Here is a 56,409-nt window from a genome sequence, read left to right on the forward strand (position 1 = left end):
AGCCCCCCAGCCCCCAGCCCAGCCCAGCCCCCAGCCCCGGCCTCAGCCCCCAGCCCCGGCCCGTGGGGCCCGTCTCGTCGGGTTTCCGAGCCTCAGGCCACCCGCCCCACCGCTCGGGCTCCCGGCCCTCCGGCCCCCGGCCCCCGCCCCACCGCTCGGGCTCCCGGCCCTCCGGCCCTCCGGCCCCCGGCCCAGGGCTCCCCGGGTCTCCGGCTACCCGGTGTCGGTCTTCCGGGTTGGGGGTTTCGGGCATCCGGGTTCGGGTCTCGGGTCCTGGTTGTCCGGGCTCTGGGTGGTTGGGGGCTCTCCGGCTTATCCCGTCGCCCCGCGAGCGGGTGGTGGCTGATACGGGTGAGCCCCGCTCCGGGTTCCGGAGCGGGGCTTGGGTGGTGGGGTGCGAACGCTGTGCCGTACACGCTGATGGGTCAGGTGCGGTTGCGCAGGCGGTAGGCGACCGTGGAGACCCAGGCCAGTGCGAGCGACACCCCGATCGCCAGGGTGAGCGAGCCCATGCGGCCGCCGCTCATCGTCCAGCCGTTGCCCAGGATGACGGCCACGCCGGCTGCGCGGGAGATGATCGCGGAGGTACGGTCGCCGGTGCGGGTGAAGTGGCGGCCCAGGACGAAACCGGCGGCGGCCAGTGCGAGGAAGGTGATCGATCCGGCAGCCATGTGGGCGATCGCGTGCCAGCTCATCCCGGCCGGAGGGCCCGCCGGGGTGCCGACGGGGAAGCCGTCGGCGGCGTCCATGGTGAAGGCTCCGGCGGCGATCATCCCGACGCCGACGATGCGGATCAGGCGGGGCGTCCAGATGCCGCCCGGCTGGCCGTGCAGCGCGCGTCGCAGGCCGGTCGCGCCGGCGATGAACAGCACGCCGACGGTGACGAAGGTGGCGATCTGGATCCAGCCGCGTTCGCCGGTGGCCAGTTGGCTGAGGGGGTGGCGGGTGAGGTCGAAGCCCGCGCGGGTGAACGCCTGGGCCAGGGAGACCACCACCCAGACCGGCGCGGCGAGCGCGGCGGCGGCCAGCAGCGTACGGGTGGTGACGGGGCCGGTGACGGTGGTGGTGGTCATGTCTCTGGTCCTTTCGGTGTCTTCTGCCTACGCGTCGCCCGGGGCATGTGACAGGGAACGCTAAGGTGTGCGGCATGAGGTTTTTGCTGACGACCGTGGGCCAGCCGAGGGCTGATGAGACGCTTCAGATGGAGATGGGCAAGTTCATCCAGGAGCTGACGGAGGCGGGCGCTCTGATCGCCACCGGCGGCATGGAGCTGGGCGGCACCCTGATCAAGTCGGTCGGCGGCGAGATCACCGTCATGGACGGTCCGTTCGCCGAGGCCAAGGAGATGGCGGGCGGGTTCGCGCTGATCGAGGTCGGCTCCCGGGAGGAGGCGCTGGAGCTCTCCCGGCGTTTCTTCGCGATCATCGGGGATGGTGAGGGCAGGATGCAGCTGATCTACGGGTGACGGCCGCAGCCGCGGTCAGCGACGTCTGGAAGGCCGAGTCCGCACGGATCATCGCCGGCCTGACGCGGATGGTCCGGGACGTGGGCCTGGCCGAGGAACTCGCCCAAGACGCACTGGTCGCCGCCTTGGAGCAGTGGCCGGACCAGGGCGTACCCGACAATCCTGGGGCTTGGCTCATGACGGCCGCCAAGCGGCGTGCCGTCGACCACCTGCGGCGTGGCGAACGGCAGGAGCGCAAACACGCCGAGATCGCCCGCACGCTGGAGCAGGAGGCCGGCCGGGACGCGGACGAAGACCGGGACGCCGGCGCCGGTCGCGATGCGGAGCTGTCCGGGGCGTCGGGGCTGGATGATGATGTTCTGCGCCTGATGTTCATTTCGAGCCATCCGGTCCTGCCCACCGAGGAACGGGCGGCGCTGACCCTGCGCCTGCTCGGCGGCCTGACCTCCCAGGAGATCGCGCGCGCCTTCCTCGTCCCCGAGCAGACCGTCGCCCAGCGCATCGCCAAGGCCAAGCGCACGCTGGCCGACGAGCAGATCCCCTTCGAACTCCCGCCTGGCCCCGAACTCGCCACCCGCCTGGCCTCCGTCCTGGAGGTCCTCTACCTGATCTTCAACGAGGGCTACTCCGCCACGGCCGGCGACGACCTGACCCGCCCCGCCCTCGCCCTGGAAGCCCTCCGCCTGGGACGCCTGCTGGCCGGCCTGGCCCCCGGTGAGGCCGAGGTGCACGGTCTCGTCGCGCTGATGGAGATCCAGCAGTCGCGTTCCGCCGCCCGCACCGGCCCGTCCGGCGAACCCGTCCAGCTCCACGAGCAGGACCGTAGCCTCTGGGACCGGGACCTGATCAATCGCGGCTTCGCCTCGATGCTGCGTGCCCGCCAGTCCGGCGGCCCCCTGGGTCCCTACGTCCTGCAGGCCGCCATCGCCGTCTCCCACGCCCAGGCCGAGAGCGCCGCCGAGACCAACTGGCCCCAGATCGCCGCACTGTATGGGGCATTGGCCCGCTTGATGCCGTCTCCCGTTGTCCAGCTCAACCGCGCCGTGGCGGTGGGCATGGCCGAGGGGCCGGAGGCGGGACTGGCCCTGATCGACGAGCTGACCAGGGACCCGGCCCTGAAGGACTACCACCCGCTGTCGGTGGTGCACGGCGACTTGCTGGCCCGGTTGGGGCGGCACGAGGAGGCCGGCACCCAGTTCGAACGCGCCGCCGCCCTGACCCGCAACGCCGCCGAACGCACCTTCCTCCTCAAACGCGCCACCACCCCACACGCACCCACCACCCCACACGCGCCAACCACCCCACAGCCCGACACTGCCGGGCCGCACTCAGCCCTCGCCCCCGCGACCGCGACCACCGCCAAGACCTCGACCACGGCTACGCCCAAGACCGCGACCACGGCTACGCCCAAGACCGCGACCACGGCTACGCCCAAGACCGCGACCACGGCTACGCCCAAGACCACGGCCACGGCTACGCCCAAGACCACGGCCACGCCTGGCGGCACGACCAGGCCGCACGGTGTCACTGCGCCCGATACCACCCCGCTCCGACCGGACAGCACCAGCGCACCCGCTGCCCCGCCGCGACCTCGCAGCACCACCGCGCCCCACGCCCCGTCCGGGGTTGTTGGAGGTGAGGCAAGGTTGTTGGGGGAGGCGGTGGAGGGGTTTCTGGCGCGGGCGGATCTGGGGGCCGAGACGTTGCGGTCCTATGGGCAGACGTTGCGCAGGCTCCGGCTGGACCTGGGTCCGCGTACGCCGCTGGGTGCGGTGGACGGCGCGAAGGTGGCCAGGGTGTTCGCGCTCGCCTGGGGTACGGCCGCGCCCAAGACCTGGAACCGGCACCGCGCCGCCGTACGCTCATTCTCGGCATGGGCTGCCATCCCCGACCTCTCCACCGACCTGGAGCGCAGAACGGAGAGCCGCGAACGGCGCCCAGCCATGGACGGCCCCGCCCTGCAGGCCCTCTGGCGCCACCCGTCCCTACGCGAGCGGACCCTGTGGCATCTCATCCACGAGTCCGGCGCCGGCGCGAAGACCGTGCTGTCACTCAACGTCGAGGACCTGGACCTGGAAGCGCGCCGCGCCCACGTGGGTCCGACGTGGATCACCTGGGGCTACGGCACCGCCGAACTCCTGCCCGATCTCCTGGCAGGCCGGTCGAGAGGCCCGGTCTTCCTGGCCGACCGCAGACCCGCGCCGGCCCGCAGGCCGAAGCCCGCCGACCTGTGCCCGGAGACGGGCCGGGGCCGCCTGTCGTACGAGCGTTCTGAGTACCTCTTCAAGCAGGCCTCCGGCGGCTTCACTCTTCATCAGCTGAAAGTATGGAATAGAGCATTCCGTTCTGATATAGTGGAGTCATCGAACGACAGCGAAAGGCGCCTCCCATGACCGAGTGGAACATCCTCGCCCAGGCCCACACCGCCCTCCGCCAGGCCGTCGCCGGTGTCCCCGACAACGGCTGGCAGCTCCCCACCCCCTGCGCGGACTGGAACGTCACCCAAGTCCTCCAGCACGCCTCCGGCGACCAGCTCGGTTACGCCAGCTTCCTGACCGGTGGCCCCCGCCCCGAGGAGGACCCCTTCGCCCCCTCCGGCAACCTGTCGGCCTCGGTGGCGGACACCCTGGAGCCCGCCCTGGAAGCCGCCGAGCAGGCGTGGTCCGGCGTGGCCGAGGACGCGGTGGACGTCCCCGTCCCGCTCCCGCCCTTCAAGCTCCCCGCCTCGGTGGCCGTGGGCGCCTGCGCGCTGGACGCCGCCGTGCACGCCTGGGACATCGCCATGGCCACCGGCCGCCCCTCCCCGCTGACCGCCGACCTTGCCCGCGACCTCCTCCCCGTGGCCCACCAGATCGTCGAAGGCCCCCGCGCCTACGGCATGTACGCCGCCGCCCTGGACGCCGAGGCCAACGACGACGCCGTGGCCACCCTCCTCCGCTACCTCGGCCGCAACCCCACCTGGACCCCCACCCCCTGACCCGACCGGAGGAACCGTGCGGCGGGGAGCTGCGGGGTGGCGCAGGAAGGGGAGCCGGAGGTCGGGAGGCCAATGGGGTCGGCGAGAACCGCGGGCCAGGGCTTTCGGCGTGGCAGCCCTCTGCGGGTCAACCCCTTGGGCATCTGCCCTCGGGGTCAACCCTTGCGTGTCAGCGCCCCTGCGGGGTCAGTCCTCTGCGGGGTCAGCCCTCTGCGGGGTCAGGCCCTTGTGGGTTCGAGGTTTGGTGGGTGAAGCCCTCCGGCGGCCAGAGCCAAGAGGTAAGGGCTTAGCACCTGGTGTCTGGCTGGGTGGGGAGTTTGGCTTCGGTGAGGTAGCGGTCGATGTGGTCGCGGGCGCAGGCGTTGGACATGTACAGCGTGTGCCCCGGACCCTCGTGGCGCACCACCGCGCTCCCCGGCACCTGGTCCACCACCCGCTTCACCGCGTCCGACTCGCCCCAAGCCCCGCTCCCCAGCAACGGAGGCAGCCCCTTGGGCAGCGGCCTGGGGGGATTGGTGACGCCGGTCGGCCAGCCCACGCAGCCCAGTGTCCCGCTGGCCAGGGTGCCCGCGGCGCCGAGGTTGGGCGCCACCTTGCGCAACCGGCGCAGGCTCGCCTCCATCTCGGCCCGGTTGGCGAAGCGGGGCCAGTCCGTGCACTCGGTGACGCCGGTGGACTGGTCGGGGTAGCGCAGGCCGCGCTCGGGGACGAAGCCGGAGGCGTCGCCCGCCACCGCGGATTCGATGGCGGCCGATACGGCGGGGAAGGTGCTGGGGCCGCCACGGCGGACCAGACCCAGCAGCAGATCCTGCAGGTCGGTGCCGTTGTAGGCGACTCCGGGCGCCTTCTTGGCCGGGATCGGCTTGCGGTTGGCCGCCGCCACCAAGGCGCGCCATTCGCGGGCGGAGCCCGCGCCCTTCCAGGTGAAGTAGCGGCCCGCGAAGGTCTCGTTGGTTCTGGCCATCGCGTCCGTTTCGGCGGGCCAGTCGGCGGTGCTGTGGTTCCAGGTGCCGTCCAGGGCGATGGTCCTGACGTTGCCGGGGAACAGCCTGGCGTAGTCCTGGCCGTAGAAGCCGGCGTAGGAGGCGCCGTAGTAGTTGAGGCGGCTCTCGCCCAGGGCCTTTCTGATGGCCTCCATGTCGCGGGCCTGGTCGGCGGAGCTCATGTTGGCGAACAGCTCGGGGTCCTTGCTCCGGCACGGCTCGGCGTAGCCCCGGTTGGTGTCGTGCAGGCGGCCGAACTCCGCGTCGTCCTCGGGGAAGGCGGCGATCGGGATTCTGGTCCACGTGCAGGGCAGGCCGGTGCTGAGGCCGCGGAACTGCTCGCCGTAGCCGCGGGTGTCCCAGCTGACGACGTGCATGCGCTTGCGCAGGTTCGCCCAGGTGGCGGCGGTCTGCTGGGTCAGGGCGATGCCGGGGCCGCCCGGCCCGCCGTACGCGATCAGGGCGGAGCCCTCGGCCCGGCCGGTCGACTTGAGGCGGCCCAGCTTCAGGGTGATGGTGCGCCCGGCGGGTTTGCTCCAGTCGACGGGCACCTTGAGGTCGGCGCACTCCATGCCGACCTTGTCGCCGGGGCAGGGGCTCCAGGTGAGGTCGTCGGCGGGCGTGGGGGTGACCGTCAGCGCCAGTGTGAGGGCGAGGGATGTCCACATGGCGTAAAGGATCGTGGGGGAGGGGCGGGTGCCGCGTCGGACCACGGTCTGGTGTTGGCAGGCCGTGGTCCTACCCAGGTATGTCAGCCCACGGTACGGCGCAGCGCCTCTCCGGTCAGCGAACCGGCGAAGCCGAGCAGCTCGGCCGGGGTGCCCTCGAAGACGATCTCGCCGCCGTCCTTGCCCCCGTCGGGCCCCAGGTCGATGATCCAGTCGGCATGCATGATCACGTCGAGGTTGTGCTCGATGACCACGACCGTGTTGCCCTGGTCGACCAGCCGGTTCATCAGCGCCAGCAGCGTACCGACGTCGGACATGTGCAGGCCGGTGGTCGGCTCGTCGAGCACGTACACGCCGCCGGTGCGCTGGAGCTGCGTGGCCAGCTTGATGCGCTGCCGTTCGCCGCCGGACAGGCTGCTCAGCGACTGGCCGAGCGACAGATAGTTCAGGCCGACGTCGATCAGCCCCTGCAGCTTGGGCCGCACCGCCTTCTCGGTGAAGAACTCCACCGCCTCCTCGGCCGCCATCTCCAGCACGTCCGCGATGGATTTGCCCCGCAGCTCGTGCGCCAGCACCGACTCCTTGAACCGGCGGCCGTCGCAGGTGTCGCAGTGGGTCGTGACCGGGTCCATGTAGGCGACCTCGGTGATGATGACGCCCTTGCCCTGGCAGCCCTCGCAGGCGCCGTCGGAGTTGAAGCTGAACAGGCCCGGCGCCACGCCGTTGGCCTTGGCGAACAGCGAGCGGATCGTGTCCATGACGCCGATGTAGGTGGACGGCGTGGAGCGCGTGGAGGCGCCGATCGCCGACTGGTCGACGAAGACCGATTCGGGGTAGGTGGTCATGAACACGTCGGCGATCAGGCTCGACTTGCCCGAGCCCGCCACGCCGGTGACCGCGGTGAGCACCCCGGTCGGCACGCTGACCGAGACGTTCTTGAGGTTGTGCAGGTCGGCGCCCTCGATCGGCAGCTTGCCGTCGGGAGTCCTGACCTCCGTCTTGAGCGTGCCCGTGGCGCGCAGCCCCGCGCCGGTGCGGGTGTCGGCCCGGCGCAGCTCCTCGACGGTGCCCTCGAAGACGATCGTGCCGCCGTGGGCGCCGGCGCCGGGACCGACGTCGACCACGTGGTCGGCCACCGCGATCACGTCGGGGTCGTGCTCGACCACCAGCACGGTGTTGCCCTGGTCGCGCAGCGCGGCGAGCAGCGTGTTGAGCCGGCCCACGTCGCGCGGGTGCAGTCCGGTGCTCGGCTCGTCGAAGATGTAGGTGACGCCGATCAGCGTGCTGCCGAGGTGCTTGACCAGCTTGAGCCGCTGGCCCTCGCCGCCCGACAGCGTGGCCGTGGCCCGGTCGAGGCTGAGGTAGCCGAGCCCGATGCCGGCCACCCGCTCCAGCGCGACCCGCGCCCCGTCGGCCAGCGGCGTGCCCAGCCCGGCCAGTTCCTCGATCAGGTCGGTGATCTGCATGGCGGCGTAGTCGGCGATGTTTCTGCCGTTGACGCGCGGGGCCAGCGCCTCGGGGCTGAGCCTGGCGCCGTGGCAGAGCGTGCAGACGCCCTCGGTGATGAACGGCTTGATCTGCTCGCGCGTCTTCTCGCTGGTCTCACGCTTGAGCTTGGTACGCACGAAGTTGTCGAGCAACCCCTCGTAGGTCATGTTGAACATGCCGCCGACCGAGACCTTGCCGGACCCGTGCAGAAAAGCGTGCTCCTCCTCCGGCGAGTAGTCCTTGACCGGCTTGTCCGGGTCGAGCGGCTCGTGCTTGGCGTAGACCTGCCAGGCGGCGCTGCCGACCTTGTAACCCGGCAGCAGGATCGCGCCCTCGTTGAGCGACTTCTCGCGGTCGACCATCATCTCCAGGATCGGCTGCACCGACCGGCCGATGCCATCGCACTCCGGGCACATGCCCTTGGGGTCGTTGAAGGAGAAGAGGTTGACCGGCAGCCCGCTCTCGCGTGAGAACAGGCCGCGGATCATCGGCATGATGTCGGTCATGGTGCCGACGGTGGAGCGGGCGTTGCCGCTGACCGGCTTCTGGTCGACGATGACGGGCGTGGTCAGCCCGCTGATGGCGTCGGCGTGCGGCCGCTCGTACTTGGGCAGCTGGTTGCGGATGAACCAGCTGAAGGTCCCGTAGAGCTGGCGTTGCGCCTCGACCGCGACGGTGTCGAAGACGATCGACGACTTTCCGGAGCCTGAGACGCCGGTGAACACGGTGATCTTGTTCTTGGGGATCTCCAGGGAGACATCCTTGAGGTTGTGCTCCCTGGCCCCGACAATCGTGATGAATTCGCGCACCGGCGCAGCTTAGCCACCGGCACCGACAAGTTCAGACCTCCAGCGCCCGCTTCAGGAAGTCGACCTGGAGCAGCAGCAGGTTCTCCGCCACGACCTCCTGCGGGGTCATGTGCGTGACGCCCGACAGCGGCAGCACGCTGTGCTGGCGGCCGGCGGCCAGCAGGGCGGACGACAGCCGGAGCGTGTGCGCCGCCACGACGTTGTCGTCGGCCAGGCCGTGGATCAGCAGCAGCGGGCGCTCCAGCTTGGCGGCGTCGCCGAACAGCGAGGACTGGTCGTAGACCTGCGGACGCTCGTCCGGGTGGCCGAGGTAGCGCTCGGTGTAGCAGGTGTCGTACAGCCGCCAGTCGGTCACCGGGGCCCCGGCGATCGCCGCGTGGAAGACGTCGGGACGGCGCAGTACGGCCAGCGCCGCCAGGTACCCGCCGAACGACCAGCCCCTGATCGCCACCTTCGTCAGGTCGAGGTCGCCCGAGTACTGCTCGGCCACGCCCTGAAGGGCGTCGATCTGGTCCTCCAGCACCGGCCCGGCCAGGTCGTCGAGCACGGCCCGCTCGAAGGCGGGGCCACGGCCTGGAGTGCCGCGGCCGTCGGCCACGACGACCGCGAAGCCCTGCTCGGCGAACCACTGACTGCCCAGGTAGGCGTTGTGGCTCGACAGCACCCGCTGCGCGTGCGGCCCGCCGTACGGATCCATGAGGACGGGCAGCTTGCCGGAACCGGACTCGTACCACGAGGGCAGCACCACCGCGGTGGACAGCTCGCGCCGGCCGGAGCGGCCGAGTGAGACGCGCAGGTCGAGGCCGGGGCGCTCGGCCAGCGACGCGATCGGGATCGCCATGCCGTCACGCCTGACGACGGTGGTGGAGACGCCCTCGCCGTCGAGGGTCTGCTCGCTCAGCACGCCCACGCCGCCGGACATGCGGCCGGAGAAGACGCCGGAGCGGGTGGAGACGGGCAGCAGGGAGGCGCCGTCCCAGGTCCAGAGCTGGATCTCGCTGGGGTCGCCGCCGCTGGCGCGGAACAGGACGCTGTCGTGGTCGACGTCGAGGACCTCGCGCACCTGCAGGGTGGGCGGGGTGACGGCCCGGTCGCCGACGAACAGGCGGTTGCCGCCGTCCCGCGCGGCGACCCAGACCAGCGAGCCGTCGTCGAGGTGGGCGGGGACGCCGCCGAAGACGTCCACCCACGCCGGGTCGGTGTCCTCGCGCACGAGCGTCGACGCGCCGGTCAGCGGGTCGACGGAGAACAGTCGCAGCGCCTTCTGGTCGCGCGGCATGGTCACGATCGACAGCGCGTGGGAGTCCCAGGACGCGGTGGCCAGGTACTCGTCCTCGAACGGCACCGCCACGCGCGAGCCGTCCAGGCCCAGGACGAACAGCTCGACCCGGGCGTTCGGCGTGCCGGCGGCGGGATAACGCTGAGGTACGGCCGGCCGTTCGGGATTGGCCGGATCGGCGATGAACCACTCCTGGACCGGCGCCTCGTCGGCCCGCTCCACCAGCAGCTTGTCACCGGTGGGAGCCCACCAGTAGCCGCGCATCCGATCCATCTCCTCGGCGGCGATGAACTCGGCCAGCCCGTAGGTGACGGTCTGCGACTCCGGCGCGGCCAGCACGCGGTCGCGGCCGGAGGCCAGATCGTGCACGTGGAGCGCGCCGCCGGTGACGTAGGCGACGCTGCGCCCGTCAGGGGCCAGACGGGGGTCGATGACGCCGCCCGCGGTCTCGATCACGCGGGTGCGGCCGGTGGCCACGTCGGTCAGGTACAGGCCGCCGGACAGCGCGAACGCGACCAGCGCGGCCTCGGCGTCGGCGGAGTAGGCGACCACGCCGCCCGCCTGCTCCCGGCTGCGCTCGCGGCGCGCCTTCTCCTCCGGCGGGAGGTTCTCCTCGCCGGCGAGGAGAGCGTCGGCGAGCTTGCGCGGGTCGACGACCAGGCGCTCGACGTGGGTCTCGGTGTCGAGCTCCCACAGGCACGTGACCGGGTCGACACCCGACTGGGTACGCAGGAAGAGCACCCGCCCACCGTCGGGAGAGATCGTGAAGCCCCTCGGCACTCCAAGGGTGAATCGTCGGGTCCGTGCGGACATGCGCGGGTAACTCTCACTCATGGCCTCAATCCTGCCAGCAAGGTGCCTTTGGTTAGGCTCGGGGACATGACTGATCGGCGGCTGCTGCTCGTGCACGCGCACCCGGACGACGAGACGATCAACACCGGGGCCACGATGGCGCGTTACGTGGCGGAGGGCGCGCACGTCACGCTGGTGACCTGCACGCTGGGCGAGGAGGGCGAGGTGATCCCGCCGGAGCTGGCCCACCTGGAGGGCGACCCCGAGCTGGGCGAGTACCGCGCGAAGGAGCTGGTCCAGGCGCTCAGGGCGCTGGGCGTGGACGACCACCGCTACCTCGGCTACCGCGACTCGGGCATGATGGGCGCCGCCTCCAACGACGACGCGTCCGCCTTCTGGGGCGCCGACGTGGACGAGGCGGCGGCCAGGCTGGTCACGGTGATCCGCGAGGTACGCCCGCAGGTCCTGGTCACCTACGACGCCAACGGCTACTACGGCCACCCCGACCACATCCAGGCGCACCGCGTCTCGGCGCGGGCGTTCGACCTGGCCGCCGACCCGGCCTTCCGCCCCGGGGACGGCGAGCCGTGGCAGGTGGCCAAGTTCTACTTCACCGCCACCGCCAGGTCGGTGATGCGCAGGGACGCCGAGGCGCTGGCCGACTCCGGCACCGGCTTCCTCGTCGAGGACCCCGGCGACCTGCCGTTCGGCAGCGCCGACGACGAGATCACCACCGAGGTCGACGCCCGGCCCTGGCTGGTGAACAAACTGGACGCCATGCGCGCCCACGCCACCCAGATCACCGTGAAGGCGCCGTTCTTCGCGCTGTCCAACAACATCGGCCAGCGCGCGGCCGGGGTGGAGCACTTCATCCTGTACCGCGGCGCCATGGGCAAGGCGATCCCGGGGGCTCCGGTCGAGGCGGGCGGGATCGGCGAGCCGTACACCCGCGAGAACGACCTGTTCTCCGGCATCCACTAACCTCGTTCGCCATGGAGCAGTCGGCGCTGGGTGGCGCGGCCTACGGCATGTTGCTGGTGCTGGGCCTCGCGATGGGCCTGGTCGGCGGGTTCACCCATGCCTGGTATCTCGGGCAGATCCCGATCGCGGCGGTCGTGTGGGTTCTGCTGTTGTTCGGCATCTGCTGGGGCGCGGGCCGTCTGATGCGCTCCAAGCTCGGCGCGGGACTGGTCGCCGTCGGCTGGCTGCTGGTGTCGATGGCGTTCTCGCTGAAGTGGGCGGCGGGCGACCTCGTGATCGCCGGCGACCTCGCGGGCTATCTCTACCTGTACGGCGGAGCCGTCGCCGTGGTCGCGGCCTTCCTGCTGGCGCCCTCCTCACCCGCCTCGGGATCGTGGCTCCTCTACGGTCAGCAACCCAAGAACCCGACGACCTGAGGACGTGAAACGAGGGGGCAGCCGGTCTGCGGGCGGCTGCCCCCTCGAGATCCTCGCTGCTTCTACTGGGTGGGGGTGGTCGGCTCGGGGGTGTCCTCCGGCGGCTCGGTCTCCTCGGGAGGAGCGGTGTCCGTCGGGGTGGGCTCGGCCGGCGCGGGGCAGGTCGGTACGCCGGTGTCGGTCGGTGTCGGGGTTCCGGGGTCCGTGGCCGTGGGCGTGCCCGTGCCGGTGGGCGTGGGCGTGCCGGGGTCGGTCACGGTCGGCGTCACGGTGGGGGTGGGCGTCGGGGTCGGAGTGCCGGCGGCCAGGGGCGTAGGCGTGTCAGTGGCCGTGGGCGTGCCCGTCGGCGTCGGGGTGCCCGGGTCGGTCGCCGTGGGCGTGACCGTGGGCTCGGGCGGCGCGGGCTGGCAGGTGAACGTCACCGTCACCGTCTCGGCGGGCGGCGCTGGGGCCTGCTCGGTGACCGTCACGGTCTCCGTCGCCGTCTGGGTCACGGTGACCGTCTCGGCGGGGGCCGTCGCGGTGACCGTCGTGGTGGCGCCGCCGGTCGGCGTCGCGGTGACGGTCTTCGTCGGCCACGGCAGCGTCTTCAGGCTGACCGTGGGCTTGCCCTTCTTCTTGAAGGAGCCCTTGCCGAGCTTCTTGGTGGTCTTGCCCGCCCCGGTCGTCACGGGGAGCTGGGCGGTCGCCGTCCTGCACTTCTTGGCTTTGCACACACGCTGCTTGACGGTGAACCTGGCGGCTCCGTCGTAGCGGACGGCGACGTCCAGATAGGAGACGCCCTTCTTCTTGACGACCTTCGTCTTGGCGGTGTACTCCCCAGCTGTGGAGGTGGGAGTGGGGCTCGTGGTCGGTGTCGCTAAGGCGACCTGGGCGCCGACGGGGTGGCTCGCGTCTCGTAGGGGGTCCGATGCTGACGTCTGGGTGACCGCGACGCCGCCTACCGTGGCGAGTGCCATCGTTCCGACAACCGCGGTCAAGATGGTGAATCGCATGATCCTGCTCTTGTGGGAGATTTCAGGACGTGGATCATTATTCCGACTTGTCAAGATTGGTCAAGGGTGAGTCGACCGAAACCCCTCTACCGAATCCGCCGGGTGGTAAACCTCGTGAACCTGGCGACGCCCCTCGGCCTGCTCATCTCCGTCGTGGGCGGCGCCGTGCGGCAACCAGGGCCCGACGGGCTGATCCTGGCATTCGGATACCGCTACCGTTTCCCCGTCGCGGGCGCCTTCACCGTGGGAAACGTCGTCCTGACCAGGCACCACAGCCTCGACGAACGCCTCATCCGGCACGAGGGCCGCCACGCGACCCAGTGGGCCTGCTGCGCCGGGCTCCCCATGCTCCCGCTCTACCTGCTCGCCATGTTCACCTCCCTGCTCATCTGCGGACACCAGGCCTCCTACAACGTGTTCGAACGGCTGGCCAACCTGGATGACGGCGGCTACCCCAGGAAAGCCCCCTGGTGGAGAAGACGCCCACATGGGGATCATTCAGAGTGATCGCTCAGTTACTCAGGGCAGGGGACCGTTCATGACGCAGACCGTTCACGCGCCGCAGTGGCCTGAGGACTTCCGTGACCGTCTCACCGCCCCCCTCCCCGATTTCCGCGAACTGCTGAGCGCCGCCTGGCACGGCGGCTTCCGTCCCGACATCGGGGACGCCGACCAGATCCCCGTGCTGCGCGGCGGCGGCCTGCCACGGGTCGAGACCGGCCAGACGGCCGTGACGTGGGTCGGCCACTCCACGTTCGTGGTGCGGGTCGGCGGCCTCACGGTGCTGACCGATCCCGTGTGGTCGCGCCGCATCCCGGGAACCCGGCAGCGGCTCACGCCCCCCGGTGTGGCCTGGAGCGACCTGCCCAGGATCGACGCCGTGGTGATCAGCCACAACCACTACGACCACCTCGACGCGCCCACCATCCGCCGGCTTCCCCGCCACACGCCCATGCTCGTGCCCGCCCGGCTCGGGCCGTGGTTCACCCGGCGGGGGTTCCGGCAGGTCCACGAGCTGGACTGGTGGGACTCCACGAAGATCGGTGACGTGCGCTTCGACTTCGTGCCCGCCCACCACTGGAGCCGCCGGACCATTTGGGACACCTGCAAGACGTTGTGGGGCGGGTGGGTGATCGGCGAGTCGGTGTACTTCGCCGGTGACACCGCCTACGGGGAACGGCTGACGCAGATCGGCGAGCGCTACCCCGGGCTGGACCTGGCGCTCATGCCGGTCGGCGCCTACGAGCCCAACTGGTTCCTGAAGACCTCCCACGTCAACCCGGCCGAGGCCGTCCAGGGGTTTCTGGACGTCGGGGCGCGCCGGATGGCGACCATGCACTGGGGGACGTTCCTCCTGTCGGGGGAGGAACTGCTGGCCCCGATCATCAGCACACGGGCCGCGTGGAGCGCGCTGGGTCTGCCGCGCGAGAGCCTCTGGGACCTGGCCGTGGGAGAGTCACGGACGTTCGCGCCCTGACCTTCGCCGGCAGCCAGGCGTTCTGAGGGTCGCCGCTCATTGCTCCTGGGGGTGTAGGCGCAGCGTGTGGACGCGGGCGCCGAGCATCGGCAGCAGCCTGCCCTGGGCCCACAGCTCCGTCTGGTCCCAGTAGTTGGCGTGGTAGGCGTGGCCGGAGGCGCCGGTCAGGTTGATCCACTGCGACTTGGCCAGGTCGCTCAGGTCGATGATCATGCGCATCGAGGGGACGGCGTTGATCTCGTAGCCGCTCTGGGCGTTCCAGCCGGTGGCGTTGACCGCGTCCTTGCTGCCCGCGACGCTGATCGGGCCGCGGTTGAACAGCATCTCGATCGGGGCGATGCCCGAAGTGCCGAACGTGGCGTTGGTGAGCCGCAGCGTGTGCATGTCGCCCCAGCGCCACTGCTTCACCTCGGCGCCGAACCGGTCGGACAGCTCCTGGTAGGCGTCGGCCATCGCCTGGCGCAGCACGTCGTCGCGGGTCTCGGTGCGGTCCTTGGTGGTGGTCACGTCCCAGAACGGGTCCTCCGGCGCCTGGAGAAGGTCGCCCACGACCTCGAACCACCGGTCGCCGCCCGCCGGGCGGGCCTGCTGGGGCAGGTCGTCGTCGAACAGGCCCTTCAGCAGGTGGCGCCAGACGGCGTTGAAGTAGGCGGCCGGGGCCGAGTCGAGGGTCTGGGAGCCGTCCCAGTCCTTCAGGAGCTGCCGCGCCTCGGTGCCGGGACCGGCCAGGCTCACCCGCATGAGCGCGGGGACCAGCGTCGCGGCGAAGCCGTTGCGGGTGTCCTGCTGGATCCTGGACATGGCCGCGGCGTCCAGTTTGCCCTTCGCGATCTCGGCCTTCAGCAGGTCGACGATGCGCTGGGAGCGGTAGCCGTACGCCCAGTCCTTGGTGAGGAGCGGTTTGTAGCGGGCGGGGTCGATGACGGCGTTGTTGGCCGTGACGATGTAGCCCTCGGTGGGGTCGGCGACGCTCGGGAGCTGGTCGTAGGGGATGGGGGCGGTCTTCCAGTCGTACTCGCCGGTCCAGCCGGGCACGGGCCAGGTCCCGTCGCCCTTCTTCCTGACCGGGATGCGCCCGGGGGCCTGGTAGCCGATCCGGCCGTCCGTGTCGGCGTACACGAGGTTCTGGGCGGGCACCTCGAACAGCGCCGCGGCCGCGCGGAACTCGTGCCAGTCGGCGGCCTGGTTGAGGTCGAAGATCGCGTCGGCGGTACGGCCCGGCATCAACGCCGTCCACTGCAGGGCCACGGCGGTGGCCTCGCCGGAGGGTTTCACGCTGCCCATGACCTCGTTGACCAGCGGCCCGTGCCGGGTCGACCGGACCGTGATCGTCACCGGTGCCCCCCCGGCCACCTTGATCTGCTCCTGGCGGGTCTCCAGCTTGGCCCAGTCGCCCTTGTAGAGGTAGGTGCCGTCCTTGACCTGCTCAAGGAAGAGGTCGGCGACGTCGGGCCCCAGGTTGGTGAAGCCCCAGGCGATCTTGTCAGTCTGCCCGATGATGACGCCGGGTACGCCGGAGAAGGTGAAGCCGGTGACGTCAAACATGCATTTTTCGGATTTCTGCCGACAATGCAGCCCGGCCTGGTACCAGACGGACGGCATCGCGGGGGAGAGGTGCGGGTCGTTGGCCAGCAGCGGTTTGCCCGATTTCGTGTGCTCGCCCGAGACCACCCAGGAGTTCGACCCGATGCCCTCGCGCTCGGCCGTGCCCATCGAGCTCGGGACGGCGTCGAAGGTCTGGGCGGCCCGGCCCAGCGCCTCGGCGCCGTCCTCGCGCGGCTGCGCGGTCTCGTCGAAGCGGTCCTCGGAGATCGCGCCCTGGGTGATGATCGGCTGGTGCTCGCCGTACGGGTAGCCGGGGTAGAGCTGTTCGACCCGCTCGCGCGGCAGCTTGGTGGCGGCCAGCGCCCGGTCGATCTCGTCCTCCATGTTGGAACGCAGGTCCCAGGCCATGGCCTTGAGCCAGGCGACCGAGTCGAGTGCCGACCAGGGCTCAGGCTTGTAGCCGGAGTTCTGGAGCTTCAGGACGGAGTACTCCAGGCTGCGCCGCGAGGCGTCCGGGTTGGCGGCCAGCCAGGCGTTGACGCCCTTGGCGTAGGAGTCGAGGTAGCGGCGGGTGCGCTCGCTGAGCATCGGCAGCTCTTGCTCGGCGACCCTGCGCCAGCCCATCGTCCTGATGGCCTTGTCGTTGTCGAGGGTGGCGGCGCCGAACATCTCCGACAGGCGTCCGGCGGTGAGGTGCCGGCGGAAGTCCATCTCCCAGAAGCGGTCCTGGGCGTGGACGTACCCCTGGGCCATGAACAGGTCCTCGGCCGTGTCGGCGTAGATCTGCGGGATCCCGTAGGCGTCGCGCCGCACCTCGACGTTCCCGGCCAGGCCGGTGACCTTGATCTCCCCCTCCACCTGGGGGAACGACTGCCGCACGATCACGGTGACGACTCCCGCCAGGACCAGGCCCAGCGCCAGGAGGACGGTCACGATCCGCGCCGTCCAGCGCAACGGCCACGGCAGCCCGGCATAGGGCCTAACCCTCACGAATACCTCCATCTCACCAGCCCGCACCCAGTGTGACACCAGCGAACCAGTGCGACGGTCCTCGCTCAGCTCAGGCCCGCTCTCCCAGAAACGCCTCCCACGTACGCCCACCCGTCGTGCCTCCGGTCAGCGTGAGGTTCTCCCCGGCCCGGTAGGCCCGTCCCGCCTTGCCCGGCATCCGGACCGGCAGCATGAGCCGCCGCTTCCCGGCCGTGGCCAGGTAGGCGCGGACCAGGTCGCCCATCCCGTAGACCGCGGGCCCCGCGAGGTCGGCGACCAGCCCGGCGGGCTCGGCCTGGACGAGCTCCACCAGCCGCTCGGCCACGTCCCGCGCGTCGACGGGCTGGAAGCGCAGCCCGCCGGGGACCGGCACGACCGGCATCTTCGCCATCGCCGTGGCCACCTTGAGTGCGAGGTCGTGGAACTGGGCGGCGCGCAGGATGGTCCACGGGATTCCCGACTCGATCACCGCGCGCTCGGCCGTGAGCTTGTTCCTGAACCACCCGAGCGGCACCCGGTCGGCCCCGATGGCCGAGATGAACACGATGTGGCCGGCGCCGGCGGCGCGCGCGGCCCCGGTGAGGTTGCGGGTGGCCACGTCGTCGCCCTTGGCCCCGCCCGCCAGGTGCAGGATGAGGTCCGCCCCGTCCACGGCGGCGGCCACGCCCTCGCCGGTGAGGAGGTCGCCCTTGACGTAGGTGACGCCGTCCTCCGGCGGGCGCGGGTTGCGGGTCAGCACCCGCACCTCGGCCCCGGTACGGCGCAGCAGCGGCAGCACGAGGCGCCCGAGGGTTCCGGTGCCACCGGTCAGCAGGATGGTCATGATGTTCTCCTCCGTCATGCGGTTCTGCCTCGTTGACGGACCGCGGCGGAGAAGTGTGACTAGAGACGCGCGTCGTGCCGTTCCTGGGCGGCCATGACCTCGGGCGTGTGCTCGGCGATCCAGCCGAGCAGCGATCCCAGCGGCCCGGTCAGGCCGGTGCCGAGGCTCGTCAGCGAGTACGTGACCTTGGGCGGCACGGACGGCTCGACCTCGCGATGGACGAGCCCGTCGCGGACCAGGCCGCGCAGGCTCTGGGAGAGCATCTTCTCGCTGATGCCGCCGATGCGGTCGCGCAGCAGGTAGAAGCGCAGGGGGCCGTCGCGCAGCGCCACCATGATCAGCATTCCCCAGCGGCTGGTGACGTGGGTGAAGACCTCGCGGCCCGGACAGTCGCTGTTGAACGCGTCACTCAGCGGATCGGGCAGTTCGCGCGTGTCCAGGTTTCCGACCTCCATGGCCTGACCTTACCTTGAGGTACGTCCTTACGAAAAGTTAGCCCAGTTCCTATCGTGGGCGGCATGACTGACATCACCGTCGACATCTGGTCCGACCTGGTCTGCCCCTGGTGCTACATCGGCCACCGGCGCTTCGAGCACGCGCTGGCCGGCTTCGAGCACCGCGACGCCGTACAGGTGCGCCATCGCAGTTTCGAGCTCGACCCGCACGGCTCCACCGAGCCGACGCTCACGCTGCCCGAGCGGATGCGGCGTGACCTCGGCCTGCCCACGCCGCAGGCCAGGCAGGGCATGGCCCGCGTGGCCGCCCTGGCCGCCGAGGTGGGCCTGGAGTACCGGCTGGACCTGGCCCATCCGGTCAACAGCTTCGACGCCCACCGGATCCAGCACGCCGCGGCCGATCGGGGCGTCGGGGACGCGGTGCGGGAACGGCTGATGCGGGCCTACACCGGCGAAGGGGCCAACGTGGCCGACCACGCGAGCCTGGTCCGCCTGGCGGGGGAGGCGGGGCTCGACCCGGAGTTCGCCGCGGCGGTGCTGAAGGGCGACGACTACGGCGACGCCGTACGGGCGGACGAGGCCGAAGCGCTGCGCCACGGTGTGAGCGGGGTGCCCGGCTTCGTGTTCGACGGCCGCCGCGTGGTCTCCGGGGCGCAGCCGTCCGAGGTGTTCGCCGAGGAGCTCCGCACCGCCTGGCGTCGATGACCTGACAAAAGCCCGGCGTCGCTACCCGTTCGCGTAGGCCCAGCCCGTCCAGCGTTCCACCTCCACCACGAGGTACGGCCCGCCCGGCGGCACCCGCCGATACTGCTCGTACCTGTCCCGCAACCCCCGGATCGGGTACTCCGTCACGACCCGCGCGAGCCCGTCGGCCCGCACCCACCACAGCCGGGTCCAGTCGTCGTCGTAGTGGTCGGCCAGGAGCGCCACGCGGGGGTTCTCCCTGACGTTGCGCAGGCGGCGCAGCTCGCGCGTCCGCTTCGGCTTGTGGTCGACGGCGATCACCACCCGGTCGCCGTCCAGCGCGAACGTCACCGGAACCAGGTGCGGCGCTCCGTCCGCGCCGGTCGTGGCGAGGCGCGCCACCCGCGCCCCGCCGAACAGCTCCCGTGCTCGTTCTGTGTCGATACTCCCCAGTATCGGCAACGTACGTGCAACCCCGCCATCCCTACGCTGCCCGAGGCGCCGCCCCCCGCATGCGGACAGGTGCGCCACCGGGCGGACGGTCCCTGCCATGCCGTCCGCCCACCCCATCATCCGAGCTCGCGCTCGGCCACCTCGGCGAGGGGTGAGGAGTGGCCGCGGGCGTAGGAGGCGGCGAAGCCGTCGTCCCGCGCCGCTGCGGCCGAGATCCGGTCCACGTCGGCGCGCTCGCCCGCGGGCAGGGGCGCTCCGGCGGACTCACGGGCGGCGGCAGCGGCGCCGAGCAGCTCTGCCGCGCGGCGGAGGTCGCCGCCGAGGACGTGTACTCCCGCCAGGCCCTCGAAGGCCAGGGCGATCGCGCGGGCCTCGCCGGTGCCCATGGCGACGGCCAGGCCTTCGAGGTGCAGGTCGCGGGCGGCCGGCAGGTTCCCGCGCTGCTCGGCGGCGAACCCCCGCTCGGCCAGGACGAACGCGAGCCCGTCGGTGCCGCCCAGCCGCCGCCACCACTCGGCCCACGGCCGCAGCAACTCCTCCGCCAGGTCGTAGTGGCCCTGCCGCCGTGCCACCAGGCCCAGCCCCACCTGGGCGAACTCCATCGCCGGCAGGTTGGCCTGCTCCTCGGCCAGCCGGCCGGCCCGCTCGTGCAGGCGCTCCGACTCCGCGAGGTCGCCCTTCAGCATGGCGATCCTGCCCAGGGCCGAGAGCCGCAAGGACAGCTCCGTCCACAGCCCCAGCTCCTCGGCCGCGCCCAGCGCGTCGCGGTGGAGGCGGGCGGCCAGGTCGTAGTCGCCCGCCACCTCCGCCAGCGTGCCGAGGATCTCGGTGGACTTGACCTGTCCCCACCGGTCGCCGGCCGCGCGGAAGAGCGCGTGCGCGCGTTCGGCGTCGCGCCGCCGGGCCGCCAGGTCACCCGAGAATCCCGAGCGCGCCAGGCACATCAGCGCGGCCGCCTCGCCCCACGCGTCGCCCGCCTCGCGGAAGGCCGCCAGCGCCCTGCCCAGCCGCCGCTCGACCACGTCCTGGTCGCCGAACCCCCACTGCGCGAACGCCAGCAGCCACTCGCCGTCCGCCGACACCGCCTCCGGCTGCGCCTCCACGGCCGAACCGGCGAACAGCTCCAGCGCCGCCCGCCACACCGCCACCATCCCCTCCCGCGCGGGGGCGAGCGAAAGGACGGCCGACACCGCCCGGCGCGCCTCACCGAGGCGTCCGCGCAGGTACCAGTACCAGGCCACGGCATCTACCAGCCGATGGGCCAGATCGGCCTCGCCAAGGCCGGTCAACGTCTCCAGGGCGGCACGGATGTCGGCAGACTCGGCGTCCAGGATCGTCAGCCACCTGCGCTGGTCGTGCCCGAAAAGCCGGGGCGCCGCGCGTTCGGCCAGCTTGACGAAATGGCGGGCGTGGCGCAGCCGTACCTCGCCGGACTCGCCTGCCTCGGCCAGCCGCTCGGCGCAGTAGGCCGCGACGGACTCCAGCAGCCGGTACCGCCCGCCGGACAGCACCACCAGCGAACGCCCGACCAGCCGCCCGAGCAGATCGGGGACGTCCTCCGCCCGCACCTCCCCGCCCGCGCACACCCGCTCGGCCGTCTCCCGCACACACCCGTCAGCGTGTACGGCCAGCCGCCGCAACACCGCCTGCTCCGCCGCCCCCAGCAGGTGCCAGCTCCAGTCGATCGTGGCCCGGAGCGTCTGCTGCCTGGCGGGCCCGCCGCGCCGGCCCGCGCCGAGCAGCCGGAACCGGTCGTCGAGACGGGCGGCCAGCTCGTGCACGGGCATGGTGCGGGCCCGGGTGGCGGCCAGTTCGAGTGCGAGGGGGATGCCGTCGAGGCGGGCGCAGACGGCCAGGACGGGTTCGGTCTCGGCCGGGGTCGGGCGCAGTCCCGCGCGGGTGGTGAACAGCTCCACCGCGTCGGGCCCGTCCAGCGGCGGGACGGTCACGACCGTCTCGCCGGCCAGGCCGAGCGGTTCCCGGGTGGTGGTGAGGATCGTGAGCTGGGGCGCGCGGCTCAGCAGCAGTTCCGCCAGCTCGGCGGCGGCCTCGACGACGTGCTCGCAGTTGTCCAGGACGACCAGCGCGCGGCGGCCGCGCAAGGAGTCCGCCACCCGGTCGGCGGCGGTTCCCGCCGAGGCGTCGTCGCGGACGCCCAGCGTGGCGGCGACCCGCTCGGCCACCTCCTGCGTCGAAGCGCCGGGCGCCGCCCCGGTCAGCTCGATCATCCACACCTCGCCGGGTGCGGCGGGTGCGGGCGCGCAGACGGCCAGGGCCAGGCGGGTCTTGCCGACTCCGCCCACCCCGTGCAGCGTGACGAGCCGGGACGTGCTCAGCAGTTCCCGGGTGTCTGCCACCAACTGGTCGCGGCCCACCAGCCCGGCCACCGGGGCGGGCAGGTTGGTGCGCGTGCGCGCCGCCGTCGCCGCGTGCAGCGACGGGTCCTGGCTGAGCATCGCCGCGTGCAGTTCCACCAGCGGCGGGCCGGGGTCCACGCCGAGTTCGGCCGCGAACAGGTCGCGCATCCGCCGGTAGTGCTCCAGCGCGTCACCCTGCCGTCCGCTCCGGTACAACGCCAGCAGGTAGGCCGCCCACAGCCGCTCCCTGAGCGGGTGCCGGTCGAGAAGTGGCGCGAGTTCGGTGGTCAGCGCTGCGTGGTCGCCCAGCGTCAGCCGTACCTCCGCCTGGTCTTCGAGGGCGGCCAGCCGGGCCGATTCCAGGCGGGCGATCGCGGGCTGGGCGAAGGGCGCGTCGGCGAAGTCGGCGAGGGCGGGGCCGCGCCACAGGGCGAGCGCGTCCGACAGCAGTTCTGCACGGGCGCGCGGGGCGGGCGTGGCGCGGGCGCGGGCGGTGAGGTCGAGGAAGCGGCGGGAGTCCACGGACGTGGCGCGCAGGAGGTAGCCGGGCGGCTGGTAGGCGACGAGAGCTCGGCCGCCGGGCTCGGCCGCCGACAGGGCGCGGCGGAGCTGGGAGACCCTGACCTGGAGGGAGGCGGCGGGATCGGCGGGCAGCCGGTCGGGCCACAGGTCGTCGGCGAGCTTGTCGGCGGGGACCGGGCCGTCGTCGTGGATGAGGAGCTCGGCCAGCAGCGTGCGTACCTTGAGCTCGGGGACCCGGACCGGACGGCCGTCGTCCGTCCAGACGGAGAGAACCCCGAGCACCCCGAAACGCATGAGTCTCACCCTAAGCGGACCCTAAGCGCCTTTCCGCACAGTGGGCGGCATGACAAACATGAAGGCAGTGGTGATCGGCGGAACCCATGGCATCGGCCTGGCGATCGCCGAGTCGATGACCAAGAGAGGCGCCGAGGTCCTGGTCACGGGGCGGAACGAGCGCAACCTGGAGAAGGCGGCGCCGCTGGTCGCCCACGCGCTGCGCTCCGACCTGGCCGACATGGCCGACGTGCGCGCGCTCGGCCCGGCGGTGAAGGAGTTGCTCGGCGAGGTGGACCACGTGTTCGTCAACGCCGGGATCGCCGAGGGCGGGCCGATCGAGTCGGTCACCGAGGAGTCCTACGACCGGCAGTTCGCCGTCAACACCAAGGGCGTCCTGTTCAGCACGCAGCAGCTCATCCCGCTGATCCGCAGGGGCGGCTCGATCGTCTTCACCACCTCGGTCGCCGACAGCGGCGGCACGGCCGGGATGGCCGTGTACGCCGCATCGAAGGCGGCGGTGTGGTCGCTGGCCCAGGTGCTCGCGGCCGAGCTGCTGTCCAGAGGCGTCAGGGTGAACGCGGTCCAGCCCGGCTTCATCGACACGCCCACGGCCGGGGTCGTGGGGTTCACGCCGGAGGAGCGGGCGGCGTTCAAGGCGGCGGGCGACCTGGCGACCCCGATGCGCCGCCACGGAACCTCGGAGGAGGTGGCCGCGGCGGCGGTCTTCCTGGCGCTGGAGGCCACCTACACCACCGGCGTCAAGCTGCCCGTGGACGGCGGCATCGGCCAGGGGCTCAGCGTCCTCCCCGACGGCTCATGACCAGGTCTGGCCGTCCGGGGTGTCGGCCACCTTCACGCCCTTCTCGGCGAGCTCGTCCCTGAGCTGGTCGGCGGCGTCCCAGTCGCGGGCCGCGCGGGCGCGGGCACGCTGGTCGAGCAGCTCGGCGGCGCCCGGCGGAAGGACCGGCGCCCTGCCGACCTCGCTGGACAGGTCCAGGGCGAGCACGTTGTCCAGGTGGAGGAACGTCTCGAACTTGGCGCCGGGCGCCACCCCGTCGTCCCGCTCCAGCTCACGCAGGACGCGCAGCGCCGTGGGGGTGTCGAGGTCGTCCTCGAAGGCCTCCTGGGCGCGTTCCGAGTAGGCGGTGGCGATGGGGGCGCTGGGGTACTCGGCCCACTCGGCCACCCGCGCGCGCCACCGTCTCAGCGTGCGGTCGGCGGCGCGCAGGGTGTCCCAGCTCAGGTTGAGCTGCTGGCGGTAGCGGTGCTCCATGAACGCCAGCCGCAGCGCCAGCGGATCGAGACCCTGGCCGGCCACGTCCCGGAGCAGCACCACGTTGCCCGTGGACTTGGCCATCTTGCGGCCGTCGAAGAGCAGGTGCTCGCCGTGGACCCAGCGCTGGACGACCTCGCGCCCGGCGGCGGAGTTCGACTGGGCGCGCTCGTCCTCGTGGTGGGGGAAGCGCAGGTCGATGCCGCCGGTGTGGATGTCGATGTGGTCGCCGAGGTAGCGCAGCGACATGGCCGAGCACTCGATGTGCCAGCCGGGGAAGCCGGTGCCGCCCCACGGGGTTTCCCAGGTCAGCTCGCGATCCGCGTGCTTCCACAGCGCCCAGTCGGCGTGGAAGCGCTTGCGCGGGTCGACGCCCTCGACGCGGTGTCCGGGCTTGAGCGCGTCCAGCCGGTTGCCGGAAATCTCGCCATAAGTGGGGAAGGTCTCGGCGGCGAAGAAGACCGATCCGTCCGGCACCGCGTAGGCGTGGCCCTTCTCCATCAGCTTCACGATCAGCTCGATCATCAGGTCGATGGTCTCGGTGGCGCGGGGGGTGATGTCGGCCGGCCGGATGTTGAGGTCCGAGCAGTCGCGGCGGTAGGCGTCCTCGTAGAAGCGCGCGATGTCCAGCGTGGACTTTCCCTCGGCGCGCGCCTGCGCGAGGACCTTGTCCTCGCCGATCTCCGCGTCGTCCACGAGATGGCCCACGTCGGTGATGTTCTGGCAGGCGCGCACGCGTACGCGCCGCGCCCCGAGCACCCGGCGGATCAGATCCGACATCAGATACGTGCGCAGGTTGCCGACATGCGCGAACCGGTACACGGTGGGCCCGCAGGAATACATCCGGACGACGCCGGCCGCCGGGATGACGGGTTCTACCTTCCTGGTCCTGGTGTCATAGATCCGCAACATGCCCCGAGCTTAGGCTCACACTCCCAGGAAACCCAGGATGTCGCGGTCGCCCCGCTCGCGCAGCCGGCCGATCACCTCGTCCCGCGTCGAGGCCTCCGGCAGCCCGATCCGCGCCCCGATCAGCTGCAGTCCCTCCAGCTCCGAGTTCACCGGCGCGGTGTAGCCGATCAGGTGCAGCGCGCGGCCGAGCGGCGTCAGCGCCACGTTGGCCGCGGGCAGGAACCGGGTGAGCAGCTCGCCGCCGTCGGAGACGGTCAGGAACACGTGGTCGCCCTCACCGGCCTTGAAGTCGGCCAGCACGTTGCGGATCGACCCCATCGTCGGCTGGTTGTGCCAGCTGATCACCACGTCGCCCGAGGGCGTCGCCGCGGTCAGCTGGCCGCCCGGCGCCATGCCCAGATAGGCCGCGAAGCCCGTCGGCAGCGGCGAACCGGAGCCGCGCAGGTGCTCGGCGTTCACGTCCACCCGGTGCCACCAGCGCCCGTCCCTGCTGCGGAAGCTGCGCCGCGTCTCCGAGACGTCCTTGCGCGGCTGGTACGGCTCCGCCACCTCGCCGGGCGGCGCCGTACCCGCGACCCTGATCCACCCGCGCTGGGTGCGCTCGAACCCGGGCCCGCCCGAGTAGGCGCGCACCGAGCTCTCGCTCACGTCGTACTTGGCGGTGAGGTTCGTGACGATCGTGCTCACCGAGGCCTCGCCGCCGGCCCGCTCGATCTCCCTGGCGATCATCTCCCTGATCCCCAGGTACTCGTCGCCGCCCCAGCGCGTCAGCCCGTACTTGTTCCTGTCCACGCGCAGGAAGCGCTCGTCGGCGGTGAGCTGGTTGCGGATGCCGACGAGGCTGTAGTCCTCGCCGATGCGTTCCTGGATCTCCTCCGGCGACAGCGGCCGCCCGGCGACCGACAGGACCGCCTCGGCCTTCTCGTTGATGCTGCGCGGCCACGGCACCACGTGCCCGTCGAGTATCCGCAGCTGGGGCACGGCCAGGATCCACCGCTCCGCCACGTCCTCGCGGACGCCGAGCTGGGTGACCATGGAGACCGCCTCGCCCATGGGCCGCGGCCCGTCGGCGAACAACTGCCTGGTCTTCTCCCGCAGCTCGTCGCCGCCGCCCGCCACCAGCCAGTCGTCGGACTGCTCATAGCCGGTCAGCAGCGTCCGGACGAAGCGCCAGGTCGGGATGTTCAAGGTCGTGAGCTCGCCCCGGTGCCACGGCACCGCCGCCGTCAGATCGTCGGCCGGTACGGCGGAGCCGAGCCGCCCCCGCAGCCACGTCACGTGCGCGACCAGCGGCGCCGCCTCGGCGCTGCCCAGCCAGGCCTCCACGTGGTCGCGCAGGTCGCGCTCGATCTGCCGGATCCGCTCGCGGGTCACGGAGAAACGCTGGGCCAGCTCGTCGAGCGTGGCGCGCTGCGCCGCGTACAGCCGGTCGCGGGCGATGGCCCGCTGCCGGTCGTCGAGCGCGGCGAACAGCGCGTCGATGAGCTCGGGCACCGGCCGGTCGGCCCGCGCCTCGGGCACGCGCTCGGCGACCGGCTCGAGCAGCCGCTCGAAGACGCGCACGAACATCTTCAGCACCGCGTCACGGCCCAGGGACTCCGGCGTGCGCTCGGCCTCCACGGGGTCGGAGAAACGCAGGAGAGGCAGGATGTCGCCGAGGGGGAGGTGTCCCCAGAAGGCCACGGCGAGGTCGGCGAGGTTGCCCGCGACTGTCTGCGTGCCCGCCAGCGCGCAGGCACGGTCGATCGGGATCGCGTGCCACCATGCCTCGGGCAGCTGTGGCTCTTCCGCGATCGGCGCGATCTGGCTGGGAGAGGTCCAGCGCAGGGGTGGCGCGAGGTCGCTCAGGCTGAGATTCATTGGGGTCCAACCGGCAAAGGGAAGTATCCGCAGTTCAGACTATGTGATCAGAGGGAGAGAAATGGGCTTCCTCTCCCTGAATGGGATATATAGAGCATTGATCTGGCCCGGGTGCAGGCCACATAGAGCACGCTTCGCTCGCGTTGCAAGGCCCGCGCGCGCTCCGCAGGGTCCTGCGGCGGAGTTTCCGGTACGACACCCTCCGTCACCCCGATCAGCGCCACACGTTCGAACTCCAAGCCTTTGAGATGGTGGAACATCGCGACCGGGACGTCCAGCCCGCCCAGCGCCTTCTTGGCCGCCCGCACGAGCTTCATCGTCCGCGCCGCCACCGCGATCGCGCGGGCCGACACACCCTCCTCCAGCCACGAGCGCACCGTGGCCGCCAGCCCCGCCAGCTCCGCCTCGGGCGTGTCGTAGGCCCGGACCATCGGGCGCTCGCCGTGCCCGGTGCCGCGCAGCCCGTACATGCCGGCCAGGCCCTTGACCAGCCCGTCCGTCGGGCCGCCGCCGCGCAGCCGTACCCCGAAGGAGAGCAGTTCGTGCGGCAGCCGGTAGGAGACCCGCAGCGAGTGCTGCACGGCGGGAATCCCCACCGAGCTCAGCGTCACCCGCGTGTCGGTGATCCGCTGGTGCGGGTCGCCGACGACGAAGAGATCGTCGTGCGCGCGCGGCACCACCGCGCGCAGCAGCCGCCACTGCGCCGGGCTGACGTCCTGCGCTTCGTCCACAATCATGTGACGGTACGGCTTGCGTCCCGGATCCACGTCGTCGAGCAGATCTCCCGTGGCCCGCCCGAGCAGCAACAGCGCCTGCTCCGTGAGCTCGGCCAGCGACCTGGCCCCCGCCCCCGCCAGCACGGGCCGGCGGCCCTCGGCGTCGGCCACGATCCGCACCGCCAGCCGCTCCGGGTTGTCCACCTCGATCCGCTTGCGGATCACCTCGTCCTTGACCAGCACGTCCAGCCGCCCCGACAGGTCCTCGCACAACCCCTGCGAGAACGTCACCAGCAGCACCCGCCCGCCCCCGTGCCTGGCCAGATGGGCGGCGCGGTGCAGCGCCAGGAGCGTCTTGCCGGTTCCGGCGCCGCCGATGACCAGCACCGGGTGGTCGTAGCGGCCGGTCCTGGCCAATCGGTGCTGCGGCGGATGCAGGAACGTGCACCAGTGGGGCGCCGCGAGCACGTGGTCGAGCTCCTCGGCGTCGGCCGCGAACACCGCGCGGTCCGGGCTGCGTTCCAGGGCCGCGTGCAGGTCGTCCTGGTCGACCCAGCCGGTCTCTCCGTCGACGGCGCGGCAGCCGTCCAGCTCGCGCCACGCCTCCGACATCGAGCCGCCCCGGCCCAGTACGGCCAGCGGCAGGTGCTGCGTGGGCGGCAGCAGCGGTTCGAGGGCCGCCACGTCCGCCTCGGTCGTGATGAGCCTGACCAGCGGCAGCACCCGCGGATCCAGCCCCAGCGCCAGCAGGTCGCCGTCGCAGATCGGGTCGAACAGCCTCGACGCCCCCGCCGAGCGGCGCAGCGCCGGCTCGACCCTTTCCAGAGCCGCCGCGTCCCACTCCTCCAGGACGCCGATCACCGGGTTCACGCCGTAGCGGTGGCGCTGGGCGAACGACCAGGCGTCCGGGTCGGGCAGCAGGGCGCGCAGCCAGTACACCTCGCGCTGGCGCACCACGACGCCGCGCTGCCCCTCGGCCAGGCGCAGAGTGGCCACTCGCGCGTCCCTGGCGCCCCTGACCCGCTCGGGGTGGGGCGCGCCGTTCTCGGTCAGCAGGAAGCGGCGCAGCGCGCTCACGGCGCTCTCACGCGCCGGCGGTGCCAGTGCGCTGAGCCCCCGAGGGAAGTCGGGGCCGATCGCGAGCCGCGGCACGGGGCTCAGTCCAAGAGATCGAGCAGGTCGCGGTCGCCGCGTTCGCGGAGCCTGGCGAGCACGTCGGGAAGGGCCACGGGGCCGGTCATCCCGATCCTGGTCGCGATCACCCGCGCGGCCACCTCCAGCCCCGCGTCCGGCGCGGTGTAGCAGACCAGCCGGAGCGCCCTGGTGATCTTGTCGGCGCTGGGCGCGGCCACCGGCAGGTGCCTGGCGCGCAGCACGCCCTCGTCCGACAGCGTCAGGAACACGTGCCCGCCCTCCTTCGCCCCGACATCCAGCAGCAGGCGGGAAACCGACTCCAGCACCGGCCGCCCGTGCCAGCTCATGGTCAGCTCACCCGCGGCGCTCCTGACCATCCGGCTTTCGCCCGGCGACAGCCCCAGATAGGCGGCGAACCCGGTCGGCAACAGGCACTCCGACCCGCCGAGATGCTCGCCCGTGACGTCCACCCGCAGGTACCAGCGGCCGTCCGGCTGGCGGAAGCAGCGCCGGGTCTGGGAGACGTCCTTGAGCGGTTGGTACGGCTTGGCGGCGTGCTCGCCGTTCTGGTCATCCGATTCGTGTGGCGTGAACGCCCCGAACCTGACCTGCTCCTCAGCCGCCCCCGACCCGGCCGCCTCGAACGGCGACGCCACAGGCGGCGCCTCTGTCGAGCCGCCCGCCGAGCCCGGCGCGGGTGCGGCCTGGACGGCCTGAGCGGTCGCGGCGCCCGCCAGCGTCGCCTTCACGAACTGCCACGCGGGGACCTCCAGCGCGCGGATCTCCCTGGCATGCCAGTCCGCGGCACCGATCAGCTGGTCGCGGGCCGCGGCCTCACCGATCGTGCCACGCAGCTCGTCCAGATGCGCCCGGTACGGCGCCGCCTCGTCACTGGCCAGCCACCGCTCCAGCCGGGAACGCAGGGCGATCTCCGTGGCGTTGATCTCGGCCGGGGAGACGGCGAACAACTTCGCCAGCTGCTCCACGGCCGACGGCTGGTCGGTGAAGACCCGGTTCTGCGCGACGGCCCAGCTCTTGTCGTCCAGATCGGCGAAGGCGGACTCGATCAACGCCGGCAACCTGGGCCCAGAGCCCTCCTTCACCGGCCCACCATCAGCACCCTCCGCCTCGTCGGGCTCCTCCGCCTCGTCGGCCTCCGCAGGCTCTTCCGCCTCCGCTTCTGCGGGCTCCTCGGCTGCCTCCTGCTCAACCTCGGCCACCGGCTCCTCGGAGTCGGCCGCCTCGGGCTCGCCGGCCTCGGCCTCTTCCTCAGCCTCCACAGCCACAGCAACAGGCTCCTGAGCCTCAGGCTCCCCAGGCTCGGGCTCCTCGGCCTGGTCGACGGCCACCGGCTCGTCTCCCGCGGCCTCTTCCCGATGTTCCGCGGCCTCCTGCGGCTCCTCGGCCTCCTGCGCCGCTTCGGCGCCCTCTGTGGCGTCCTGCGGCTCGTCGGCGTCCTGGGGCCCTTCGGCGTCCTGGGGCCCTTCGGTGTCCCGGGGACCTTCGGCACTCTGGGGACCCTCGGCGCTCTGGGGCCCTTCGGTGTCCTGCGGCTCCTTGGCCACCGGCTCTGCGACGGCCACCACGACGGCGACGGGCTCGGCGGTGGGTTCTGCCACCGGCTCTGCCACTGGCTCGACCACCGGGCGGGGAGTGCGGCGGGGGGCCGGGGCGGGTCTGGGGGAGGGCGCGAGCCGTACCAGAACAGCGGAGAACAGCATGTTGAGCACCGGACGCGCCTGAATGAACGGCTGGTCCATCAGCTCACGGCTGGTCAGCGCGAGCAGTCCCGTCCACGACCCCGCCCGGTCGAGCGCGATCGCCACCTGCGGCTCGTCGGCGTCGTCCGGGTCGAGCACGTGGAGGGCGGGCAGCACGTCGCCGATGGCCGCGGCCGACCAGTGTTCGAGCGCGATCTCCGTCAGCAGTTCGCCCAGGGATTCGGGGCCGATCGCGGCCAGCACGTGCGGCATCGGCAGACTGCGCCACCATGCCTCCGGCAGGTCCGGCTGCCCGTGAAGAAGTGTGATCGCCGACGCGTCGCTCCACCTCAACGGTGGTACGAGGTCGCTCAGGCAGAAATTCATCCTGTTACGTTCACCCGTCCCTCACGCCGCCGTAGCGATCCAGCCATACGTTCGCAGCCCACGGAACAGACCATAGTCCGGCAAAACGCCCCTACGCATCATGGACTACGCATCAGCGCTTCACGGCAGCGAAGCGTAGACGCACGTAGTCGGCCATCCAGCCCGTTTCCCTGCGAAGGGCGGGGGCGGCCAGTTCGTTGACCCGGCGGAGCAGCGGGTCGACGATCTCCGGCGGCACCCCGTCCAGCACCGATCCGGCGAACATCCGCACCCAGTCCGCGGCGCCCCCCGGGCACTCGTCGAGCGGGGTGGGGCGGTCGAAGTGCTCCAGCACGCGGACCACGAAGCCCTCCTGCTCCAGCCGTGAGGCGTAGGCGGCGGGCGTGGGGAAATACCACGGCAGGTCCGGTTCCGGCAGGCCGTACTCGCGCCAGGCGGTGTGCATGGCGGCGGTGAGTTCCGCGCAGTTGCCCGCGCCGCCCATTTCGGCGACGAAGCGCCCGCCGGGCGCGAGCGCCTCGCGGACGCTGGAGATCACGGCGCCCGGGTCGCGGCTCATCCAGTGGAGCGCCGCGTTGGAGAAGACGGCGTCGTAGGCCTGGGCGACGTTGAAGTCGTGGCCGTCGCCGACGATGAAGTCGATTCCGGGGTACTGCGCGAGCGCTTTCTCGATCATTGCGGGGGAGCCGTCGATGCCCAGCACATGGGCTCCCCGTAAGGCGATCTCGGCGGTCAGCACGCCGGTGCCGCAGCCCAGGTCGAGAACGCGCTCGCCCGGCTGCGGATCCAGCAGGTCGACCAGCGGCGCGCCCCTGGCGGAAACGTATCCGAAGCTGCTGTCCAGGGTGCGACTGGTCCACCGCTCCAAACTCGGTGCGTCGTAGCGCAAGACGATCAGCTCACAATCATCAGACATCGGGCCCCCGCGGCCGTGCTGTCGCTAACTGTAGATGCTGACCGTCTCTCACGACATATCCCGTCACAGGGGTCTCATCGCATACTGTGCGCCCATTCCCGCTTGAGGTACGACTTTGCGGCATCTGCCTGCGGAATCGTGAGAAGGAGCGGCGGGCCGGGTGCGACGGGAAGTTTCGCCGCCTGCTCGGTGTCGAGCGTGCCGCGCATGAGCATGGCCTCGCCGCGGGCCGGACGGGCGTACCCCTTCTGGAGGAGGTTCTGGCCCTCGTCGGAGAAGAGGAACTCCTGCCACAGCCGGGCGGCGGCCGGATGCGTCGCGTCCTTGTTGATCGCCTGCACGTAGTAGCCGCCGAGCGGGGCGTCGCGCGGGATCGTGACCTTCCACGCCTCGGGGTCCTCGGCGGCGCGGGCGGCGTTGAGGTGGTCCCAGTCGACGACCACGTTCGCCTGGACCGGATCGGTGAGCCTGCCGCCCTGCTTGAGCTTGGCGAACAGGTCCACTCCGCGGGCCGGCTGCGGCGTGCCGGCCAGCATCGAGGCGGCGATCACGCCGTTGAACGCGGACGCGGCCTTCAGCGGGTCGCCGGCCAGCGCCACCTTGTAGCCCGGCTTGGCCAGATCGGCGAAGGAGGCGGGCGCGGCCACCTCGCGCGGGTCGTAGCCGATGGACATGTAGCCGCCGTAGGCCGCGTACCAGGCGCCCTTGGCGTCCTTGACGTGGTCGGGCAGGTCCTGCCAGCCCTGGACCTTGTACGGCGCGAACCTGGCCGCGTTGGCCACCGCCACGTCGAGGGTCAGGTCGAACACGTCGGGCTTCAGCTGGGCGGCGGACTGGAGCTCGCGGGCGCTGCTGGCGCGCGGTTCGAGCTCGTTGACCTTGATGCCGTACTTCTCGGAGAACGTGTCGATGATCTCGCCGTAGTTCACCCAGTCGCGGGAGAGGGCGACCACGGTGAGCGCGCCCTCCTGCTTGGCGACCTCGGCCAGGCGGTCCATGGTCGTGAAGCCGTCCTTCAGCGAGGCGGCTTTCGCGTTCACCGGAGGCAGCGGCTTTTGCTCGGTCGTCGGGGACGCGCCGCACCCGGCGCTGACGAGGATGGCGGCTACGGCGGCGCAGGTACGTACTGTCACACAACGAATACTTGCCGCTACATCCGCCCAGGTCGAGGAGGCGCGGCCGGGACCACCTTGGCCGCGACCAGGGATTCCTCGGCGATCTCCACGATCGTGCCATCCCGTTTACGAACCATGAGGACGCCGTCGTCCCACGATTCGAGAATGCCGACCGCATCGCGGAACCCGCCGGGCACCCGCCTACGCGTGGTGATCCGTACCCCTATATCCGCAGATGTGACCATGATTGTCAGGCGAGCGGCCACGAGTTTGGCACCCTCCGTTCCAGCCACTTGGCTAGCACGGCAATACTAGGGCTTAGCAAACCGCGGTTGGAGTCGCGCCATGGTGCGGAGAAGAAGGAGCTCGAGGTGACCTACGTCATCGCGCAGCCTTGCGTGGACGTCCTTGACAAGGCGTGCATCGAGGAGTGCCCCGTCGATTGCATCTACGAGGGCGAGCGCATGCTTTATATCCACCCCGACGAGTGCGTGGACTGCGGCGCGTGCGAGCCTGTGTGCCCCGTGGAAGCGATCTTCTACGAGGACGACCTTCCCGAGCAGTGGAAGGAGTACTACAAGGCGAACGTGGACTTCTTCGAGGACCTGGGCTCGCCCGGCGGCGCCTCGAAGGTCGGCAAGATCGACAAGGACCACCCGGTCATCGCCGTCCTCCCCCCGCAGGCCGAGGACCACTAGTCTCAGTCTCTGAGACGCTGTATCCGTTACGGCAGGCCACCCCTGTTGAGACGCTGTATCTGTTACGGCAGGCCACCCCCACGCCACCCGCCGCACCTGGCGGGCGCCGATCGTGGGGGTCGCTTCTCACGTCGGACGTGGTTCGCGCCGTCACGGCGTTCCGCCGACCCTCTGGACCGGCAACCCCGCCGTGCCCCCGATCAGAACCCGGCACCCAGCCGTACCCCCGATCGGAACCCCGGCACTCAGTCGTAAGCCCGATCGAACCCCGGCACCACCGCCGGGCGCCCAATCGGAACCCCGGCCGACCTCGCCCCCTGAACGGGAAACCCCGGTGACCCGGGGCCACTAGTGTGGGTTGCTGTGAACAACCTGCCTGACTTCCCCTGGGACCGGCTCGTGCCGTACAAGGAGCGGGCCGCCGCTCATCCCGACGGGATCGTGGACCTGTCGGTGGGCACGCCGGTGGACTCGGTGCCGCCGCTCGTGCGGGCCGCGCTGATCGAGGCGGCCGACAGCCCCGGCTACCCCCTCACCCACGGCACCAAGGCGCTGCGCGAGGCCGCCTCCGGCTGGCTGGCCCGCCGCCACGGCGTGCGCGTGGACCAGCGGGACGTGCTGCCGCTGATCGGGTCCAAGGAGTTCGTGGCCTGGCTGCCCACGTACCTGGGCGCCAAGCGGGTCGTCTTCCCCGAGCTGGCCTACCCGACCTACGACGTCGGCGCCCGGCTGGCCGGAGCCCACGGCACGGCCGCCGACGGGCTGCTTGCGCTCGGGCCCGAGCCCGTCGACCTGGTCTGGGTCAACTCTCCCGGCAACCCCACGGGCAAGGTGCTGCCCGCCGAGCACCTGCGCAAGGTCGTCGCCTGGGCGCGCGAGCGCGGCGCCGTGGTCGCCTCCGACGAGTGCTACATCGAGCTCGGCTGGGAGGAGAAGCCGGTCTCCATCCTTCATCCGGACGTGTGCGAGGGCTCGCACGAGGGGCTGCTGGCCGTTCACTCGCTCTCCAAGCGCTCGAACCTGGCCGGCTACCGCGCGGGCTTCGTCACCGGCGACCCGGCCCTGATCGGCCGGCTGCTGGAGATGCGCAAGCACGCGGGCATGCTGATGCCGCAGCCCGTCCAGGCCGCGATGGCCGCCGCGTTCGCCGACGACGATCACGCCGACGCCCAGCACGAGCGGTACGCGGCCCGCCGGGCGGTGCTCCGTCCGGCGCTGGAGAAGGCGGGCTGGCGGGTGGACCACTCGACCGCCGGGCTGTACCTGTGGGCCACGAACGGCGAGCCCGCGTGGGAGCAGGTTGGGCGGCTATCCGAAAATGGCATTTTGGTCGCGCCGGGTGAATTTTATGGATCCGCAGGTGAACGGCACGTTCGCATCGCCATAACGGCAACCGACGAACGCATCGATGCGGCCGTGCGCCGCCTCCAGTAGGATCGCGCGTCGTACGTAGACATAAGTAGATACAGGGCGTTTGCCGAGGCAGACCGCGAGTGGAGCGAGCTGGACGATGAGCATGACCTCCTGGGTCGTACTCGGGCTGAGCATCGCCACCGTCCTGTTGTTGCTTGGGGCTTTCGTCGCCACCATGCGCCAGGACAGGAGGGGCCGTTCGGCCACGCCTCCGTCCGAGGACGTGGTCGTCCAGAGCCCGATGCCCGCGCCGGTGAGCATGCAGGCGCACGCCGGCGGCTACGACGATCCGCGCGAGATCCGGGTGGGTGACCGGATCGAGGTGCACGGGGCGCGTTCGGAGGTGCTCGGCGCCCTGCACGTGGCGCTCCAGGGGCAGCAGTGGACCGAGTACCTGCTGGACGACGGCTCCCGGCGAGCCCGCTGGCTGACGGTCGAGATCCGGCAGGGGCTGGTCTCCGGTGACCCGCCCCACCTGGAGGTTCTCGTCTGGACCGAGGTGCCCACGCAGGGCATGATCCCGGCGAAGAGCATGATCATCATGGAGGGCGTGGAGTTCTTCCCCGTGGACCGGGGCACGGCCGCCTTCCGTTCCGAGGGGGACACCGGTCACCCGGACCGCGGCCTGCTGGACTTCGCCGACTACCGGGCCGCCGACGGGCGCCTGCTCTCCTTCGAGCGGGTGCAGGGCTCCCCGTGGACCGCCAGCTATGCCCAGCCCCTGCCTCCGGGCTCCATCTCCATCATCAGCCACGCTTCCTGACGTTTCTGGTCTTCCGGACTGTCCGCTTGGCCTGCCGTGGAATCGACCGGCCCGGCCGTCCCGCCTCGCCCTGGTGCGCCGCGTGCCGCGCGAGTGGCCTGTGCTCAGGCTGGGATCAGGGATGGACCGGAAGAGGTCCGGGCCAGGCGTTTGCGGGCAACCCCACGGACTTGGGGGATATTGCGGGCAATTTCCAGATCGTTCAATGTTTGCCGGCAATACCGGCTCCCCTTCCGGGGATGGTCAGGTTCAGGACAGGACGACCTCGGTCGTCGAGGACTTGCCGCCGGGCTTCCACCCGTCGTCGCTGACCTCCTCGGCCCGCCATGACACCCCGCTGTAGTCGACGCGGCGCAGGCCGTACTCCTGAGCATGGGCGACCGACCACGCGGCGACCAGCCATCCGCGGCGCTCCGTGGTGATGGCGGTGCTGCCCAGCGCGCGGGCGAGCTTGCGGCGCGCCTCGTCGGTGCGGGGGCGCGCGCTCGTCGTGGGGGTGGCGGTCGGCTCGGGGTAGGTGCAGTGCAGGGCCTTGGGTACGCGCCCCGTGAACGCCGCCGCGAGGATCTTGGCGTCGCCCTCGTGCGGCGCGTACGCGTAGCCGGCGGCCGAGCGCTGCACCTCCTGGGCCGCCTCCGCCAGCGGGATCTTGCGGTAGTTCTTCACCTTGACCAGCGCGGCGAAGAACTTGTTGGTGGAGTAGACCGGGTCCATGATCTGCTTCGGCTTGCCCCAGCCCTGCGAGGGACGCTGCTGGAAGACGCCGAGCGAGTCGCGGTCGCCGTGGTTGACGTTGAAGAGCTTCGACTCCTGCAGCGCCGTCGCGTAGGCGATCACGACCGCCCGCTCGGGCAGCTTGCGGCGCGCGGCCACGGCCGCGATGGTCGCCGAGATCTGCGCCTGCTCGACGTCCAGGCTCAGCTCCCCCGACGGCGTGCGGACCACGCAGCCCGCCTCGGCCTGCCGGAACGGCTTGGCCTGCTTGAGCAGGTTGTACAGGCCCACGGTGATGGCCACCGCGAGCACGACGACGATGGCCGCGATGGTCAGGACCCCGCGGGAGAAGCGCACGCGCACCCTGAAAAACCTACCCGGCCAGATAGGCTCCGGGGCCATGAGCCACCAGAGCATGTCCTCGCCGCTGCCGGCCGCGGTCGATGGGTTGTGGGAGCGCAGGACGGAGCTGTCGCCGGCCGACACCGAGGCGCGCACGGTGATCGTCTCCGCCATCGACCTCCTGGACACCGGCAAGGCCCGGGTGGCCCGGGTGGAGGATGGCGACGTTCTGGTGGACGAGCGGGCCAAACGGGCGATTCTGCTCAGCTTCAAGGTGCTCGGCATGGCCAGGTCGCAGGTGGGTGACTTCCAGCACCACGACAGGCAGCCGCTGAAGACCACGTTCGACGGCGTACGCGTGGTTCCGGGGGCGATCGCCCGCTGGGGCGCCTACCTGGCGCCCGGAGTGGTGCTGATGCCGTCTTTCACCAACATCGGCGCGTACGTCGGCGAGGGCACGATGGTCGACACCTGGGCGACGGTCGGCTCCTGCGCCCAGATCGGCAGGAACGTGCACCTCTCCGGCGGCGTCGGCATCGGCGGCGTGCTGGAGCCGCCGAACGCGGTACCGGTGGTGATCGAGGACGACGCGCTGGTCGGCAGCCGGGCGATGATCGTGGAGGGCGCCCGGGTGGGGCGCGGCGCGGTCGTCGGGGCGGGCACGATCCTGTCGGCCTCGATCCCGGTCATCGACGTGAACACCGGCGAGGAACTGGGGCGCGGACGCATCCCCGACTGGTGCGTGGCCGTGGGTGGAACGCGCCAGAAGGAGTTCCCCGGCGGCACGTTCGGGCTGCCGTGCGTGCTGGTGCTGAAGAAGCTGGAGCCGGGGGAGCGCCACGACAAGGCCGCGCTCAGCGACGTGCTGCGCGAGCACGGCGTCAACGCCTGAAGGGAATGTACTGATGCTGGATCTGAGCCAGGACGCCGGTGCGCTGACCGCCGCGATCGTGGACGTGGAGTCGGTGAGCGGGGACGAGAAGGCCCTTGCCGACCTGGTCGAGGAGGCTCTGCGGGCGCTGCCGTACCTGAGCGTGGACAGGTCGGGCGAGACGGTCGTGGCGCGCACGTCGCTCGGCCGCGCGGAGAGGGTGCTGATCGCCGGGCACCTCGACACGGTGCCGGTCGCCGAGAACCTGCCGAGCAGGGTGGAGGGCGGGCGGCTCTACGGCTGCGGGACCACCGACATGAAGGCGGGCGTGGCCGTCGCGCTCAAGCTGGCCGCGGCGCTGCCGGCGCCCAACCGCGACGTCACCTACGTCTTCTACGACTGCGAGGAGGTCGAGGCCGAGCGCAACGGGCTCAACCGGGTCGCCCGCGAGCATCCCGAGTGGCTGGCGGCCGACTTCGCGGTGCTGATGGAGCCGACCGACGGGGTGATCGAGGGCGGCTGCCAGGGGACGTTGCGGGCGGAGGTGCACGTGGCGGGCAAGCGCGCCCACAGCGCCAGGTCGTGGTTCGGGGTGAACGCCATCCACGGGATCGAACCGGTGCTGGCCAGGCTCAACGCCTACCAGGCGCGGCTGCCGGTGGTCGACGGCCTGGAGTATCACGAGGGGCTCAACGCGGTCGGCGTGCGCGGCGGGGTGGCGGGCAACGTGATCCCGGACTCGTGCGTGGTGACCGTCAACTACCGCTTCGCGCCGGACCTCACGATCGAGCAGGCGCGGGAGCACGTGCGCGAGGTCTTCGACGGCTTCGAGGTGAACTTCACCGACGCCGCCCCCGGCGCGCGGCCGGGGCTGACCGATCCGGTGGCCGCGGCGTTCACGGCGGCGGTCGGCGGTGAGCCGAGGGCCAAGCTGGGATGGACGGACGTGGCGCGGTTCTCGGCGCTGGGCGTGCCCGCGGTGAACTACGGTCCGGGGGATCCGAATCTGGCCCATCAGCAAGGGGAGTACGTGTCGCTGGAGAAGATCGCCGACAGCGAGCGTGCGATGCTGAACTGGCTGGCATAGGGGGCCACAACGTGAAAGTGACCCTCCTCGCCGGCCATTTGGCGGGGAGAGCCACTTTCAGTCCCGAGCAGCACCCTCGCCGATTAGACGCAGGGTTCGCGAATTTCGGTTCCTCCTTCTTCAAAGATTTTTCTGACGGGTTTCACCGTTGCGCTGACCTGCGGTTTCCCTCTTCGAGGAGGTTGGGCGGATTGCCTTCGCCGTGCCGTAAGCGGGGATTCGCCCGTATGGCACCGCCAGAGGGATAGCGTGACCAGCATGAAGCAGTCACGTCCCGAGCGCCGCCAAGGGCAGGCGGTAGTACGAGGCAACCTCGTCCCCGAGTCCACTCACGACCAGCGCCTGCTCGACCGGCAGGGGTCCACCGACTGGCTGCACATGGATCCGTGGCGGGTGCTGCGCATCCAGGCGGAGTTCGTGGAGGGCTTCGGGCAACTGGCGGAGCTGCCGCCGGCGGTCACGGTGTTCGGGTCGGCGCGGACGCCTGACGACTCGCCCGAGTACGAGATGGGCGTGGAGCTCGGACGCGCGCTGGCCGAGTCGGGCTACGCGGTGATCACGGGCGGCGGTCCCGGCGTCATGGAGGCGGCCAACCGGGGCGCCACCGAGGTGGACGGCGCGGTCTCCGTGGGGCTCGGGATCGAGCTGCCGTTCGAGCAGAAGATGAACGACTACGTGGACCTCGGGATCGAGTTCCGGTACTTCTTCGTGCGCAAGACGATGTTCGTCAAGTACTCGTGCGGGTTCATCGCGCTGCCGGGCGGGTTCGGCACGCTGGACGAGCTGTTCGAGGCGCTGACGCTGGTGCAGACGCGCAAGGTGACGTCGTTCCCGGTGGTGCTGATGGGCACGTCGTTCTGGGGCGGGATGGTCGACTGGATCAAGAACACGCTCCTGGGCACTGGCAAGATCGCCGCCCAGGACCTCGACCTGATCCACCTCACCGACGACGTCCACGAGGCGGTCCGCATCATCGCGGAGGGCGACTCTCTTCGCTCTCAGCCTGCTGCCGAGCCCCAATAGCACCTCTCTCTGTTACGGCAAGCCCGGCCGGCGCCCCCCGCCGCCGTGGGCGGGGGCCGATCGTAGGGTCGCTTCTCACGTCGGACGTGGTTCCCGCCGCTACGGCGATGCGTCAGCCGCGACCATTGGTCGTGGCCAGGCCGCATAGGGTGGCATTTCGTGAATGTCTGTGTCTTCTGCGCCTCAAGCCTGAAAATCGACCGCAAGTACCTCGACCTGGCCGCCGACGTGGGCACCGAGCTGGCCAAGCGCGGCCACACGCTCGTCAGCGGCGGCGCCACCGTGTCCTGCATGGGGGCCGTCGGCGCCGCCGCCCGTGCCGCCGGCGGGCACACCGTGGGCGTCATCCCGCAGGTGCTGGTCGACATCGAGGTCGCCGACCACGACTCCGACGAGCTCATCGTCACCGCCGGCATGCGCGAGCGCAAAGGCGTCATGGACGCCCGCTCCGACGCCTTCCTGGTGCTGCCCGGCGGCATCGGGACGCTGGAGGAGCTCTTCGAGATCTGGACCGCCCGCGTCATCGGCATCCACGACCGCCCGCTGGTCATCCTCGACCCCTGGGGCCTGTACGACCCGCTGCGCCGCCTCATCGAGGACCTGTACGACGCCGGTTTCACCCGCGCCAACGTCTTCGACGCGATCGCCTGGACCACCACCGTGGACGACGCCATGGCCCACGTCGAAGCCACGCCCAAGCCGGTCCGCCCCTCCGTCGCCGAACTCGGCGAGGCCACTCCCTGAAGCGGCCCGTTTCAGGCCAGGCCGCGGCGGGTCAGGGCCGGGGGGCGGCGGCCGGCCAGGGAGTCGGTCATGTCGATGGCCTGCCGTACCTCGTCGTGGTGGTGGGTGATGAAGATCTGGGTTCCGTGCCAGCGGTAGACGGCGGCGGCGGCCAGGGCGGGGTTGAGGTCGGCGGGGAGTTCGACCACGACGACGGCGCCCGTCGCCACCAGGCGGGCGGCCTCCGCGGGGGAGCCGGCGAGGGTCCAGGAAGGGTCGACTCGCGTGCCCGGGGCGACAAGTGTGGGCTGCATGTCTCGATCGTATGAGTACGATGCCAATGTGCTGGTCGTACTCGCCATCGCCGCGCTCGCCATTCTCGCCTGTGTGGTGCTGGTCTCCCTCGGTAGGGGCGGTGAGCTGACCGAGTTCCCGCCTGACGTCCCGCCGCTCGATCTGCCCGAGTCAGGGCAACTGACGGCGGTTGACTTCATGGCGCTGCATCTGCCGGTCAACCTGGTCGGATATCACACGCAGAGCGTGGATGAGACGCTGCGGCGCGCCGCCGGCGCCATCAGCGCGCGCGACACCAGGATCGCCGTGCTGGAGCAGCGGGTCTCGGAACTGCTGTCCAGCAGGCTGCAGGCCCGGCAGGAGGTGTACGCCGCGCCGGGCGCCGGGCTCCGCACCGAGCACGAGCCGCCGGTCGTCGAGCGTGAGCTGGCCGAGGAGGGCGACGATCCCGAGGTGCCGGACGAGCCCGCCGTACCGGCGCCCGCGTCTGAGGATGCGGCGGAGAAGCAGCCCACGGCCACCGACGTGCTCGTCCACAAGGCGAAGGAGCCGGAGGGCGGGGCCGCGTGAGCGAGGTGATCCGCTGCTGGTGGACCGGCATGGCGGACCCGGTGTACATCGCCTACCACGACGAGGAGTGGGGCCGCCCGGTCCACGGCGACGACAAGGTGTTCGAGCGGGTGTCGCTGGAGGCGTTCCAGTCGGGGCTGTCGTGGCTGACGATCCTGCGCAAGCGCGAGAACTTCCGCGCCGCCTTCGACGGGTTCGCGATCGAGAAGGTGGCCGCCTACACCGAGCGTGACGTGGAGCGGCTGCTCGGCGACGCGGGCATCGTGCGCAACCGGGCGAAGGTCGAGGCGGTCATCGCCAATGCCCGGGCCGCGCTCGACCTGCCGGACGGGCTGTCGGAGCTGGTCTGGCGGCACGCCGACCCCGGCTCCCCGGTGCCCAAGGCGATGGGCGACGTCCCTGCCATCACCCCGGGCTCCAAGGCGCTGGCCAAGGAGCTGAAGAAGCACGGTTTCCGCTTCGTCGGACCGACCACCGCCTACGCGCTGATGCAGGCCATCGGCCTGGTCAACGACCACCTCGCCGACTGCGTCGTCAGGACCGGGCGACGCTGACCGTGTCGCCGTCGGGGAAGGTGATCTCGACGGCGTCCGCGCTCACCTCGACGCCGATGGCGTCTCGAAGGGCCGTCGGGTGTACGGCGTCGCCCGACAGCACCACGAGCGTCACGTGTGTACCCGGGCTGTCGGCCTCCAGCCGGGGCGTGGCCGAGTGGGGGCCGAAGGCGTTGGCCTCGACGTCGCGGACGACGGTGGCGTGCTGCCAGCCGTACAGGCCGATGAGCGCTGAGGTGAGCCCGTCCGCCCGGCGGGCCAGCGCCCATCCGGCCCCGGTCACCACCGCGGGCGGCGAGGCGTCGGCGACCGCGTAGCCGCCTTCCCGCACCGTGGAGCCGTCCGGCGCGGTGACGGCGTGGACGCGGATCTCCCACGGGCCGCGCACGACCGACGTGGTGGTGACGCGGTCGCCGCCGGGGGTCTCGTAGTAGGAGGAGGCGGTCCGGCCCTCGCAGGTCAGCGGGTGGATGGCGCCTCTGGGGGAGGCGGGCGAGACGGTGATGTGGTTGTCGGCGGCCCTGCCGTGGTCGGGGCCGGTGCGGGTGGAGTAGGCGAGCCGGGCGTAGTGGGGGTCGTCGGGCGGGGCGCCGTGATCGCTGCCGTGGTTGACCAGCCGGACCAGGCCGTCGTGCCGGGTGCCGTGCAGGAGCAGGCCGGTCGCGGGGACGGCGGCCACGACGTCGTGCTCGTCCAGCGGCAACGCCTGCTCGCGCTCGGTCCACACCGGGTGCTCAGGAGGCAGGAGCAGCCCCAGGAAGCCCTTCGACGCCCAGTAGGGGGAGGCGGGTCCCGAGTACGACTGCGTGGCCGGCAGGAACGTGTCGTACCAGCCGAGCGACAGCAGGCCGCGCGAGTCCGGCACCCCGCGCTCGGCGAAGTGCCGGACCACGGACGAGGCCAGCTTCCGCGTCTGCCCGCCCGACAAAGGGCTGGCGCCGGCCAAAGCGCCCATCCAGACGGGCGCGAGGGCGGCGAAGCGGTAGGTCAGCGACCGGCCGTGATGCATGGGCGCCCCATCCGACCCGAAGAAGTGCTGATACGTCGTCAGAAAGGTGTGGAGGCGGTCCCGGTACACCTCGCCCGACGCCCCCGACATCCGCGTCCACATCAGCGGATACAGGTGCAGCGCCCACCCGCAGTAGTAGTCGAAGTTGCGGGTGCCGCCGTCGGTGTACCAGCCGTCGCCGACGTACCACTCCTCGATCCGCTCCAGCCCCCGGTCGATCTCCTCCTGCCGGTACGGCCCGCCCACCGACTTGAGAAACTCCTCCGACACCGTCTGGAACAACATCCAGTTGTTGTCCCAGGTCCGCTTGCCCACGAACCCGCCCAGCCACTCGGCCACCCGCTCCCGTACCGAGGAGTCGAGCCGGTCCCAGAGCCAGGCCCGCGTCTCGTGCAGCCCGATCGCGATCGAGGCGGCCTCGACCATCTGCTGCGAGCAGTCGGTCAGCACCGGCCAGGAGTCGGGGGCCGAGGGGTCGGTCCCGGCGGCCAGGCCGTCGGCGTAACGCTCGATCAGGCCGGGCGGCGCCTCGCCCTTGGCTCCCGCGATCCGGAAGGCGGCCAGCAGGAAGGTGCGGGCGAAGCCTTCCAGCCCGTCCGAGCGCACACCGGACCAACTGGGCCGCCCGGGGAGGTCGTAGCGGGCCATACCCGGCGAGGCGTACGGCACGACCGCGTCGAGCAACTGATCGGCCACCGCCTCCCAATGGGCGCGGGTCCAGCCGGTGCGCGGGGAGAGGATGCGGTCGGTGGGCGGGAGGTGTAGGGAGGTCATGTCCTGCCGATCGCCAGTTCTGCGGTGTGCGTCCGGCCACCGGAGCCGGACAGGTTGACGGTGAGGGCCACGTTCCTTCCCAGGGTGACATCGACCGAATCGTCGGCCCGGATCAGGCGGTGGGCGGGGAGGCCCAGCGTGAGCCGTACCGTGGGGACCGTGCGGCCGGGGTCTGCGACGGCCACCCGGATGCGGCCCGCGACCTGGCGCACCAGGACCGTGCAGGGCGCGTCGGCGCTCACTCCGCCCGCGGCGCCCGCGCTCCAGAACGTGCCGGCGAACAGCCGGCCGCCGCCCACCGAGCGGCCCGACGCGGTGACCGCCTGCGCCGACGCGGTGTTGGCCAGCACCTTCACCCGGTCGAACGCCATGGTCTGCGCGGCCCCGGCGCCGGGCAGGACGACGTAAGCGTAGTTCGTGCCCGCGGGATCGCTGCCGTGGTCCAGCCAGAGCGTCACGTATTCCCGCGCGACCGGGTCCGAGGTGCCGCCGGTGCCGGGACCGTCGTCGATGGCCCGCCAGGCGTCGGTCCTGCGCTCGCGCAGCGTGCGCAGCTCGCCGGGGGACAGCAGGACGTAGCCCGCGACGCCGTGCAGGTGCGCCCGGCCGCCGCGCCGGGTGAGCCGGGCGGTGGTGCCGCGGTTCTCCACGATCGTCTCTATGGTCCGGTGGTCGGTGCTGGTGATCCCGGCGCCCAGGCAGACGACGGCGTCGTCCAGGCAGACCCAGCTCTTCCTGGCCGTCAGCGTGGTTCCGGCGGCCATCAGGTCGAGGCCGGCGACGCCGTAGCCGTCGATCGTGGCGCCGCCCGCCCAGGTGTTGGCCGGGCGGAAGGTCCCGGTGCCGCTGACCGAGACGGCCGGGTCGCGGTGCCGGGTGTCCACGGTAGTGCCGGCGAGGCGGTAGGAGTTCACGGTGGGCCAGTAGTCGGCGGTGTAGTGGTCCCTGCCGTCGACGCCGTCGGTGTAGAGGTAGGTGGCGCCGTCGCCCTGGTACCAGGCGCGGTAGTTCTCGCCGTTGCCGCACTCGTACATGGCGATCCGCCTGGACGACAGGCTGATCGCGAACGACCATCCGGGCCGCCGGTGCACGATCCGGTCCATCGCGGCGAACACGTGGTGGCCGGACGGTCGGGGCGCTGCGGCCACGGACCGGTCCGCCAGCAGCGCCTTGGCCCGCGCGGTCGCCGGTACGTCAGCCAGTTCCAGGAACCTGCCCCGGCGCACCCACCCCTTGGCCAGCTCGCGGAAGCGCGCGGCGTAGGGGGCGGGCGCCCCGGCGGCCAGTTGCAGCACGGCGTCCACGGTGTCTCTCCCGGCATGCTGGTCGCGCCCGAACTGCCTGGCCACCGCCCGCCCGCGCACGCTGTCCATCATCAGGCCGTCGTGGATCCAGGGCGCGTAGGTGCGCTCGACCGCGTCGAGGATCACCGACACCTTCGGGTCGCGCACCTCCCACGCCGAACCGCCGAGCAGCCCGATCACCGCGCTCACCGACTGCAGCAGCACGACCCCATAGGAGCCGGTATAGGCCACCACGTCGTGCTGGACGAACGAGCCGTCGGTGTAAAAGCCGTCGCCGGCGCTCACGTAGGCGAACAGCGAGCGCCGCCCGCCGTCGCGCACATCGGACAGGCCATCGCGGGCCAGCGCCAGCTTGGCGGCGTCCTCGCCGGCGATGCCGCGCAGCGCGACGATCAGCGCCTTGTCGGCGCGGTTGGCACCGGTCTCGGCGAAGTCCGTGAGGTTGGTACGCCGATCCGGGTTGGGGCAGAACCGGTCCACCGCCCGGATCCACGCGGCCCGCTGATCCGGGCTGACGAGGTCGTGCAGCAGCAGGCAGGTGTCCATGAGCGCGCGGGGGGCGCCGATCTCCCAGTGCCACCAGTTGCCGGTCTCGCGTTTGGTCTCGTTGTAGGCGCGGGCGTACAGGAGGTCGAGGCCGGCGAGGACGTCGCCGGCAAGGGTGGCGTCGCCGTACTGGGTGGTGCCCTTGGTCGCCCAGGCGAGGGCGAGCGTGCGCAGCCGCTGGTAGCTGGCCGCGATGTCGGCGCTCGCCCCGGTCAGCGGAAGGTCCGCCCAAAGGAAGGTACGGCCGGCCGCCCGCTCCATCGCCGTGCCGAACCCCGAGGCGGCGGCGTCAAGGCGCCCGAGCGGGGCCGCGAAGGCCGGATCCGCCGGATCGAACGACCCTCCGGCCAGCATGGCGACCCCCTTGGCCCGCAATGCCGCGAACTCGCCGACGCCGACGGCCGAGCCGGCGTCTGCAGCCGAGCCGGCGAAGGCAGCCGAGTCCGCAGCGGCGGCCGATCCCGTGGCGGAGGCTCCCGTGGTGGTAGGTCGCTTCGGAGTGAATCCCTGCGCGGCGGGTCCCATTGCGGCGGCCGGGTCGGCGCCCATCAGGACCGGTGCCGCGACCGCGCCCGCCAGCAGCGCCCGGCGGGTGATCATTCGCTCAGCCCGGACGGGTCGGCGGCGGGCAGGCCGAGCGCCGCCACCCTGTCCAGCCACTCCAGCGTCAGCGGCGCGCCCCACCGCGTCCAGAACCCGCTCAGGTCCCGCCCGGCGATCCGCGAGGTGTAGACGGCCAGGTATCCCCACCGCTTCGCGGTCTCGGTCCAGTCCGACGGCGGGTTCTCGGCCCGCACGAGCCGGTGCAGCCGGGGCCAGAACTCCTCGGTGAAGGCCAGCTCCAACTGCCGGAAAGGCACGAGCTTCTCGAAGGCCCCGAGCTTGGTGAAGTCCGCCACCGGCAGCTTCGGCTGCGCGCTCTGGTACGGCGTCAGCCCCGTCTTGGCGTCCGGCTTGGTGAGGTTGGACTGCTGCCCCAGCGCCCGCTGCGCGGCCAGCGCGTAGATGTTGACCGTCACCTCGGTCAGGTCGCCCGGCTTGTAGGCCATCTGCTGGTGCTGGTGGCCGAGCTCGTGGTAGACGCCCCAGCCGCGCGTGCGCAGCCCTTCCACGGTGAGCAGCCGGTCGAGGTACGTGCGCGGGTAGGCGGTCCAGCCGTGGGTGGCGTAGGCGCCGGCGCCCGTGGGCATCCGCGGCGCCTCCACCAGGTGGAACGGCAGCGGGGCGCGCTCGCTCGCCCGCAGCCCCGAAATGGCGGCGTGCGCGTCGATGATCGACTCGAGCAGGCGTAGGTGCGCGGCGTGATCCTGCTCGCGCCACTGCAGGATGCCCTCGCGGGTGACGGTGACGATGGCGCGTCCGGAGACCAGTTCGGCCTGCGGCACGCCGGCGAGCCGGTCGAGCTGGGCCTGGAAGTCCGCCTCCGTGGTCCGGCCGAGCCTGAAGACCGGCGCGTCCAGCCCGCCGCTCACGAACCTGACCCTGGCCTGCTCGCCCGCGCCGATCATGGACAGGTAGACCATGCCGCCTCCGGCGTCCTCGACGGTGTTGACGCCGGAGGTGAGCGGGTAGGCGCGCGGGTTCTTGTAGGCGATGTCGGGGTGGGTGTCGGGCGCGCCGACGTGCAGGGTGGGCGCGAGCCCGTCCTTGGTAGTGACCTCGACGATCAGCTTGGCGGCCGCGGGCAGGTAGACGCCGGTGTGGTGGAAGTCCGTGGTGCGCAGCGCCTGTTGCAGCCTCAGCCGCTCGCTTTCGGCCGCGACCCGCCCGCGGACGACCACGGTACGGCGAGCGGTACCCGCGGCCTGAGCGGGGTCGGCCTGTGCGAGGTCGGCCTGAGCGGGATCGGCCGACAAAGCATCGGCCGCCGCGGGAGAGGTCAGCAAGGGGGAGGCCAGGAGCGGGGAGGCCGCGAGGGCGCCGGTGAGGGTGAGGAAGCCACGTCTGGGGAGGTTTCGCATCGAGGTTCTCCTTGGCAGGGCCGTATGCCGCCGAGCTTGAAAGCGCTTACTAGGCTCCGTCAAGGTTTTCCGGAACTTTCTACCGGTTTCTATCGGCGACCTGCTGCTTTTCTGCTCTGTGGGGAGGCAAGCGGTTTCGGCGCGCCCACGGATTCCCTGGCCACGATGCTGGTCCCGACCCGGGTGCTGGTCTGCACGGGGGACAGGTAGTCGCTGCCGTCGGAGATGCCGAGGGCCAGCCGTACGGCCTGGCGGCCCATCTCCTCCAGCGGGATGCGCACGGTCGTCAGCCGGGGACGGAGCTCCTGGGCGAGCGGGACGTCGTCGTAGCCCACGACGGACATGTCGCCCGGCACCGTGAGCCCGGCCGCCTCCAGCGCCTGCATCGCCCCGGCCGCGACGATGTCGTTGGCCGCGAAGATCGCGGTGAAGTCGGCGCCCTCGGCCAGCAGTTCCCTGACGCGCTCGTAGCCGAAGCGGCGGCTGAGCGGGCCGGGCTGGACGAGGTCGTCCGTGTAGGGCAGCCCGCGCAGCTCCAGCGCGCGCTGGTGCCCGGCCAGGCGGGCGACGGTGGTGGAGAAGAGCGCGGGGCCGCCCAGGAACAGGATGCGCCGGTGCCCCTGGGTGATCAGATGGTCGGTGATGGCGAAGGAGCCGCCCTCGTTGTCGTACTCGACGACCTTGGTCGGCACGTCGCCGCCCACCGACGGCCGTCCGCACAGCACGAGCGTGGAGCCGCTGGCGTGCAGGGCGCGGGCCCGGCGGCCGACCTGGGTGGCGTAGGCGCGGTCCTCGTAGGCGCCGCCGACCAGGATGACCGCGTCGGCCCGCTGCTCGTGCAGCAGGTCGATGAGCGCCAGTTCCTGCTCGTGGCTGCCCTGGGTGCAGCAGATGATGCAGAGCCTGCCCTGCGCGGTGGCCTCGCGCTCCACGCCGCGGGCGATGAAGGCGTAGAACGGGTCGATCACGTCGTTGATGATGATCCCGACGGTCCTGTTCGTCGCCCCGGCCAGGGCGCGGGCGTGCGCGTTGGCCACGTAGCCCAGCTCGCTGATGGCCGCCTCCACCCTGGCGCGCGTCGACTCGGCCACCGGGTAGTTGCGGTTGATCACCCGAGAGACGGTCGCGCTGGACACGCCGGCGAGTCTGGCCACGTCGGCGATGGTCGCCTCGGTCACGGGCCCTCCCTTGTCACTCACGCTATTCTGCCCAGTTCGTCGATGTGGATCTCGTGCCTCAGCGGCCGGCCCGAGCAGTAGCGCGCCACCTCGTCCAGCGCCGAGTCGGCCAGCCTGGCCAGTTCGCCGCCCTGGGCTCCGGCCAGGTGCGGCGTGACGAAGACGTTGGGCAGCGCGAAGAACGGGTGGCCGGGCGGCAGCGGCTCGGGATCGCTGACGTCGAGTATCGCGTCGAGCCTGCCGCTCGTCACCTCCTCGGTCAGGGCGAGCGTGTCCACGAGCGCGCCGCGGGCGGTGTTGACGAGCACGGCGCCGTCGCGCATGAGCGCCAGCCGGTCGCGGCCGATCATCTGATGCGTCTCCGGGGTGTCCGGCGCGTGCAGGGTGACCACGTGCGAGCGGCGTACCAGTGTGTCGAGGTCGGTCAGCCGTCCGCCCAGCGCCGCGGCCTCGCCCGGATCGGCGTAGGGGTCGTAGACCAGCACCTCGGCGTCGAGGTTGCGCAGCAGCGCGAGCACCCGCCTGCCGATGCGTGACATGCCGACGACGCCGATCGTGATCCGGTGGGTGCCCAGCCACGGCATGCCGGAGAAGTCCCGCCTGCTGCCCTGGGTGCGGTAGCGATGGGCCATCGTGAACGCCCGCTTCGCCCCGAACACGATCGCCGCGAAGGTGAACTCGGCCACCGGGATCGCGTTCGCGTCGGCCGCGCTGGAGACGCGTACGCTGCGCAGTACCACCGGATCCAGGAACGTCTTCACGGTGCCCGCGGCGTGTGCGATCAGCCGCAGCCCCGGCGCGGCCCGGAGCAGCCGCTCGTCGAACGGCGGGCAGTTCCAGCCGGTCACGAGCACCTCCGTCTCCGCCAGGATCTTCTCGTCCACCTCGTGCATGACCTCGTCGTGGAGGTCGACCAGGCGGGCCAGCCGGTCGAGGGCGCCCCCGCTGAAGACCGACTCGCGCACGCCGGGCCCCATGGCCAGGGCGGCACGCGGTCTTCGGCTCTCTTCCCGCACGTGTTTCGCTCCCCGATAGTAAGCGCGTTCTATGAACTTGAGGCCGCACGCTAGGCCCTGCCTGCGGTGCAGTCAAGCGATCTGCCCTTTCGCTAGCAAGGGTCTTGACGAATGGGGAAAACGCTTACTACGGTCACGGCCAATCGGAGGGACGACGCATGACGACTTCATCGCAACCGCGTGCCGCCGTGACGCCCCGCCGTGTCGCAACCGGTACGGCGGGCGCCGCGCCACGCAAGCTGCCTCTGCGCAAGCGGATCTGGCGTGACCGGGTCATGCTGCTGCTGACCCTGCCGGGGCTGGTCTACTTCCTGGTCTTCCACTACGCCCCGCTCATCGGGTACGTGGTGGCGTTCAAGGACTACCAGCCGTACGTGGGCTTCATCGACAGCCCGTGGATCGGCCTGGCCAACTTCGAGCTGGTCTTCGGCGACAGCCGGTTCTGGACCTCCGTGGTCAACACCCTGAAGATCACGCTCACCCAGCTCGTGCTCTTCTTCCCGGCGCCGATCGCCCTGGCTCTGCTGCTCAACAGCGTGATCAGCGACAAGGTCCGCAGGTTCGTGCAGAGCGTGGTCTACCTGCCGCACTTCATCGGCTGGGTGATCATCGTCTCGATCTTCCAGCAGATCCTCGGCGGCGCCGGCGCGCTGCCCAACCTGCTGGAGAGCGTGGGCCTGCCCCGGGTCGACGTCATGACGAACCCGGACACCTTCCCGCTGCTCGTGGCGCTGCAGGTGCTCTGGAAGGACGCCGGCTGGGGGACGATCATCTTCCTGGCCGCGCTGCTCTCCATCAACCAGGAGCTCTACGAGGCGGCGGCCATGGACGGCGCGGGCCGATGGCGCCGGCTCTGGCACGTCACGCTGCCCGGCATCACGCCGATCATCGTGCTGCTGCTCATCCTCAACCTCGGCAGCATCCTGTCGGTCGGCTTCGAGCAGATCCTGCTCCAGCGCGACGCGGTCGGGCCCGAGTCGGCCGAGGTGCTGGACACGTTCGTCTACTACAACGGCATCCGGGACGGCCAGTGGGGCCCCGCCGCGGCGGTGGGCCTGATCAAGGCGATCGTCGGCGCGGCCCTCGTGCTCGGCGCGAACAAGGTGGCGCACCTGCTGGGCCACGAGGGGGTGTACCGCGGTGCGGCCAAGTGAACGTCCGGCCTGGATGGAACGGCCGGGCAAGGCCGGCCTGGCCGTCAAGGGCGCGATCCTGCTCGGCGTGAGCCTGCTGGTGATCTACCCGTTCGTCGGCGTGATCGGCACCAGCCTCTCGGCCGAGACCGACATCGCCAAGGCCGGCGGCTTCGTCCTGCTGCCGTCCGCGCCGCAGCTCGACGCCTACCGGGCCATCTTCGAGGGCGGCACCGTCACCCGCGCGCTGCTCGTCAGCGTGCTCGTGACCGGCATCGGCACGCTGGCCAGCCTCGCCGCCACGATCGGCATGGCCTACGGGCTCAGCCGCCGCGAGGTCACCGGTTCGCGGGCCATCCTGGTCGTGGCGCTGTTCACGATGCTGTTCAACCCGGGCATCATCGCCGGCTTCCTGACCGTCCAGCAGCTCGGCCTGCTCAACACCTTCGCCGCGCTCGTCCTGCCCAGCCTGGTCAGCGCCTTCAACCTGGTCGTCCTGCGCTCGTTCTTCATGAACCTGCCGAACGAGCTGATGGAGAGCGCCCGCATGGACGGCGCCGGCGACCTGCGCATCCTCGTCCGGATCGTGCTGCCGCTGTCGAAGGCGGTGATCGCGGTGATCGCCCTGTTCTACGCGGTGGCGTACTGGAACGCCTTCTTCAACGCCCTTCTCTACCTCGACGACACCGAGAAGTGGCCGCTGCCGATGATCCTGCGCATGTTCGTGCTCCAGGGCCGGACGCTGGAGAGCCTCGGCGGCGGCGCGGAAGCACCTGCCCCCGTCCAGGCCATCCAGATGGCGGTGCTCGTGGTGGCGGTCGTCCCGATCCTCATCGTCTACCCCTTCCTCCAGCGCTACTTCACCAAGGGCGTGCTCACCGGCGCCATCAAGGGCTGAACCCCCCACCCGAAGGAAGATCCACATGAACCTCTCCAGGCGCGGCTTCCTCGGCCTCGCCGCGGGCGTGGCCGTCACGTCGCTGGCGAGCGCCTGCGGCGGCGGCGCGCAGGCGCCCGCGACGAAGGCCCAGGGACTCACGGTCAAACTGCCGACCTACACGCCGCTGTCCTCGATCCCCAAGCCCGACCTGCCCGGGACCGCGGCGGGCGTGCCCGACGCGTACTTCACCTACCCGAAGGAGCTGTTCAAGGCGGTCCAGAAGCCGCCCATGTCCGGCGGCCAGGTGAAGATCGCGATGAAGACGTTCCTGCCGCCGCCGCCCGGCCGCGAGCAGAACGCGGCCTGGCGGGAGATGGAGAAGCGGCTCGGCGGCACGGCCGACGTCATGATCGTGCCCACCGACGACTGGCCGACGAAGTTCTCCACGCTGGTCGCGGGCGGCAACCTGCCCGACATCTTCCCCTACATCTCCACCCAGGGCGTCAACAACCTGCCCGCCTTCGCCGCCAGCCAGTGCGCCGACCTGACCCCGTTCCTGTCGGGGGACAAGGTCAAGGAGTACCCGAACCTGGCCGCGCTGCCCGAGGTCTTCTGGAAGCAGGGCATCATCGGCGGCAAGCTCTACGGCGTGCCCGTGCCGCGCAACCTCGTCGGCGGCCTCGGCTTCTACCGGCACGAGATGTTCGCCCAGGCCGGCGTCACCGACCTGGCCCAGATCACCGATCTCGACCGCTTCGCCGAACTGCTCAAGGAGCTGACCAGGCCGCAGGAACGGCGCTGGGCGATCGTCACCGCCACCGGCGGCGTCTTCGGCCTGTCGATCTTCACCCAGCTGTTCGGCGTGCCGCTGGAGTGGCGCCTGGACAAGGCGAGCGGCAAGCTCACCCACGCCATCGAGACCGAGGAGTACCGGGCGGCCCTGGAGTACGTGATCAAGCTGCGCGAGGCCGGCGTCATCTACCCGGGCTCGGAGGGCTTCGACACGCTCAAGCGCAAGAACGAGTTCAACTCCGGCCGCGCCGCCATCACCTACGACGGCCTGCCCGCCTACCTGGGCCCCGGCAACTACCTGCAGACCCAGAAGAAGATCGACCCCAAGGCCGACCCGCGCCCGCTGCTGCCCATCGGCGCCAAGGCCGTGACGTTCGCCAACAACATCGCCTTCTCCACCAACCTGCTGAAGAAGGCCGGCGAGGCCAGGGTCAAGGAACTGCTGCGCGTGGCCGACTTCTTCGCCGCGCCGTTCGGCAGCGAGGAGTTCACGCTCATCCAGTACGGCCTGGCGGGCACCGACCACACCCGCGACGACCAGGGCAACCCGATCCTGACCGATCAGGGCGCCAAGGACATCACCGTCCCGTGGAAGTACATCGCCGCGCCCACCCAGGCCGTCTACGACCCCACCTCGCGCGAGGGCGTCGAGCACGTGCACGCGGCGCTGTCGAAGATGATCCCCCAGGCGGTCTACGACCCGACCACCGGCATGTTCTCCCCGACCGCCGAGAACAAGTTCGAGTCGCTCTACACCATGCGCAACGACAAGGTCACCTCGATCGTCGCCGGCCGGGCCAAACTGAGCGAGCTGGACCAACTGGTCAAGGACTGGCGGGCGCAAGGCGGCGACAAGATCCGCGCCGAGTTCGAGCAGGCGCTCCAACAGTCGGGCGGTCCCCGGTGAAGGTCTACCGGGTCGCCCCCGGCCACTCCCTGGAAACCGCCCGCGACAAGGTACGGCAGGCCGTGGCGGCCGGCATCGGCCACGACATCGAGATCCGCCTGTCCGGCGGCCTCCACCGGCTGGCCGGCCCCCTGACCCTGGACGAGCGCGACAGCGCCCCCGAGGGCCGCACGATCACCTGGACCGCCGAGCCCGGCGAGAAACCGGTGCTGTCCGGCGGAGTACACCTGACCGGCTGGCGTGAGGAGGCGGGCCGCTGGGTCACCGAGGCGCCGGAGGGCGTGTCGCCCAGGCAGCTGTTCGTGGGCGGCGTCCGGGCGGTGCGGGCCAGGAGCGACCCCCGCCTCGCGGCGGCCGGCGAGGTTACCAGGGACGGCATGACCGGGGCGCCGGCCGGCGTCGTGGCCGCCTGGTCCGATCCGGGCAACGCCTCGGCGGTCATCCGGGTGCGCTGGCGCAACTACCACTGCCGCGTCGACAGGGTCGAGGGCGACCGCGTCGTCTTCGCCCGGCCGTGCTGGGCCAACTCGGCGTCCGGCACCGGCCGCACCGGCCCCGCCTGGGACTTCACGACCGTGGACGCCGACCGCCACGCCAAGATGGTCCACTTCGAGAACGCCGTCGAGCTGCTCGACCGGCCGGGCGAGTTCGTCTATGACCGCGGCAGCCGTACCGTCACCTATCTGCCGCGCGCGGGGGAGAGCCCCGAGGACGTCGTCGCGCCCGCGACCGAGACGCTGCTGCGGATCGAGGGCGCGGCGCGGGTACGGGTGCGCGGGCTGGCCTTCGAGCACGCCGCCTACCGGCAGCCGGACACCGAAGAGGGCTACGCGGGCACGCAGGCGGGGCTCACGCTGACCGGCGCCACCGGCCCGGCCGGCCAGGCGGGCCGCCACTACACCAAGCCGGCGGCGGCGCTCGTGGTCCGCGGCGGGCGGGAGATCGCGGTCGAGGACTGCGTGTTCACGCGGCTCGGCGGCGCCGGCGTGATCTTCGAGGCGGGCACGAAGGACTCCTCGATCACCGGCTCCACCTTCGCCGACCTGTCCTCCGGCGCGGTCTACGTCGGCGACACCGAGCCGAACCCGCCCGCCGGGCTGCGCGGCGAACGCAACACCGTGGCCCGCAACCTCATCATCCAGGTGGGGATCGAGTTCACCGACGCGGTGGGGATCTGGGCCGGGTACGAGAGCTCGCTGGTCGTGGATCACAACACGCTGGAGCGGCTGCCGTACTCGGGAATCTCGGTCGGTTGGGGCTGGAACCAGCCCGAGGCGCAGAACCCCGACATGCGCGACAACAAGCTGACCAACAACCGGATCACCGACGTGATGCTCGTCGAGCACGGACAGCACGACGGCGGCGCCATCTACACCCAGGGCCCGCAGCCCGGCACGGTGATCAGCGGCAACTACGTCAACCGCTCCGCCTACGGCAACACCGAACGCGACGGCAACGGCGTCTACCTGGACGAGCAGAGCTCCCACATCCGCGTCGAAGGCAACGTGATCACCCGCGTCGGCTACAAGTGGATCTCCAACTGGGCCGAGTACGGCATCGGCAATCTCGCCACCGGCAACTGGACCGACACCGACGCCCCGCCCCTGTCCGGCCGCGGCTCGCGCGCCGAGCACAACCACACCGCTCTGGAACGGCTCCCGCCCGACGCCCTGGACGTGGCCGGGCGAGCCGGAGCCACCCCAGGCGAGGTCGAGCAACTGGCCCCCGACCTGGCCCGGGGAAGGCCCGCCACCCAGTCGACGACCGAGGCTCCGGCGGCCAACGCCGTGGACGGCTCCACTGCCACCGACAGCAGGACGGCGAGCGAACCCGGCGCCTGGTGGCAGGTCGACCTCGGCGCCGCCCTGCCGCTGACCGAGGTGGAGATCTGGAACGACGCCGCTATGACCACCTCCGGCTTCGACGTCGTCCTGGCCACGCGCGCCGACCTGTCCGACGCCCGGCGCGTCCACGTGCCGGGCAGGGCGCTGCGGCCCACGTTCGTGCCGGTCACGGGTGAGGCCCGCTACGTCCGCCTCCAGCGCGCGGACACCGGCGGGATCGGCCTGGCCGAGGTCAGGGTTCGCTAGGCAGGCGGCGCCAGTACTGCTTCTTGCCGTCCTCGCGCACCACCAGGTCCAGCCGGGCCAGCTCGGCCCGCAGCTCGTCGGCGTCGTCCTTCTGGTCCTTCTCCAGGGCCACCTGCCTGGCCCTGAAGAAGGCGTGGGCGGCGGCGTCCAGGCCGGGGTGCCCGTCGGCCCACAGCCGGAACTCCGCCCCGGCCGGATCGCCGGCGACCCACGGATAGCCGCGGGCCAGGAAGGCCCGCTCGATGTCGGCCCGCCGGGGCAGGTCACCGCGGGTCCTGACCAGTTCCTCGGTCCGGTGCCCCTGGACGACGACGCGCTCGCCGTCCAGGAAGACGGCCGACGCGTCGGCCCTGAGCGCCTCCCATCGCCGCTCGCCGTGCGTGAAGACGGCCCGCGTGTCGTCCACCGCGATCCCCAGGTGGTCGGCGATGACCAGGAACGCCAGCACCAGCCCGGCCACGGCCCCCAGCCCGAGCGCCCCCATCGTCGCGTACGGCTCCGCCAGCCCCGCCAGCAGCTTGACCGGCTTCTCGAACGGCACCCACGGCCAGGTCGCCGCCCACCCGATGAGCGCCTTCACCAGCCACAGCACCCCCGCCCCCAGCAGCGGCCCGCCCGCCCAGACCAGCACGCGGTGCAGGGCGGGAATCGTCACGACGGTCTGGTCAGAAGCAGGCATCAGCGAAGTTCGGCTTTCTTTCCGGCGGCTTTCTTACCAGCAACGATGATCAGCACGACCACGCCCAGGGCGAAGGCCGTGTTGTGGCCCAGTTTGGCGGCTGTGGAGACGTCCCCGATCGGCTGGGTGACGAACGCGCCCGCGGCCTGGGCCAGCAGCGCGGCGCCCGCCGCGGCGAGCCGGTGTATCTGCCCCCAGCCCGTCCGCCTCGACCACAGCACCAGGAGCACGGCCAGCACCGCGAGCCGCCCCGCGTAGACGGCGAACCCCGTCCAGTCGACCAGGGAGGTCGTCCACTCCAGGACCTGGGAGACCGACATGAGGACGAACGTCACCCCGCCGACCACCCACGGACCGGGCGCGGGCCGCGAATCCGCGGGCCCCGGCCGCGTCCTGACCGCGAACGCCACCGCGACCAGCGCCAGGACCACCGCGCCCGCCCCGGCCAGCTGCCCTGTGGACGGGACGAAGTTCTCGGTCTCCAGATGCCACCGGACCACGAACCACGCGGCGCCCGCGAACGCCACCGCCGTGACGACCGTCCCCGGCCACCCCAGCCACGGCGTGGTCCTGCGCTCCGGCCGCATGAACGACTCCACGATCGCGATCGGCGCGCAGATGCTGAAGACCACGTGCCCGG

At 71.4% G+C, this 56,409-nt stretch carries 48 protein-coding genes (1 of these 48 only partly in view); 22 read left to right on the forward strand and 26 right to left on the reverse strand.

Annotated elements, in window-relative coordinates; translation table 11 throughout:
* Positions 1-425: 425 nt before the first annotated feature.
* Complete coding sequence (locus ACFWY5_RS32455) at positions 426-1,073, reverse strand: DUF998 domain-containing protein (protein ID WP_379636459.1); 648 nt, start codon at positions 1,071-1,073, stop codon at positions 426-428.
* 74 nt (positions 1,074-1,147) lie between these two features.
* Here ACFWY5_RS32455 and ACFWY5_RS32460 point away from each other — a divergent pair, with 74 nt between their 5' ends.
* From ACFWY5_RS32460 to ACFWY5_RS32470, 3 genes are read left to right on the forward strand one after another with little or no spacing between them, the layout of a single operon-like run.
* Complete coding sequence (locus tag ACFWY5_RS32460; RefSeq protein ID WP_379610633.1) at positions 1,148-1,465, forward strand: YciI family protein; 318 nt, start codon at positions 1,148-1,150, stop codon at positions 1,463-1,465.
* Positions 1,462-3,858 (forward strand): sigma-70 family RNA polymerase sigma factor, encoded by a 2,397-nt coding sequence (locus tag ACFWY5_RS32465; RefSeq protein ID WP_379636461.1) that lies wholly within the window; start codon positions 1,462-1,464, stop codon positions 3,856-3,858. Before ACFWY5_RS32460 ends, ACFWY5_RS32465 begins: the two co-directional genes overlap by 4 nt.
* A complete protein-coding gene (locus ACFWY5_RS32470) occupies positions 3,855-4,442 on the forward strand; it encodes a TIGR03086 family metal-binding protein (RefSeq protein WP_379636463.1) in 588 nt (195 codons plus the stop codon). The genes ACFWY5_RS32465 and ACFWY5_RS32470 overlap by 4 nt, the downstream gene beginning before the upstream one ends.
* 286 nt (positions 4,443-4,728) lie before the next feature.
* On the opposite strand, the gene ACFWY5_RS32475 is transcribed toward ACFWY5_RS32470, so the two are convergent.
* The 3 genes from ACFWY5_RS32475 to ACFWY5_RS32485 all read right to left on the reverse strand — a co-directional run bounded on the left by ACFWY5_RS32475 (position 4,729) and on the right by ACFWY5_RS32485 (position 10,503).
* Positions 4,729-6,093, reverse strand: coding sequence for an alpha/beta fold hydrolase (locus ACFWY5_RS32475; protein ID WP_379636465.1), 1,365 nt, complete (start codon positions 6,091-6,093; stop codon positions 4,729-4,731).
* Between the two features lie 83 nt (positions 6,094-6,176).
* Positions 6,177-8,390: an ATP-binding cassette domain-containing protein gene (locus ACFWY5_RS32480; RefSeq protein ID WP_379610628.1), complete on the reverse strand. Its 2,214-nt coding sequence runs from the start codon at positions 8,388-8,390 to the stop codon at positions 6,177-6,179.
* 31 nt (positions 8,391-8,421) lie between these two features.
* Entirely contained in the window at positions 8,422-10,503 is a 2,082-nt protein-coding gene (locus tag ACFWY5_RS32485; protein ID WP_379636467.1) for a prolyl oligopeptidase family serine peptidase, read from the reverse strand.
* A 45-nt stretch (positions 10,504-10,548) separates the two neighbouring features.
* On the opposite strand from ACFWY5_RS32485, the gene mshB reads away from it, so the two are divergent.
* Together mshB and ACFWY5_RS32495 are read left to right on the forward strand one after the other, a co-directional pair.
* Positions 10,549-11,442: an N-acetyl-1-D-myo-inositol-2-amino-2-deoxy-alpha-D-glucopyranoside deacetylase gene (gene mshB / locus ACFWY5_RS32490; RefSeq protein ID WP_379610626.1), complete on the forward strand. Its 894-nt coding sequence runs from the start codon at positions 10,549-10,551 to the stop codon at positions 11,440-11,442.
* 11 nt (positions 11,443-11,453) lie between these two features.
* The gene (locus ACFWY5_RS32495) at positions 11,454-11,858 is read left to right on the forward strand and encodes a DUF6113 family protein (protein WP_379610625.1); all 405 of its coding nucleotides are present in this window, start codon (positions 11,454-11,456) and stop codon (positions 11,856-11,858) included.
* Positions 11,859-11,920: 62 nt separating this feature from the next.
* Here ACFWY5_RS32495 and ACFWY5_RS32500 read toward each other — a convergent pair whose 3' ends face one another.
* On the reverse strand, positions 11,921-12,853 hold the full coding sequence (locus ACFWY5_RS32500; RefSeq protein ID WP_379636470.1) for a hypothetical protein: 933 nt from the start codon (positions 12,851-12,853) through the stop codon (positions 11,921-11,923).
* Between the two features lie 114 nt (positions 12,854-12,967).
* Here ACFWY5_RS32500 and ACFWY5_RS32505 point away from each other — a divergent pair, with 114 nt between their 5' ends.
* Together ACFWY5_RS32505 and ACFWY5_RS32510 are read left to right on the forward strand one after the other, a co-directional pair.
* On the forward strand, positions 12,968-13,360 hold the full coding sequence (locus ACFWY5_RS32505) for a hypothetical protein (protein ID WP_379610623.1): 393 nt from the start codon (positions 12,968-12,970) through the stop codon (positions 13,358-13,360).
* Between the two features lie 31 nt (positions 13,361-13,391).
* Positions 13,392-14,330 carry an MBL fold metallo-hydrolase gene (locus ACFWY5_RS32510; RefSeq protein ID WP_379610622.1) on the forward strand — a complete coding sequence of 313 codons (939 nt, stop codon included), beginning with the start codon at positions 13,392-13,394 and terminating at the stop codon, positions 14,328-14,330.
* A gap of 36 nt (positions 14,331-14,366) precedes the next feature.
* Here ACFWY5_RS32510 and ACFWY5_RS32515 read toward each other — a convergent pair whose 3' ends face one another.
* From ACFWY5_RS32515 to ACFWY5_RS32525, 3 genes are all read right to left on the reverse strand, one after another.
* Positions 14,367-16,865 (reverse strand): penicillin acylase family protein, encoded by a 2,499-nt coding sequence (locus tag ACFWY5_RS32515; RefSeq protein WP_379636472.1) that lies wholly within the window; start codon positions 16,863-16,865, stop codon positions 14,367-14,369.
* A 70-nt stretch (positions 16,866-16,935) separates the two neighbouring features.
* A complete protein-coding gene (locus ACFWY5_RS32520) occupies positions 16,936-17,706 on the reverse strand; it encodes an SDR family oxidoreductase (protein ID WP_379636474.1) in 771 nt (256 codons plus the stop codon).
* A gap of 41 nt (positions 17,707-17,747) precedes the next feature.
* The gene (locus ACFWY5_RS32525) at positions 17,748-18,143 is read right to left on the reverse strand and encodes a winged helix-turn-helix transcriptional regulator (RefSeq protein WP_379636476.1); all 396 of its coding nucleotides are present in this window, start codon (positions 18,141-18,143) and stop codon (positions 17,748-17,750) included.
* Between the two features lie 63 nt (positions 18,144-18,206).
* Between ACFWY5_RS32525 and ACFWY5_RS32530 the strand changes: the two genes are divergently transcribed.
* Entirely contained in the window at positions 18,207-18,848 is a 642-nt protein-coding gene (locus ACFWY5_RS32530; protein ID WP_379610615.1) for a DsbA family oxidoreductase, read from the forward strand.
* Between the two features lie 21 nt (positions 18,849-18,869).
* On the opposite strand, the gene ACFWY5_RS32535 is transcribed toward ACFWY5_RS32530, so the two are convergent.
* Entirely contained in the window at positions 18,870-19,271 is a 402-nt protein-coding gene (locus ACFWY5_RS32535) for a TIGR03668 family PPOX class F420-dependent oxidoreductase (protein WP_379636600.1), read from the reverse strand.
* 125 nt (positions 19,272-19,396) lie between these two features.
* Positions 19,397-22,453 carry a BTAD domain-containing putative transcriptional regulator gene (locus ACFWY5_RS32540; protein WP_379636478.1) on the reverse strand — a complete coding sequence of 1,019 codons (3,057 nt, stop codon included), beginning with the start codon at positions 22,451-22,453 and terminating at the stop codon, positions 19,397-19,399.
* A 49-nt stretch (positions 22,454-22,502) separates the two neighbouring features.
* Here ACFWY5_RS32540 and ACFWY5_RS32545 point away from each other — a divergent pair, with 49 nt between their 5' ends.
* The gene (locus ACFWY5_RS32545) at positions 22,503-23,255 is read left to right on the forward strand and encodes an SDR family NAD(P)-dependent oxidoreductase (protein ID WP_379636480.1); all 753 of its coding nucleotides are present in this window, start codon (positions 22,503-22,505) and stop codon (positions 23,253-23,255) included.
* Here the strand turns inward: ACFWY5_RS32545 and cysS are convergent.
* From cysS to ACFWY5_RS32580, 7 genes are all read right to left on the reverse strand, one after another.
* Positions 23,250-24,620: a cysteine--tRNA ligase gene (gene cysS, locus ACFWY5_RS32550; RefSeq protein ID WP_379636483.1), complete on the reverse strand. Its 1,371-nt coding sequence runs from the start codon at positions 24,618-24,620 to the stop codon at positions 23,250-23,252. The two genes, ACFWY5_RS32545 and cysS, sit on opposite strands and share 6 nt — an antisense overlap.
* Positions 24,621-24,635: 15 nt before the next feature.
* Positions 24,636-26,480: a sigma factor-like helix-turn-helix DNA-binding protein gene (locus ACFWY5_RS32555; protein ID WP_379610609.1), complete on the reverse strand. Its 1,845-nt coding sequence runs from the start codon at positions 26,478-26,480 to the stop codon at positions 24,636-24,638.
* A 47-nt stretch (positions 26,481-26,527) separates the two neighbouring features.
* Positions 26,528-28,348: a UvrD-helicase domain-containing protein gene (locus tag ACFWY5_RS32560; RefSeq protein WP_379610607.1), complete on the reverse strand. Its 1,821-nt coding sequence runs from the start codon at positions 28,346-28,348 to the stop codon at positions 26,528-26,530.
* Positions 28,349-28,353: 5 nt separating this feature from the next.
* Positions 28,354-30,303: a hypothetical protein gene (locus ACFWY5_RS32565; RefSeq protein WP_379636485.1), complete on the reverse strand. Its 1,950-nt coding sequence runs from the start codon at positions 30,301-30,303 to the stop codon at positions 28,354-28,356.
* Positions 30,304-30,529: 226 nt separating this feature from the next.
* Positions 30,530-31,333, reverse strand: a complete 804-nt coding sequence (locus tag ACFWY5_RS32570) for a class I SAM-dependent methyltransferase (RefSeq protein WP_379610604.1) — start codon at positions 31,331-31,333, stop codon at positions 30,530-30,532.
* A gap of 74 nt (positions 31,334-31,407) precedes the next feature.
* Positions 31,408-32,466 (reverse strand): ABC transporter substrate-binding protein, encoded by a 1,059-nt coding sequence (locus ACFWY5_RS32575; RefSeq protein WP_379610602.1) that lies wholly within the window; start codon positions 32,464-32,466, stop codon positions 31,408-31,410.
* 17 nt (positions 32,467-32,483) lie between these two features.
* Positions 32,484-32,693 carry a hypothetical protein gene (locus tag ACFWY5_RS32580; RefSeq protein ID WP_379610600.1) on the reverse strand — a complete coding sequence of 70 codons (210 nt, stop codon included), beginning with the start codon at positions 32,691-32,693 and terminating at the stop codon, positions 32,484-32,486.
* Positions 32,694-32,819: 126 nt separating this feature from the next.
* Between ACFWY5_RS32580 and fdxA the strand changes: the two genes are divergently transcribed.
* From fdxA to ACFWY5_RS32595, 3 genes are all read left to right on the forward strand, one after another.
* Entirely contained in the window at positions 32,820-33,146 is a 327-nt protein-coding gene (gene fdxA, locus ACFWY5_RS32585; protein ID WP_379610599.1) for a ferredoxin, read from the forward strand.
* A 363-nt stretch (positions 33,147-33,509) separates the two neighbouring features.
* A complete protein-coding gene (dapC, locus tag ACFWY5_RS32590; RefSeq protein WP_379636487.1) occupies positions 33,510-34,580 on the forward strand; it encodes a succinyldiaminopimelate transaminase in 1,071 nt (356 codons plus the stop codon).
* 76 nt (positions 34,581-34,656) lie between these two features.
* The gene (locus tag ACFWY5_RS32595) at positions 34,657-35,322 is read left to right on the forward strand and encodes a DUF4178 domain-containing protein (protein ID WP_379610597.1); all 666 of its coding nucleotides are present in this window, start codon (positions 34,657-34,659) and stop codon (positions 35,320-35,322) included.
* A gap of 249 nt (positions 35,323-35,571) precedes the next feature.
* On the opposite strand, the gene ACFWY5_RS32600 is transcribed toward ACFWY5_RS32595, so the two are convergent.
* Positions 35,572-36,399: a hypothetical protein gene (locus ACFWY5_RS32600; protein ID WP_379636489.1), complete on the reverse strand. Its 828-nt coding sequence runs from the start codon at positions 36,397-36,399 to the stop codon at positions 35,572-35,574.
* A 37-nt stretch (positions 36,400-36,436) separates the two neighbouring features.
* Between ACFWY5_RS32600 and ACFWY5_RS32605 the strand changes: the two genes are divergently transcribed.
* From ACFWY5_RS32605 to ACFWY5_RS32620, 4 genes are all read left to right on the forward strand, one after another.
* Positions 36,437-37,270, forward strand: coding sequence for a 2,3,4,5-tetrahydropyridine-2,6-dicarboxylate N-succinyltransferase (locus ACFWY5_RS32605; protein ID WP_379636491.1), 834 nt, complete (start codon positions 36,437-36,439; stop codon positions 37,268-37,270).
* A 13-nt stretch (positions 37,271-37,283) separates the two neighbouring features.
* On the forward strand, positions 37,284-38,336 hold the full coding sequence (gene dapE, locus ACFWY5_RS32610) for a succinyl-diaminopimelate desuccinylase (RefSeq protein ID WP_379610594.1): 1,053 nt from the start codon (positions 37,284-37,286) through the stop codon (positions 38,334-38,336).
* A gap of 258 nt (positions 38,337-38,594) precedes the next feature.
* On the forward strand, positions 38,595-39,359 hold the full coding sequence (locus tag ACFWY5_RS32615) for a TIGR00730 family Rossman fold protein (protein ID WP_379636493.1): 765 nt from the start codon (positions 38,595-38,597) through the stop codon (positions 39,357-39,359).
* A 159-nt stretch (positions 39,360-39,518) separates the two neighbouring features.
* The gene (locus ACFWY5_RS32620; RefSeq protein WP_379636495.1) at positions 39,519-40,103 is read left to right on the forward strand and encodes a TIGR00730 family Rossman fold protein; all 585 of its coding nucleotides are present in this window, start codon (positions 39,519-39,521) and stop codon (positions 40,101-40,103) included.
* A gap of 11 nt (positions 40,104-40,114) precedes the next feature.
* Here ACFWY5_RS32620 and ACFWY5_RS32625 read toward each other — a convergent pair whose 3' ends face one another.
* A complete protein-coding gene (locus ACFWY5_RS32625) occupies positions 40,115-40,396 on the reverse strand; it encodes a hypothetical protein (protein ID WP_379610590.1) in 282 nt (93 codons plus the stop codon).
* Between the two features lie 28 nt (positions 40,397-40,424).
* Here ACFWY5_RS32625 and ACFWY5_RS32630 point away from each other — a divergent pair, with 28 nt between their 5' ends.
* Both ACFWY5_RS32630 and ACFWY5_RS32635 read left to right on the forward strand, forming a co-directional pair.
* A complete protein-coding gene (locus ACFWY5_RS32630; protein ID WP_379610589.1) occupies positions 40,425-40,946 on the forward strand; it encodes a hypothetical protein in 522 nt (173 codons plus the stop codon).
* The gene (locus ACFWY5_RS32635) at positions 40,943-41,500 is read left to right on the forward strand and encodes a DNA-3-methyladenine glycosylase I (RefSeq protein WP_379610587.1); all 558 of its coding nucleotides are present in this window, start codon (positions 40,943-40,945) and stop codon (positions 41,498-41,500) included. Before ACFWY5_RS32630 ends, ACFWY5_RS32635 begins: the two co-directional genes overlap by 4 nt.
* Here the strand turns inward: ACFWY5_RS32635 and ACFWY5_RS32640 are convergent.
* From ACFWY5_RS32640 to ACFWY5_RS32660, 5 genes are all read right to left on the reverse strand, one after another.
* Positions 41,481-43,283, reverse strand: coding sequence for a DUF2264 domain-containing protein (locus tag ACFWY5_RS32640; RefSeq protein WP_379636497.1), 1,803 nt, complete (start codon positions 43,281-43,283; stop codon positions 41,481-41,483). The two genes, ACFWY5_RS32635 and ACFWY5_RS32640, sit on opposite strands and share 20 nt — an antisense overlap.
* On the reverse strand, positions 43,280-45,733 hold the full coding sequence (locus tag ACFWY5_RS32645; RefSeq protein ID WP_379636499.1) for a polysaccharide lyase 8 family protein: 2,454 nt from the start codon (positions 45,731-45,733) through the stop codon (positions 43,280-43,282). Before ACFWY5_RS32645 ends, ACFWY5_RS32640 begins: the two co-directional genes overlap by 4 nt.
* Positions 45,730-47,094: a M60 family metallopeptidase gene (locus tag ACFWY5_RS32650; protein ID WP_379636501.1), complete on the reverse strand. Its 1,365-nt coding sequence runs from the start codon at positions 47,092-47,094 to the stop codon at positions 45,730-45,732. Before ACFWY5_RS32650 ends, ACFWY5_RS32645 begins: the two co-directional genes overlap by 4 nt.
* Before the next feature lie 89 nt (positions 47,095-47,183).
* Complete coding sequence (locus tag ACFWY5_RS32655; protein WP_379636503.1) at positions 47,184-48,272, reverse strand: LacI family DNA-binding transcriptional regulator; 1,089 nt, start codon at positions 48,270-48,272, stop codon at positions 47,184-47,186.
* 17 nt (positions 48,273-48,289) lie between these two features.
* Positions 48,290-49,288, reverse strand: a complete 999-nt coding sequence (locus ACFWY5_RS32660) for a hydroxyacid dehydrogenase (protein ID WP_379610582.1) — start codon at positions 49,286-49,288, stop codon at positions 48,290-48,292.
* A 158-nt stretch (positions 49,289-49,446) separates the two neighbouring features.
* Between ACFWY5_RS32660 and ACFWY5_RS32665 the strand changes: the two genes are divergently transcribed.
* The 4 genes from ACFWY5_RS32665 to ACFWY5_RS32680 are packed head-to-tail and all read left to right on the forward strand — an operon-like array spanning position 49,447 to position 55,090.
* A complete protein-coding gene (locus ACFWY5_RS32665; protein ID WP_379610581.1) occupies positions 49,447-50,442 on the forward strand; it encodes an ABC transporter permease in 996 nt (331 codons plus the stop codon).
* The gene (locus ACFWY5_RS32670) at positions 50,429-51,319 is read left to right on the forward strand and encodes a carbohydrate ABC transporter permease (protein WP_379610580.1); all 891 of its coding nucleotides are present in this window, start codon (positions 50,429-50,431) and stop codon (positions 51,317-51,319) included. Before ACFWY5_RS32665 ends, ACFWY5_RS32670 begins: the two co-directional genes overlap by 14 nt.
* Before the next feature lie 25 nt (positions 51,320-51,344).
* The gene (locus tag ACFWY5_RS32675) at positions 51,345-53,000 is read left to right on the forward strand and encodes an extracellular solute-binding protein (protein WP_379636505.1); all 1,656 of its coding nucleotides are present in this window, start codon (positions 51,345-51,347) and stop codon (positions 52,998-53,000) included.
* Positions 52,997-55,090 carry a right-handed parallel beta-helix repeat-containing protein gene (locus ACFWY5_RS32680; protein ID WP_379636507.1) on the forward strand — a complete coding sequence of 698 codons (2,094 nt, stop codon included), beginning with the start codon at positions 52,997-52,999 and terminating at the stop codon, positions 55,088-55,090. The genes ACFWY5_RS32675 and ACFWY5_RS32680 overlap by 4 nt, the downstream gene beginning before the upstream one ends.
* On the opposite strand, the gene ACFWY5_RS32685 is transcribed toward ACFWY5_RS32680, so the two are convergent.
* Together ACFWY5_RS32685 and ACFWY5_RS32690 are read right to left on the reverse strand one after the other, a co-directional pair.
* Entirely contained in the window at positions 55,077-55,769 is a 693-nt protein-coding gene (locus ACFWY5_RS32685) for a hypothetical protein (RefSeq protein ID WP_379610577.1), read from the reverse strand. The genes ACFWY5_RS32680 and ACFWY5_RS32685 overlap by 14 nt on opposite strands.
* A protein-coding gene (locus ACFWY5_RS32690; RefSeq protein ID WP_379636509.1) for a hypothetical protein crosses the window boundary here: on the reverse strand, positions 55,769-56,409 show its 3' portion. 364 nt of this gene lie beyond the right edge of the window; the window shows 641 of its 1,005 coding nt (coding positions 365-1,005); its start codon lies beyond the right edge, outside the window — the gene reads right to left on this strand; it ends in the stop codon at positions 55,769-55,771. The genes ACFWY5_RS32685 and ACFWY5_RS32690 overlap by 1 nt, the downstream gene beginning before the upstream one ends.

The organism is Nonomuraea sp. NPDC059007 (genome assembly GCF_042740555.1).
In the GTDB taxonomy this organism is placed as follows: Bacteria; Actinomycetota; Actinomycetes; order Streptosporangiales; family Streptosporangiaceae; genus Nonomuraea.

Coding starts and splice junctions, on each gene's coding strand:
- ACFWY5_RS32470 (WP_379636463.1), top strand. CDS start 3,855: ATGACCGAGTGGAACATCCTCGCCCAGGCCCACACCGCCCTCCGCCAG.
- ACFWY5_RS32455 (WP_379636459.1), bottom strand. CDS start 1,073: ATGACCACCACCACCGTCACCGGCCCCGTCACCACCCGTACGCTGCTG.
- ACFWY5_RS32545 (WP_379636480.1), top strand. CDS start 22,503: ATGACAAACATGAAGGCAGTGGTGATCGGCGGAACCCATGGCATCGGC.
- ACFWY5_RS32605 (WP_379636491.1), top strand. CDS start 36,437: ATGAGCCACCAGAGCATGTCCTCGCCGCTGCCGGCCGCGGTCGATGGG.
- ACFWY5_RS32615 (WP_379636493.1), top strand. CDS start 38,595: ATGAAGCAGTCACGTCCCGAGCGCCGCCAAGGGCAGGCGGTAGTACGA.
- ACFWY5_RS32530 (WP_379610615.1), top strand. CDS start 18,207: ATGACTGACATCACCGTCGACATCTGGTCCGACCTGGTCTGCCCCTGG.
- ACFWY5_RS32555 (WP_379610609.1), bottom strand. CDS start 26,480: ATGAATCTCAGCCTGAGCGACCTCGCGCCACCCCTGCGCTGGACCTCT.
- ACFWY5_RS32685 (WP_379610577.1), bottom strand. CDS start 55,769: ATGCCTGCTTCTGACCAGACCGTCGTGACGATTCCCGCCCTGCACCGC.
- ACFWY5_RS32570 (WP_379610604.1), bottom strand. CDS start 31,333: ATGTCTGATGATTGTGAGCTGATCGTCTTGCGCTACGACGCACCGAGT.
- ACFWY5_RS32475 (WP_379636465.1), bottom strand. CDS start 6,093: ATGTGGACATCCCTCGCCCTCACACTGGCGCTGACGGTCACCCCCACG.
- ACFWY5_RS32665 (WP_379610581.1), top strand. CDS start 49,447: ATGACGACTTCATCGCAACCGCGTGCCGCCGTGACGCCCCGCCGTGTC.
- ACFWY5_RS32510 (WP_379610622.1), top strand. CDS start 13,392: ATGACGCAGACCGTTCACGCGCCGCAGTGGCCTGAGGACTTCCGTGAC.
- ACFWY5_RS32520 (WP_379636474.1), bottom strand. CDS start 17,706: ATGACGGAGGAGAACATCATGACCATCCTGCTGACCGGTGGCACCGGA.
- ACFWY5_RS32625 (WP_379610590.1), bottom strand. CDS start 40,396: ATGCAGCCCACACTTGTCGCCCCGGGCACGCGAGTCGACCCTTCCTGG.
- ACFWY5_RS32565 (WP_379636485.1), bottom strand. CDS start 30,303: ATGCCGCACGTGCTGGCCGCGATCGGCCCCGAATCCCTGGGCGAACTG.
- ACFWY5_RS32540 (WP_379636478.1), bottom strand. CDS start 22,453: ATGCGTTTCGGGGTGCTCGGGGTTCTCTCCGTCTGGACGGACGACGGC.
- ACFWY5_RS32525 (WP_379636476.1), bottom strand. CDS start 18,143: ATGGAGGTCGGAAACCTGGACACGCGCGAACTGCCCGATCCGCTGAGT.
- ACFWY5_RS32645 (WP_379636499.1), bottom strand. CDS start 45,733: ATGATCACCCGCCGGGCGCTGCTGGCGGGCGCGGTCGCGGCACCGGTC.
- cysS (WP_379636483.1), bottom strand. CDS start 24,620: ATGTTGCGGATCTATGACACCAGGACCAGGAAGGTAGAACCCGTCATC.
- ACFWY5_RS32500 (WP_379636470.1), bottom strand. CDS start 12,853: ATGCGATTCACCATCTTGACCGCGGTTGTCGGAACGATGGCACTCGCC.
- ACFWY5_RS32675 (WP_379636505.1), top strand. CDS start 51,345: ATGAACCTCTCCAGGCGCGGCTTCCTCGGCCTCGCCGCGGGCGTGGCC.
- ACFWY5_RS32495 (WP_379610625.1), top strand. CDS start 11,454: ATGGAGCAGTCGGCGCTGGGTGGCGCGGCCTACGGCATGTTGCTGGTG.
- ACFWY5_RS32650 (WP_379636501.1), bottom strand. CDS start 47,094: ATGCGAAACCTCCCCAGACGTGGCTTCCTCACCCTCACCGGCGCCCTC.
- ACFWY5_RS32580 (WP_379610600.1), bottom strand. CDS start 32,693: ATGGTCACATCTGCGGATATAGGGGTACGGATCACCACGCGTAGGCGG.
- ACFWY5_RS32460 (WP_379610633.1), top strand. CDS start 1,148: ATGAGGTTTTTGCTGACGACCGTGGGCCAGCCGAGGGCTGATGAGACG.
- ACFWY5_RS32485 (WP_379636467.1), bottom strand. CDS start 10,503: ATGAGTGAGAGTTACCCGCGCATGTCCGCACGGACCCGACGATTCACC.
- dapE (WP_379610594.1), top strand. CDS start 37,284: ATGCTGGATCTGAGCCAGGACGCCGGTGCGCTGACCGCCGCGATCGTG.
- mshB (WP_379610626.1), top strand. CDS start 10,549: ATGACTGATCGGCGGCTGCTGCTCGTGCACGCGCACCCGGACGACGAG.
- ACFWY5_RS32640 (WP_379636497.1), bottom strand. CDS start 43,283: ATGACCTCCCTACACCTCCCGCCCACCGACCGCATCCTCTCCCCGCGC.
- ACFWY5_RS32595 (WP_379610597.1), top strand. CDS start 34,657: ATGAGCATGACCTCCTGGGTCGTACTCGGGCTGAGCATCGCCACCGTC.